The sequence below is a fragment of the Prevotella sp. oral taxon 475 genome, from assembly GCF_018127805.1.
Lineage (GTDB): Bacteria > Bacteroidota > Bacteroidia > Bacteroidales > Bacteroidaceae > Prevotella.
Map to the genome: position 1 here is coordinate 2390143 of NZ_CP072334.1, position 57671 is coordinate 2447813.

The window sequence follows — 57671 nt, forward strand, 5'->3', positions numbered from 1 at the left end:
GTCACGTCGTAAGGTTGGCCCCGGTCGTCGAGGTCGCTCACGGTGAAGAAGATTTGATACTGGTCGGATTGCTCGAGAATCCGATCGTTGAGGAGCTGCCCGTCTTTATCAAAGAAATAGAGGCAGAGCCCCCAACGTTTCAGCCGTCCGCCGATGAGGCGGATATAGTTGGGGCCTTGTTTGCCTTCAGCCTGCTCGAGATAGGTGACGGTGCTTTGTCGTTGAACGTCAACGGTAGGCCATTTGCCGGCGTTGTTGTGAACGATGACAAACTCCTCTTGTTTCCAGGGCGCGTTATGGTAGACGAAGTTGCCGTGCATCATCGCATCGCCGTGCGAGTGCCCCTCCTTGAACATGATCAGACATGTGGCCCAGTTGTTGAAGGCCCCCTGTGGGTCGGGGTTGGCCAGGGGAGTGTTCACCCGCACCTTTTTCAGACTATCTACATAGCGGTCGGCCCCGCTATGGGCCACGGCTTTGGCCTCAAGCGGATTGTCGTTGTAGTCTACGTGCACGTCGCCAAAGAGAAAGTTCTCGCACGAGGCGCACAGCGTGGCGAGCACTGCGAGCGAGAGGATAGGCGTCAGAATTTTATTCATATTGTTAGGGATTTTCGTTTCTTAAAAGAACGTCGTAGGGGTACGACGGGGACCTCTGCCCTCCGTTTGACCTTTCGTAGGGGTACGAAAGGCCGTCGGGCTCATTTTCGGGTCTTCGTAGGGGTACGAAGAGGAGTTCTGCCGGCCGTTTGGGCTTTCGTAGGGATACGAAGAGCTGTCGGTCTTATTTTCGAGCCTTCGTAGGGGTACGACGGTGGGAGATGCCCTCCGAGACATCGGGAGATGACTTCCCACCTATCGGGAGATGACTTCCCGTGCCTCGGGAGATGCTCTCCCGCACCGATTTACATCAGCACCACATTGCGGCGATACTGATAGAAGAAGTCTTGCGGAGCGGAGAGCATCCGCCACAGCTGTGCGGCATTGGCCTTGGGATAGAATCGCTGGATGTCGCGGCAACACTTCTGCTCTCCGTCGCGCGTATCGGCGATCACGCGTACGGGCAGAGGGTAGTCGATGTCGAAGCTGTCCCAACTGGGTTGCAGCTGGTTGAAGTCCCACATATATCCGTTTTCGCTGTTGGCGGGATTGCAGTATTTGGCAGGCTTCTCGGAAGCACCGGCATATTGGCGACCCTTGTTCATGATGTGACAGATCTTCACTTGCAGTTGGAAGGCGAGGTTGGCCTTTCGGAACTGCATCACGCCTTTAAACCCGAGCCGGTCTTTTTGCGAACCGGGTTCCAGACTGCGATTCTGCCGCAGCAGTCCCACGGTCTCGCCGTAGCGTTGGCGGGGCGCGTCGGTATCGGGGTCGACAAAGTCGTCGTTATACGATTCTACGAAGAGCCGCCCCAGCTCCTCCTCCACGGGGTCGGTGTCGCGGTATTCGTAGGTGAAGAGTTCGGGCGTGAGCTCGTTCAGGCGCATCAGGTCGATCACCTTGTAGAGATGATAGGTCTTACCGTCGGGAGCGGTATAGGGCAGGGTGGCCTCGCTCTTGCCCGAGGTTTCGATGGCGCGCCAGGCCAGGTCGACATCATAGGGCACTTGGTTCTGCCCGAGAGTGAACCCGTCGGGGGCGTAGATGTTCGACATCGACGACTTCGTAGCCCTCTCGCCCACTCCACCGTTCTCCTTAAAGGTGTAGCGATCGTAGTAGGTGGGCCGTTCGTTCAGCGTTCGCGGGTAGGCCAACTGCACACCGCGCTCTTCGCCTCCGCCGGGCATGGCCTTGTTGAGCGAGGTGTTGCCCACGCCGAAGAAGTGCTGGTGAACCAGAAGCGTGGCGTTGTCTTCGTCGGGCACGCTCACGCCATCTTTGTCTTTCTTATAGGGATAGCCCGAGAATTGGTGGTTGATGAGCATCCCGTTCTGGTCGTAGTATTTGAGTTCGAGACCATAGAAAATCTCGTCGGAGGCCACGACGTCGAAGTGGTCGCGCTCGGTGGTGACGGTCATCTGTCCGTTGTCGTCCTTGGCGATGTCTATTTCCTGAAGGATGGGAATGAGCGTAGAGTCGCCCACGGTGTGGTAGGTGTTGTAGGCCAGGAGCGAGTCGGTGCCGTCGGGGCCCACACCGATTCTTCCGCCCTTAAACCCCATGCGCAGAATGGCATGCACGGCATAGATTTGTTCGTGTCCTTTCACGTCGCGCTCGATGGAGGCGGCAGGGGCTTTAATCAGCTTCTTGAAGAAGTCGTCCACTTGCTCGTTGCTGCAACCGGCCAGCAACACGGCGGCGCAGACAAGGGCGGAGAGAGAGAGGGTGTGTATCGATTTCATTGCTGTTGAGGGATGTTTAGAATTTGAAGAGCGTGCGCAGTGAGAAGTTGGCCCCACGCTCGTGGGCGTAATACCTGAATCGGTCGGTGTATTCTTTGTACAGTCGATTGAGCACGTTCTCGCCCACGAGCATGAACTTGAGCTGCCGGCTGTGCGGCAGACGGATGCCCAACTCGGCTGTGCCGTTGAGCAGGAAGTAGGCAGGGGGCGAATCGGAAACGAGATCTTTGTCGGGGTCGAATCGCGTCTGCTTCGTTACATAGATGCCCGAGAGCGAAAGCGATGCGTGATATTTCTCGCCAATGCCCAGGGAGCGGGCGTAGGTGGCAGAGAGGCCGTAGCGATCGGAGGGCATGAAGGGCAGCCAGTCGCCCCGGGTGAGGTTGCGGGCAAACATCCACTCGCCCTTGCCCACGAGGGTGAGCCCCTTCACAGGTGTCAGTGTGGCCTCGATGTCGCCGCCATAGAGGCGCACGTCGTCTTGGTCGTAGATAAACTTGGGATATTTACCGCTGGGATGATTGTGGAATCGGTCTTTGCCCGTTCCGATGTGATCGTAGATATAGCTGTTGATGCGCTGGTAGAACGCACTGGGCTCTACCGATAGCCAGGTGTTGCGATAGCGCGCGCCGACAACCGACTTATAGCCGCGCTCGCTGGCGAGATGGCGGTTGCCCACCACCCAGTAAGATCCGTCTTGCAGACCGATGGCGTAGAGCTCGTTGATGTCGGGTGGACGCCACGACCAACCGATGTTGGCCCGCACATCCCAGTTGTCGTTCAGCTGATAGTGAGCTGCAAGGCTTGTCGTGAAGTTGCTGTAGAGTTTGAAGTCGTCGTAGTAGGTATAGCTGCTCAAACTGCTGTAGCCGTTGACCGACATCACGCGGAAATCGTACCGCATGCCTAGGGCACATTGCAACCGACCCCATTGTGCCTTGTGCAGAAAATAGCCTCCCATGGAGAGGGCGGCGAAGTTGGGTACGAAGGCGGGCTGTTTGGTTCCGGGGTAGTTGTAGTTGGTTTGATAGGTGTTAGACAACCCCACATCGGTTGACATGTTCCAAAGCCGCCACTTGGCATGCCACAACACATCAAACTTGTAGGTCTTGAGAATGAGGTCTTGCATCGGAATCCAACTCCATTGCGTCTTCTTCCTATTTTCGAACTCCTGCCGCAGGTTCTCCTGAAACGACAGGGTAAAATCGATCTCGTGCAGCGGGTTGAGCATCCACTTTAGTTCGCCCTTGAGCGTGATGTGCTGCGACTGCTGGAAGGGCGGACGGATGGTGTAGGAGAAGGGTCGGAGGGTGGCAGGGTCGGGGCGACCGTATTCGAAACGCTTAATGAGCTGATCGAGGTCGGAAATCTTACTGGCATAGTAGATGCCGCTGCGTTGATAGTAGAGGCTGGAGAAAAGGGTAACCGTGAGCTTCCGCCCTTGCCAGCCTGCCAGGGCCGACAAAGAGATGGTGTTATAGCCGGTGTTATTGAGAAGATAGTCGGCCGTGCGATAATCGCCGCCCTTGGTATACATACCATGCAGGCGCAATCCCCATTGTCTGTAGCCTGCCTCCAAACTGCCGCTACCACTGCCGCCGCGGGCGTTGGTGTCGTAGCCTAAGTTGAGGTTGCCTTTCAGTTGTGGCTTCGTGTTGCCGTAGGGCAACGGAGCGTCGTTGAGCAGCACCACGCCACCCATCGCCCCGAAACCGTAGCGGATGCACTCGGCACCTTTCACTACTTCGACCATGCTCGACCCGGTATAATCCAACTCGGGAGCATGGTCGGCTCCCCAACTCTGACTTTCTAAACGCACACCGTTGTTCATCAACAGAATCCTACTACTGTGCATGCCCTGAATCACGGGCTTGGCAATGGTGTTGCCCGTACTGATAGAGCTGACGCCGGGCACGGTCTCGAGCAGCTTGGCCAGCGACGTGGCTCCGCCTTTCTCCAGGACGTCCGAGCCGATGGCGGCCGACTGCTGCAAAAGGTTGGTGTGATGACGTTGCGCCGTCACCACCACGTTGTCTATCATCTTGGCATCTTCCTGCAACAATAGCGTCACACTCTTGCCCGGAACAACAGACACGGTTCTCGAAATCTTCTTGAATCCCACATAGCTCACCTCTACCTTGATGCGAGCCATGGGATGCGCCAACTGGAGGGTGCACCGTCCGCTGGCGTCGGTTGCCGCAGGGCTCACTGCCTCGGCACAACGAACGGCTGCCCCCACGATGGGCTCGCGGGTACTTTCGCTCAGAACGACGAACGAGACCATTCCTCGCTCGTCGCCATCGGCCACGCTGACAGAAGGGAGGGGGCTGCAGACGACGGTCGGCATGTTGTTGTAAAGGATGGAGGGATGGCTTGCCGGACGGGGCACAGCTGCCGTCGACAAGACAATGTTCAGTAGACAGGCCAGCAGCCACAGCTTTCTTCGTCTTGGGCTACTGCTCCACGCAGTGCCCGTCAACTTTCTACACGATATCAGCATTTCTGTTTTTTAGTTAGGATGGTTGAGATGCAGGTGCATCCATGCGAATTGATTTTCCGGTGCAAAGTTCGATGTTCTTGACAAACGAGGCAATACCTTAAAGTAGGTAAATTCTGCCATCCCTCGAAGTAGGTAGAGGGGATGAGGTGACAAGTTAATAAGTTGACGAGTTAACGAGGTGATGAGTTGACGAGTTCATAAGTTGACGAGTTGACAAGGAAGCGACCTTCCTGCCAACTCGTCAACTAAAAAACGAATGTGTCGTTGCTATGGACAGCAGCGTTTGTATCTTCTCTTTTGGGTTCTACGCCCCGTCCGTTTGAATGTATATAAGGAGTTCTCTCGAACTGATATAAGGACTTGTGTTGGATTGATATAAGGAGTCCTCTTGGATGTATATAAGGAGTTGTGGAGAACTTATATAAGGACTCCGATGACACTCTTTCTATCTATCCTCAATGGCTCCTTACATACCTTATCGACAAAGCTTATTAATACTTAACAAATGCACGGGCTTGACCGACATTATTATGGTATATAAAATAACTCCAACGTAGGGACTTGGGGGTTGTCATCATCCATCCTCCTGATGCTTGATTGGTAGCCGTGAACAAGGTGCTCGACCAATATCGTCCATAGGCACCGTTTCTTGCCAGGGCATCGCCTCCTACAGCCGAAAAGGCTTCGCTCATCAGGTTGCCATACCATTCATAGGCTATGCCCTGTGGTTTATAATGCTCGATAATAGAAGTAATGGTAGCACTTCTATCACCAAAGCCCAGGTTATCGTATAACACCCGGAAATCACTGCTCGAAGGCAGATACCACGTCAGTGCGGGCGAGCCGCTGTAAGAGATGCCGCTGCCATAGTCTACGCAGGTTTTAAAGGGTGGAAAATCGGGATTTCGTCCTTTCACCTTGTCGCCTCTTACAACGCCGGTGCTATAGTTGGCGTCCCAGGTCTCGTCGATACCGCTTTTGGCGTCTGTGGTGAGTGCCGTCTCAGCATGAGCCATATCTACGCTGTGTGTATTTGTATTCAGATATCCGGCATAGGCATAGTAGGGGTCTGCCCAAAAGCCATTACTGCTATATGCATTTCTCAGTGCCACGGCCATGTGCCCCACTTTATCTATAATCACAGCAATGGGCGTTTTTGTTCCGCCAACGCCGCCAAAGGGTGTATCTTTCAGCGTACCAAGACTGCCGTCGCTCATCAAATAGAGAAACGTGGGCTTCATCTTTGCCTTGACGAGATAGGTTTCGTTGGCATCTGCTTCTTTGCTGGTCTTGGTGGGCCGAAGCCAACCGCTAAGTGTCTCTCTAAAGAGGGTTCCACCGGTGAAGTTTACTTGCAGGGCTGCCAGATCGGTCTTGGGTAGGAAATAATGATAATCGGCCGTGGAGGTGTAGGCGTAGTTCTGCCCGTAGTTGGAGGCTGTGTACTTGGCTTCTGTACTGGCAGAGAAGCTGTTTGCCTCGGCCGTCATGGCGGCATTGGTCTTCACGCTGTAGCTTCCATCGGCCGGATTGTAAGACACGGTTTGGGGGATGGGACTCGCCGAACTAATCGTGGCCGTAAGGGCGGGGATATCTTTCTTCACGGTGAGCCGTGTACGTACGCGGACGCCTACATGCTTGGAGGATAGACTGACGGTTTGGTCGGTAGTGCCCAAGGTGATTTGCTGTCTGCCGATACGGGCGGTAGCAGCATTGGCCAAGGACACTTCAAGTCTGTCGCCAACGGGCACCACTTGGTCGTTGAAGCAAACGAAATCGTAGGTCTGATTCCTTGCCAATTGAATTTCGGTGGGCGATCCTCCGTCGGGCGTAAAACTGGTGGCCGTAAAGGTGCCTTTCATCTCGCCCTGCATCACTCCGCCTTTATAGACACGAATGGTGTAATGCGTAGGAGTGGTCACACCACGGGTGGCGGGTGTAGACTGCTCGGCCGGTTCGTTCTCTACGGTTGTTTCTGCCTCGCAGTCGCTCAGCTCTGTTGTGACGGGAAGGGAGGGCTGTGCGGCGGCGCGAGTGACTTCGATGTCTGTGCCGAATCCTTCTTCTGCCATACGGAACTGTACGGCTTGCATCGTTATTTTCTGCCCGCTCTCGTTGTTATCCTCTTTACTGCATGCGGTGAACGCAAGTGCCCCTGCGGTCAGCAGAAGGGCTAATACTATCTTCTTCATTCTCGGTCTGCTGTTTTTATTCAAATTCATTTTCGTCTCCATCGTCGATGTCTTGTTCGTTATCCCATTCATCTTCATTAAAGCCCGGCGCATTGGGCTTTACTTTCGGGCTGCCGCAGATAAGACTGGTTTGCTCTACCTCTACCACCTCGCACCAGGGTGCAAGATAGGTTTGCTTTCTAAATTCTTGTTTATTCATAATCTCTCATATTTAGTTGATGAAAATTGTTCTTATTTCTCCTTTCCGTACCTTGACCAACAGACATGAAAAGAGAAGCAAAGGGAACTCCGGAGAGCCCTTTGCTAATAGGGGACGCACTCGTTTCGCGCGCGCGTAGGAAAAAGTGAAAAAGTATTACGCTACCAATAGGTGCGCATGGTGTGTGTGTGTGTGTGTGTGTGTGTGTGTGTGTGTGTGTGTGTGTGTGTGTGTGTTAGCAAATTATTTGGATGCACCAAACAATCGGCAAACAAATTTGCAGCGAAAGTCAACTTTCTCTGCGCCGGCCTTACACCTTTTATATATATACGATATGTAGCATTGCTATTCACGGCGACAAAGGTAGCACTTTCTTAGAGATTGGCCAAATACGGCAAGGGGAATTCTGTGCAGGGGTGGGCTTTGAAGAGAACGTTCATCGGTTCGAGGCATGCGGATGGCCCCGAACCGATGAGAGGTTTCTTACAATTGCTTCTCGGGATAAAGGGCATTCCACCACGAGCCGTCGCCTTGCAGATAGCGGGCCAACCAGGCGAAAATGGTATCTTGCCATTTGATGCGCTTCTGATAATGGGTGATGGTATGGTTTTCGCCGTTCACCACCACCAAGGCCGTGGGTCGTCCCAGCAGTTTTAAGGCGGTGAACATCTGAATGCTCTCGCCGATGGGCACATTGGTGTCGGCATTGCCGTGGAGGAAGAGTAACGGCGTGTGGATTTTCTCGGCGTTGAAGAGCGGGCTTTGGTCTACATAAAGGTCTTTGCGCGTCCATGGATAACTGTTGGCCATCGACACCTCGCTATAGGAGTAGCCCCAATAGCCCTCGCCCCAATAGCTGGTGTGATCGCTGATGCCGGCATGCGACACAGCGGCGGCGAAGAGGCGGGTCTGGGTTTGCAGATATTGGGTCATGAATCCGCCATAGGAGGCTCCGATGCACCCCACGCGTTGGGCATCGACATAGGGATGGGCGGCGAGGAAGGCCTGGGTGCCCTCGATGATGTCGTCGGCCACTCCCTTCCCGGCAGTGTTGACATGACGAGAAGAATGTTCCTGTCCGAAACCGGCGGCTCCGCTGGGGTTGATCAGATAGACAACGTAGCCTTGCGCCGCATAGAGGTGCAGAGGATAACGACTTTCGAAAAGGCGACTCACGGGCGAACAACCGCCGTAGTAGTTCACGACGAGAGGGTATTTCTTCGTGGCATCGAAATGGGGAGGCAGATAGCAACGACCGTAGATGGTGTCGCCACGCGAGGAGAGGAAGTTCCACGGTTGGCAGCGACCAAGGTCTATATCTTGGAGCTTCTCACGACTGAGGTCTTCTACGAGCGTAGACCGTCCGTTACCGAGTTGCAAGGTGTAGAGTCGGTCAGAATTGGAAACACTCTCGCCCACCCATGCTGCCACAGGAGCGTTGCGGGCAAAGCTCACCTGCGAAACGTAATCCTCGGGCACGTCGAACCGATGGAACCGAAGACTCTTGGGGTCGAGCCGGAAGAGCGAGCGGCAATCTTTGTCGAGCGCGGTGAAGTAGATATGCTGGTCGAAGGCGTTCCAAGAAAAGTCTTCGATGCTGGGGTCGAAGTCTCGGGTGAGAGCCCGGACGGCTTTCGTACCGATGTCTACGAGGAAGAGCTGATAGTCGAACATATTGGGGATGCGTCCTTCGGGCACGTTTTTCCCAATACCACCGAAAGCCTCGGGTGCACCTTTCACCAGCAGTCGGGTGGCATCGGGCGAGAAGACGGCCGAAGCGATAAAGCCTTCGTCGTGCAGGAGGCACTCGCTTTGCATGGTGCGCACGTCGAGCCGATAGAGCGAATAGAGGGTGGTGGGCCGCTGAGTGAGTCGTTCGCGCGTAGTCATCAAGAGAAGGTAGCGACCGTCTTGCGAGATGTCTTGCAAGGCGACGTTGTGAAAACCGAAGGTGAGTGGGCGGCAGAGTCCTGTTTGCAGGTTGTAGAGCGAGAGGCCCGAGCGTTTTCGCCAGTTCGGTTGTCGGTCTTCGGGCGAGAGAATCTCGTAGAGGTCGCGGTCTTCCTTGGGCCCCTCTTGTGAAGTGGCCAGCACAAGATAGTCGGCCTGTGGCGAAGGAGTGACGGCCCCATCGGGAATGCCGCGGGCCAGCGTCTCCTCGCGTCCGGTGTGCAGGTCGGCGGTGATGAGATCGCGCCCGTTAGGCATCCGTTGCGTAATGCAGTAACGGTTGGTGTTAGGAATCCAAGCCATCGGTTCGGTGCTCTCGCGTAGGAGGTGCCCCGTTTTGAGGTCGGAGAGCCGCCACAGAGTGCGGGAGCTGCCGCCTGCTGCCACCTCGTGATAGGTGGCGATGAGGTAGCGACCGTTGGCCGACAAGCTCGTTTGGGTGCACTTTCGTCCGTCCAGAATGTCGGTCAGGGTGAGCAGGCGACGCTTGTCGGTGCTCACACGAAAGCTCTCATCGGCACCGAGAATGCCGATTTTGAGCGAATCCGTCTGTCCGTTCTGCGAGAGATATTTAATCACCACGCGGTGGGTTTGCGGAGCGAGGGCGATGTGGGGCGAGGGAAGACGTTTACCGTCGACGTACACCTGAAAGTGTTTCAGACCTCTCACCGAGAAGCTCACCCGGCGATAGGCTCCATTCTGCACCGAGAACTGCAACAGGTGCAGGGCACAGGGAGCGGGCGAGGTGGGCGTGAGCGCACCGGAAAAGAGCTGCCCGTCTTGAGCCAGGTCGAGATGCAGCGGCGTGTCGAGCAGACTACTGGGTGTAAAGGGCCTTTGTTGTGCGTCGACGCTGTCGAGCAGTACGGGCCGTGGCACGTCGAACGGACCGGCATAGCGAAACGTTTTCACCTGAATGTCTTTGGCGGATACCATAGCCGTCATCGTGAGGGCCAGGGCGAAGAGAAGTTGTTTTTTCATTTTTTGTTAAAGGATAAAAGGGTGTTGACGAAGGAATGAAATAAGGTAGATGGGTAGTCTGGTTACGGGGAGAAGAAGACTAAGAAGCAGAGGGGGCGGTCTGCTTCGGACCGCGAACCTTTTCTCCAGCCTTCAGTCCGCTTTTGATCTCGATGTCGATACCATCGCTCAGCCCCAGGCTCACCCGTCGCCGCTCGTAGGTCAGCGTCTTTCCGGTGCCCTTTGCCACGTAGACGAACGCCTCTTTGCCTACGAATTCGACGGCACTCTCGGGAATGGTGAGTGCACCCCGGGCCTCTGCGAGCACGATTTCGGCATTGGCGCTGTAGCCGCTGCGGATATGTCCGTCCTCACGAGGCTGGACTGCCGCTTTGATTTCAAACTGATTGGCTCCGTTGCTTTCTACAGCTTTGGGCGAGATGTATTCGAGCCGAGCCGTGAAGCGGAGGTTTTGCAGGGCCCCGACGGTGATTTGCAGCGTCATGCCGGGACGGAGACGTCCCACCTCGGTTTCGTCGATGTTGCCTTTGAAGATGAGATCGTGCATGTTGGCCACACTGGCGATGGTGGTTCCGTCGTTGAAGGTATTGCTCAGGATGACCGAATTGCCCACCTTCACGGGGATATCGAGGATGACACCGGTGATGGTCGATCGGATCAGGGTAGAGCTGGCCTTGGCATTGGCCTTCGACACGCCGTCGCGCACCACCTGGAGGTTGTCTTCGGCTGCGGCAGCCTCTTCCCGAGCCTGTCGGTAGGCTTGATGGATTTTATCGTATTCGTCGGCCGAGACGAGCCCCTTATCGAAGAGCTGACGTTGGCGTTCGTGGTCGACTCGGGCCTGTTGCAGGTTGACGCTGGCGAGTCGCACCCGGGCTTGTGCCGCACTGAGTTGTCCCATGTCGGGAATCACCTTCACTCGGGCTATCACCTCGCCGGCCTGCACCGTCTCTCCGGCCTCTTTGAGGAGGTGGGTGATGATGCCGGAGATTTGCGGTTTGACGTTCACTTCATTGCGAGGTTCGATACGTCCGGTGATGACGGTGGTCTTACGCAGGTTTTTCACGCAGGCCACCAACTCGGTGTACTGCACAGGCTGGGGCTGCGATTTCATCCATAGAAACCAGAATGTGCCCACGAAGAGCAGGACGACGAGCCCTGCAAAGATGATTTTCTTTTTCATAAAACGTTTGTTCTTATGTCTGGAAAGTGCGTCGTAGGGGTACGAAAGGGCTTTCTTCTGCCCATTTTGCGTTTCGTAGGGGTACGACGCTCTGTTTTTCTTCTTTTCTTGTTTTCGTAGGGGTACGAAAGGCATTTAGGTCGGCCATTCTGCATTTCGTAGGGGTACGAAGACGATTTCGGCTCATTTTCTGCCCAAAACGGGTGGGCGTATTGCTTATTTTTTCGCTCGTTCGAGGCAGAACGGGAGACGTTTTCACTCCTCGCGCATGGCGTCGATGGGTTTAATGTTCATGGCGCGCAGGGCGGGAGCCAGTCCGGCCAACACACCCAGCAGGCTCAAGGCTCCCGTAGCACCGAGGGCTGTCCAGAAGTCTACCTGAAAATGGGCGGTGACGATGCCGTCGGTGATGCTGGCCAACTCGGCCAACTGAAGCACACCCACGGAGAACAACAGACCCGACATCCCGGCCACAGCCGTGAGGAGGATGCTCTCCGAGATGATTTGCCCCAGAATCTGATGCGGCGTAGCTCCGATGGCGCGGCGGATTCCTATCTCCGTGGTTCGTTCTTTCACCGTCACCATCATGATATTACTCACACCAATGGCTCCGGCCAGCAGCGTTCCGATGCCCACCATCCAGGCCAGGAGATTGATGCCATGGAAGAGATTGTCGACCATCGAGAAGAGCACTTCCATGTTGAAGGACGAGATGGCGCGTTCGTCGGTGGGGTCGATGCGATGGCTTCGAGCGATGACAGCGCGTGCCTGCGGGATGAGCGTGCTCACCTTCACGCCGGGTTGTGCCGTGAGGCAGGCCATTTGCAGACTGTCGCCTTTGGCATAAGCGCGCTGCATGAGGGTGATGGGTACGCAGACGCTCTCTTCGGCCCGACCGTTGATGTTGATTTCGCCTCCACCATAGTCTACACCCACCACCTGGAAGTAGATCTCACCCACGCGGATGCGCTTTCCGCAGGGGTTACCGCCCGCGGGAAAGAGGGACTTATACACTTTCTTGCCGATGACGCACACCTTGCGGCTCTGTCGAAGGTCCATCTCGTTGAGGTAACGACCGTAGAAAAGTTGGGGCGTTTCCACTCGGGTGTAGTTCGGTTCGAGTCCTTTCAATACGCACGTTGTCTTTTCTTTGCCGCACACGGCTGTCTTTCCCCATTCGTTCAGAGTGCCCGTCACGATTTCCAGACTGGGCACTTGCTGGCGCAGGCGTTCGATATCTTTGTTGGTCATAGCCCAGGCGCGCCCCTTTCTCAGCCCCTCGTAGGGCTTCGTGGTGGGTTGTGCCCAGATGATGGCTGCGTTGTTGGCAAATCCTTCGAAGTTGCGCGAGAGAATTTCTCTCAGTCCCTCTCCGCCGCCGATGAGCGAAACGAGCATGAACACGCCCCAGAACACACCGAAACCGGTGAGGAAACTCCGCGTCTTGTTGCGCGAGAGCGTTTCGAGAATCTCTTTGTAGCGATCTGTTAGCATCCGTCAATGATCAATGGTCTGTTCTCAATTGTCAATTACAAAGGGCCTCGATGGGTCGCACGCGGGCTGCTTTTCGAGCCGGAATCAGTCCGGCCAGCGTTCCGGCCACCACGATCAGCAGCGTCGCCTCGAGGCAAACGTCGAAGCCCACCGTAGGATTGACAAACACCGACATCTTGAAGACGCCCGCATCCATCTGCATATCGCCCGCCTTGGCGTCCATATAAAGGTTGGCTGCAATGCCGAGTAGCATACCGATATAGCCGAACAGCGTCGTGATGACAACGCTCTCGAGGATGATGAGCCGCAGAATCGACCACGGCGTAGCCCCGATGGCCTTTCGAATGCCGAACTCGCGCGTACGCTCCCTCACCGTGATGAGCATGATATTGCTCACACCCACGATGCCGCTCAGCAGCGTAAAGATGCCGATCACCCACAGAGCGGTGTGTATCACAGTCACTCCCTGTTGCATTTGCAGAGCCTGCGTGAAGCGATTCCATATCCAAACGGCCTGCTCATCGTCGGGAGCAACGTTGTGATGGGCATTGAGTCGGCGGCGATAGTGGCGTTCGAAAGCCTCGTTGGCTTCCTTTGTGTCGAGCCCTCGGAAGCTAAAGACGATGTTGTCGGTCTTGTTTCCCCGTCCGTACATCGTCCGCACGGTGGTGAAAGCCGAGTAACCCTTGTTGTTCATCTCGCTTTGATTATCTTTATAGATGCCCACCACCAAGAACGGAATATGCCCCACGCGCACGCTTTGCCCCACGAGCGTCTCGGGATGTCCCGCTGTCAGTTCCTTAGCCATGCTCTCACTGAGCACCAACGTCTTGCGTTGTTCTTGCAGATCGAGAGGATCGACGAATCGTCCACAAAGCAACTCCTTCTTGTTAATGTCCATTTCGTTAGGATATACGCCGCAGATGCTGCCCGCAACGTAGTTGGAACCGCGCGAAAACGTCTCTCCATTCACCTCCACCTCAGCTCCAACAGTCTCCACATGCTGTGGGAATCCCGTTCGGGTCTCATCGATATCGACATCGTTCAGCGTGATGGCGCGCCCCTCTTTCAAGCCTTTGTATTCTTTGGCGGTGATTCCACCGCCCGCCACCATCGAGTTGGCCAGTCGACGGTCCATCTCCTGTCGGTTGGCATTGAGAAGTCCGTTGCCCGCTCCCAGCAGAAAGATGAGCATAAAGATACCCCAGGCCACGGCAAAGCCCGTCAGAGCCGTGCGCAGTTGATTGCGCCGGACCGTCGACCAGATTTCTGTCAGCAGACTGTACATTGTTTTTCCTTTCTTCGTTTTGAATCTCCCGACCGCTTGTTCATCCTCTTTCGATAGACAAACGGTCCGCCGTTACTTCATCACCCCATTCCTTCCGAAAGGCGTAGCATCGTGTTCCCGATTATCGTCTATCCGCTCGATGAGCCCGTCTTTTATTCGAACGATTTTGTCGGTCTGATTGGCCACACCGCTTTCGTGCGTCACAACGACGGTGGTGATACCCTCTTCGCGGTTGAGCTGCGTCAAGAGCGTCATCACTTCGAGGCTTGTTTTCGAGTCGAGTGCTCCCGTAGGCTCGTCGGCCAGGATAATTTGTGGGCGCGTGATGAGGGCCCGTGCGATGGCCACCCGTTGCTTCTGCCCGCCCGACATCTCGTTGGGATAATGCTCGGCCCATTGCTCTAAGCCCAACCTCTCCAGGTATTGCAGAGCCATCTGGCGGCGTTTTTTTCTACCCACACCCTGATAGAAAAGGGGCAACTCTACGTTCTCAGCGGCCGTTTTGAAGCCGATGAGGTTGAACGATTGGAACACAAAGCCGATCATCCGGTTGCGATAGGCTGCCGCCTGTCGCTCGGAGAGATCTCGGATGAGCGTTCCGGCGAGTCGATATTCGCCCGTATCGTAGTTGTCGAGAATGCCGAGTATATTTAATAAGGTGGATTTGCCCGAACCGGAAGCCCCCATAATCGAGACGAATTCGCCCTCGCCGATGGAGAGAGAGATACCCTTGAGCACGTGCAGAGGCTGCGCGCCGAAGTAGGTTTTGTGAATGTCTTTGAGTTCAATCATATCCGTCAGACGCAGAAACGTTGATCAAAGTTGCAGCACCATCCTGTGTTTTTTATGCTTCATACTGGACCTTGATGGGGCAAAAATACGAAATCTATCCTTTACAAACAAGTCTGTGCCGCATTATTTGGCCGGTTTGTTTGGATGGGATGCAACAAAAATCATGTTCTTTTCACTTGGAAGAAAGTGGTGATCATCCCTATCAAGTTCAATCCCCCATTGCCAATTGGAATCAGGATGCCACAGCAGCGTGTTGCAAAAGCTTAGCTTTCACCGCGCATTTTCTTAGCTTTCGCATGCCATTCTCTTAGCTTTTGCAGGTCAAAAGCTAAGGTTTTGCAAAACCACTTCTCAACAGTCCTATTCAGACGGGGCAAATGCGATGGGAGTAAAGCCCCCGACCAACGAGAAAGATAAAGGCAAGGAGGACGGCGCACGTTGGTGTGTACCGTCCTCCTTGCCTTTGTTGATACCGTTTCCGGTTGTCTTTGCACTGGCTTTAAAGGGCCTGGAGCGAGAATTACTCTGAGAAAGCGGCGGCCTCAGCGGCAGCGATGATGTCTTCGCGCGACTGCTCTTTGGCCGTGATATGACTCAAGTCGAAGTCGGGATCTTCCTCCTTGGCAGAGGATTTTTGAGGCTTTTCGATCTCCATCCGAGGCTCTTGCAGAGCGTTCTCCGACTCCTGACCGACATGGACTTCTTCCTTGGCAGCCGGCTTCTTCCTTCTTCGCGGCGTAGTTGCGGCCCCTTCCACAGCGTCATCTGCCTTTTCAGCAGCGGTGCGTTCCTTCTTCTTCGGCGATGCAGCCGGTTTCTCCGTCTCCGCCTTTCTTCTTCGTGTGGCAGAAGCGGAGGTATCGGCAGCCATCGGCTTTTCTTCTTTGGTGGCAACGATCGACTCCGAATCAGTCGATTCTGCCGGTTTACGGCGCGTTCTTGGTTTGCGTTCCGTCTGTTTCTCAGAGAGTGCAGGTTCGGCGTTCTCCTTTGGCAGCTCGGCCGGGGCTTCCACAACGGCCGTTTCCTGGGGAGCTTCTGCCACAATCGTTTGTTCGGAAACGATGATGAAGTCGTTTTGTGGCTCCGTATCGGGCACACTGCTCACGGGTTCTTCCTCCATCTTCGTGCGTTGGGTCTTGGCTGCAAACACCTCGTCTATGAAAGAAGGTTCCTTTTTGAGTCGTTCCAGCGTGAGTTTGGAAGCTAACTGCTGACTCTCTTTCTTGCTATAGCCCTTGCCCACACAGCCTTCGACACCTTCGAGCACAGCGCAGAACAAGAAAAACGGACTTCCGTTTTTGTCTTTTCCCTGCTCTTTCACCTTGAAATCGAGTTTGACGCGATTCTTTTGGCTCCATTCAATGAGCTTACTCTTGAAGTTCACCTCCTTATAGGCCACCTTGTCGATGTTGATCATCTTGGCCAGGATGCGCTGTTCCATGAATTTCATGCAGCGGGTGTATCCTCTATCCAAATAGATCGCTCCCACTAAGGCCTCGAAAGCATTGCCTCCCATGTAGTTGTTGTGGGAAGAGCTGCGCCCAGACGAAAGAATCAGTCTACTGATGCCCATCTCCTGAGCAAGCTTGTTCAGTGTTTCGCGCTGCACGAGCTTACTCCTCGTGTTGGTAAGAAAGCCTTCCCGCTTGCCGGGGAAGTGGCGATAGACGATGTCTCCTACGATAGCGTCGAGGATAGCGTCGCCTAAGAACTCCAATCGCTCGTTGTTGGCCGGCTTTCCGTTGGCTCCGCGGCGCATCACACTTTTGTGCATCAACGCCAATTTGTAGTATCGGATGTCTCGAGGGTAAAAGCCGAGGATGCGATACAGAGACGAATAAAGCTCCTTTTCCTTGCGGAAAGGGAGCTTTATCCTATCGATAAGATTACTCAGCATACTTTTTGAAGATCACACAAGCGTTATGTCCACCGAAACCGAACGTGTTGCTCAGAGCCGCACGCACCTTACGCTGTTGCGCTTTGTTGAAAGTGAAGTTCAGATTGTAGTCGATGTTCTCGTCTTTGTCTGCCTCTTCGTGATTGATGGTGGGCGGAATGAGGTCGTTTTTCACGGCCAGCACACACGCCATCGCCTCAACGGCACCGGCAGCACCCAGCAAATGGCCCGTCATCGACTTGGTAGAGCTGATGTTGAGCTTGTAGGCAGCCTCGCCAAAGAGTTCTTTAATAGCCTTGGCCTCTGAAATATCGCCCACCGGAGTCGACGTTCCGTGCACGTTGATATAGTCGATATCCTCGGGTTTCATACCTGCATCCTCCAGCGCATTTTGCATAACGAGACGCGCACCCAAGCCTTCGGGATGACTGGCGGTGATATGATGTGCGTCGGCACTGGCCCCTTCGCCTACCATTTCGGCATAGATCTTTGCTCCACGAGCCTTTGCATGCTCAAGTTCTTCAAGAATCAAGCAGCCAGCACCTTCTCCCATGACGAATCCATCACGGCTGGCACTGAACGGACGAGAAGCATGTGCAGGGTCATCGTTGCGAGTTGACAAGGCATGCATGGCGTTAAAGCCACCCACTCCGCAACCGCAGATAGCGGCTTCGGCACCTCCGGCCACAATCACGTTGGCTTTTCCCAAGCGGATGAGGTTGAAAGCATCGGCCAAAGCATTAGTAGACGATGCACAGGCAGAAGTGGTTGCATAGTTAGGGCCATGAAGACCGTACATGATCGATATGTGTCCGGCGGCAATATCGGCAATCATCTTCGGGATGAAGAAAGGGTTGAACTTGGGTTCTTCCCCAAGATGCTGTCCGAAATAGGTCACCTCGTCTTCAAATGTTTTGATACCGCCGATGCCTACGCCGTAAACTACGCCAATGCGGTTGCGGTCTTCGCTCTCCAAGTCGAGTCCGCTGTCTTTCATTCCCTGCATGGCAGCGATGATGGCGAGCTGTGTATAGCGGTCCATCTTTCGTGCTTCTTTGCGGTCGATATAGTCGGTTACGTTCAGACCTTTTACCTCGCAGGCGAACTTTGTTTTGAATTTGGTTGTATCGAATGCCGTAATCGGGGCGGCACCACTCTTACCGGCAACTAAGTTTTCCCAAGTTTCCTCGGGCGTATTGCCTACAGGAGTAACGGCACCGAGTCCTGTTACTACTACTCTTTTTAACTCCATCTATGAAATAAAATTAGCTTTAAAAGCGTTTTCGGCGCAATCAATGGGGTAAAGAAAGGGTGATTGAGAAAAAAGTCGTTTAGCCTTTGCATTTCCGCCTTCAACTGCGAAAGTCGAAATCTGCCGTTGAATAAAAATAGGGATAGCCCTAAGGGGGAATTGAGTTTTTGGGTATGGCGCTATCAAAGAGATAGAACGCCATAACCAAAAGCATCAAACATTACTTCGAGTTCTCCTCGATGTAAGCGATAGCATCGCCTACTGTACCGATTTTCTCTGCCTTATCATCAGGAATAGAGATGCCAAATTCTTTCTCAAATTCCATGATCAGCTCTACAGTATCAAGAGAATCTGCACCAAGGTCGTTTGTGAAGCTTGCTTCGGGCTTTACCTCTGCTTCGTCTACACCAAGTTTGTCAACGATGATAGCTTTTACTTTCGATTCGATTTCTGACATAATTGTAATTTTTTTAATTGTGTTTGTAATTAAATTTCATCCAAAAATTCGGGTGCAAAGGAAAACATTTTTATTCATACTCGCAAATATTTCGTGCAAAAAAGCACTCTTTATTGCACACTACACCCATGGTTGTGCATGTTTTGAGGGCTTTTGTTAACATTTTAGTCCTCTTTTTTTAATGTCTCGTAGCAAAGGAATGAAGGCATGTTGATGGATTTTCGGTGTCCCAAATGAAAGAAAAACGTTGCACATATATATAATAAGGTGTACCGAAAACCGATGATACCCCTCCAGGGAGGAGCGAATGTGCCGATGAAAACGGAGCGCAGAGGATATGATTTGTCATCATTTGACAACCAATTACCTACAAAAATACCGTGCATTACTCCCCTCCTTACCGCGCACAAATTCTCTCCTTAATCCTCACTCCATTCCCCCTTACTACTTACTCCTTCCCTCCTTACTACTTAAAAGCTAAGCTTTCGCACATCGTTTTCTTAGCTTTTGCACTCCAATCTCTTAGCTTTTGGCATGCGTTTTCTTAGCTTTTGGAAATTGTTTGTAACCGATTGAAGTGAAGAGAGAAAGAAGGAGGAGGTGGCTTTCAGGCCGCAGGAGAGTTGATCGCTACCAGTATCTGCACCCTGAGCTGGCGGATCATCGGGCACTGCACAAAGAAACATCTCTGCCGAGAGCCCCAAAGAGGGACATCTGGGCAGAGATGCTTTGACAATGAAAGGACAACTACGCTATTCAGGACACCGAACGGCATCTACAAACGAGGGCACACCGCCGTCGTACCAGCCATAATAATAGGCGTCGTAACCGTTTCCGGTGAGGTCGGTCACGATGTAATAAGAGCCCGACTGGTGCGCTTCGTTAAACCGCCAGTAGGCCACCAGCCCCTCGGAGAGCGGGTCTACCCAGCAGACATTGTTCTTTAACTCGGCTGCTGTGCGAGCGGTGGCCCACACACGGGCCTCGCTCACCCAACCTTCCATGCAGCGATCGTCGTTGGCAGACTGACCGATGAAGAACAAATCGTGCTGCCCGTAGGCACTGGCCAGGCTGATCGTGGGTCGGCTATCGGTAGTTTCGGCTTGCAGTTCGCCGTTGATATAGAGATATTTCTTACCCGTCTCGCCGTTATAGACGCAGGCCAGATGCACCCATTTGTCGTTGGGCAGCACGTCACGAGAGTCCATGTGGTTGGGATCTCCCAGTTGTAGCTTCCAGCCATCTTTGGGTCCGCCGGCCGTTCTTAAGCAAAGGTTCTCTTCAAGCCCCATCACCGAGTAGCACCACTTACTGCTGCTGGCGTTCATCTTTCGAAAACGCACGCGCGCCTCAAAGGTAACGGTCTTCATGGCCTTGGTGTTGAACTTGGACTCGTGGCTGAAATCGGCATAATAATACCGCCAAGGCTGATCCAAGTCGGCCGCCTTGGTGACGATTACCTGGTTCACTACGACGTAAATGGTGCGCGACGCCTCGATCACAGGCAGCTTCCCGCCTTCCACCTTCTCAATGCTCACGGGCAGAACATAGGTGATGCCCATCTTCATATCGTCTCGATTGACGATGCTCAGACGCATACCGGTGGTCGTGATATGCTTCCCTTGTTCTATTTTCAGCTGAGTGTTGTCGAGTTTGTAGGCACTGGCGGGCAGCAACTCATAGTTTTTGTGGTGTTCTTTGTTGAAGGTCTCCACCAGTTCGGGGTTCACCTTCATGTCGATCGTCAGGTTCTCAGTGGCCAACGACGAGGAAGCCACGTTGATACCGATGGCCGACGGAACATCGTCTACGGTGAGTGCCGCCGTCACGTCTTTGCCTTCAGTGCCCACGATGTACACTCCGTCATAATAACCCGGGCTGTTTTTACAAGCAACCCAAAGCAAAATCGATAACAGAATGGGAAGTTTCCCTACTATTGATTTCATCATTTTTCTTATATTAATAGTGATTTTTGAGAACAAACAAGCAGCAAGCCCTACTTGTGTTCTTGCATAATTTGAATGGCTTGACGGATGTAACGATAGTTAGGCGTGTTGTTATAGTCGTTCTCCATGTGGTAAGCACCACACCCGCCTTTACGTTTGGCGATCTTTCCTTCGAACTCGGGCAAGAAATGAGCCATGCCCAAGATCGACGGAACGAGTGGTCCGCCCTCGCGCAAGGTGTGACTCACACCCCCGGTAGTGGCCTTTCCACCTTCGAAAGTCTCGGCAAAGATGTATTGTTCGGGCTTCCAACCGCGATTGGCAGCACGGTTAAAGCGACTTTGAAGGTCGGAGAAGCCCCCCGAATCGTAAGACTGCACCACACCGTAGTTGAAGTATTCGGCCAGTTCGGGATGCACATCATAGGGCACTCCGTCGATAATAAGGAGGTTCTTCGTGCCCGATTTGGGACCAATAAACTCGCCCAGCTTCTTGACAAACACAGCCATGTTGTCGCGATAGTTGGGATATTTCGTCGCCGGACCTACCAACGGACCAGTGAAAGGCCCACCGGCGGGATCTTGATAGCCCGGTTCGTAGTCGAGATCGATGCCCTGATAGCCATACTTCTTCATCGTATCGACCAGCGCAACGGCATAAGCCTCGATGCCTTCTTTGGTCACTTGGTCGTGGTTTTCGCCACCCAGGAACGTCTTCGGTATCTGATGGGCGAAGATCGTATAAGTGACGCGTGTACCTTTGACGTTCTGTACATACTCAAGATCTTCGCGATTGTAGGTTCCACTCCAAATAGAGATGATGTCGACACTATCGGGAACACTCTTCAACGACCCAATCATACTGGGCGAATCGGTGTTCCATCCACCGAACCAACCGAAGAAAACCTCATGGTCGTCGCGTTGTTTGTAGGCCCTGAGGTCGGCATAATACTGTTCCGACTTCGGCTCCGGCTTCACGATATCCAATGCCTCGATCTCGGTGCTGCACGAAATCAGTGTGCTCACGGCCGAGAATGCCAGCAGCAAAGATGCAATTTTATTTCTCATTTTCTTATTGCTTTAGGTTCATTCTTTTATTTCTTGTCCCACCAAAGGCGCGTTCCGCCGGTATCGGCACCGCCCAACAGCTTCACGGCTTTCTCCACTTCGGCCTTATTTCCTGTGTATTCCGACTCGGGGAAAGGCAAACGACGCACCTGTATCTCGGTGTTCACAGCCCCATTGCTCAGGTTATCCACCACGGGGAAGAGCTTCGGGTAGCCCGTTCGTCTGAATTCGCTCCAGGCCTCCTGCCCCAAGGGATACATGGCAATCCACTTTTGCGTGATGATACGCTCGAGTTTCTTCTCGGTTGTGGCAGCATCGTCCCAGGCTACCGTGATGTCTGAGGGGGCAGCAGCCGACGGACTGCGATACACACCGTCGTAAGCCGCCGGCTGATGGGTGCTGGCCAGATAGGCATCGGCTTGCGCATCGAGCCCATGTTGTGAGAGCGAAGTTCTGATTCCCTGCTCATACAAATCTTTGGCAGTGCCTTTCATCTGCCAATTCAGCAAGGCACCCTCGGCTCTCAGGAGCCAAACCTCGGCTGCAGTCATCCATAAATAAGGCGTAGCCTGTGTGATGGTAGGCTTGGAAAGGAGCGGTTTGCCCTGGAATCGGTTTCCATTTTTATGTCCGTTTCGCAGTCCGTGATACTTGTTATCGGTTCCTTTGGTGAAGAAGATGCTCAAGCGCGGGTCGTCGAAGCCCACGAGATAGGCTTCCATCGAGGCTCCCATGCGGTCTTCGTTATAGCCTTCTTCGCTATAAAGGTTATAGAACGGATTGAAGTAGGTGAACGACAAAGCATTGTTGCTTTGCATCGTAGGATTGTCGGCATTGCTTTCTATCACCCCATAGCTATTGTTCACCGCAGCTTCGGCCAGAGCCTGCGCCCCGGGATAGGCATAACGCACGCGCATGGCCAAGCGCAGCTTGAGCGAATTGGCAAAGCGTATCCACTTGGCGATGTCGCTTCCGTAGATCAAATCGAACTTTTCGAGCGGCTTACTGCCTGCGTTGTGTGCGTCGAACTCGGTAAGAATGCCGATGGCATGATCGAGTTCTTTGAAGAAACGCTCGTAAACGGCCTCCTGCGAGTCGTAAGGCACCGGACTGGCCAAGCCGAATCGAGTATAAGGAATCGGCCCGTAGATGTCGGTGGTCTTATGCATCGCCGCCACTTTCACCACCTCGCCCACGGCAAAGAGCACGGTAGAAGAATCGGTTTTCTGTCGAAGCACATTCCACGAAGAAAGAAAGTCGACGAAGGCCACCTTGAACGGGCGGTTGATCCAACCGTCGGGGAAAGAATAAGTGGTGCCGTTATAGCCGCCCTCCCAGTTCTGTGTACCGGCATAATAGCCTGCATACATATTGCCGACGAGGTCTTCTGTGAGCTGAAAATCGTTCTGATCTTCAGGTGCTACACGGCGTTGCATCGTCGTGAGATAGGTTCCCCACAGATTGTCTTTGTTGAGTTCGCTCTCCATGATCTTGTCCGGATCTTTGTTGATATCGCCATCCATGCAGCTCCCCAACGAGAGAGCGGCGATCAACAAACCGGCCGAAAGACACATGTTGGTTATCAAATTCTTTTTCATTTTATTTCTTTATTTTGCTGAGATGCGAGTGTAGCTCGCCCGATGGCTCGACCTTGTCTTTCCTTTTCCGCTGAGAAGGTTTTCCCGTTCTCGAGCGGCTGCCTTGCAAAAGCTAAGAAAACACCTTGCAAAAGCTAAGGAAACGCACGCTAAAAGCTAAGCTTTCGAGGCACAAAAGCTAAGAGATGGAAATGGGATTTGTAAGTCGCTGTGTGCAAAACACTTATCCGATGCCTTCTCTCGTGCCATCACTCGCAGGATGGAACATTAAAAATTCACCTTTACACCGAAACCTAAACTGCGCTGACTGGGCGGCATGAAATAGTCGAACCCTTGATAGTAGGTGCCCGTATTGGCCGTCAGTTCCGGGTCGAAGGGGGCCCGGTTGTGGAACATCATCAGGTTATGCCCCGTCAACGACACGGCCACCTTCAGCCGGTTGGCAAACCAAGCCTCGGGCAAAGCATACGACAGCGAGAGCTCGCGCAGGCGAACGTTGGTGGCACTGTAGGTATAATGAGCCAGCAAACCGGTTTTTCCACCGGCCACTACGGCGTAATACTGCTCGGGATTGAGGTATCCGTTGTTCACCTTCACGCCCTTTCCGTCGCGCGCATCGGCTGTTTGCTTCGACACACCGAACTGGTCCATCAAGGCCTGCGTGGCCGAAACGACCACTCCTCCCACACGGGCGTCGATGAGGAAGCCCAGCTCCAGTCCTTTCCAAGCAAAGCTGTTGCGGATGCCCAAGTTGTATTTGGGTGCCGCCGAGCCCACTTTGACAAACGTCTTGTCGTCTTTCGAGACGCCTCCGTTGGATAGAATGTTTCCTTGGAAGTCTTGTTTCAGTTTGCTGGCATAGATGTCGGACATCGTTCCGCCTTTCCGAAGAATCATTTTATACGATTCAGCACTCGAAACCTCGAACTCTGTGGGGGCTTTGACGGTGGTGTTGGTCTTGCGATCGGTCACGTATTCGGGCAGCAACTCCTTGATTTCGTTTCGGTTGAGCGAGTAAATCAGTTGTGCATTCCAGTCTACCGGACCTAATTTCTGATTCAGTCCGATGGTCAGTTCGACACCCCAGTTGTTCACCTTTCCTGCATTCTCGTAAGCATAGGCATAGCCCGTGCTCGGGGGCAACTTGTATCTGAAGAGCTGATTGTAGGTGTTGGAATTGTAATAGGTGGCTGACAGATTCACGCGATTGCCGAAAAGGCGCACGTCCATACCCAATTCGAAGGCTTTTGTCATCTCAGGCTTCAGGTGATTGGCCGGCGTATAGGTAGAACTGGTGGCGTTTCCGTTAGACAAAGCGATCGTGGCATAGGGCAGATAGGCTGCCGGAGGGTTGCCCACCTGGGCGTAAGAACCGCGTATTTTCCAAAAAGAAATGACGTTTTTGGGTAATGGCAGTACTTCGGAAAGCAACATCGAGAGGCCCACCGAGGGATAGACGACGTTGTTCTTGGCCGTTCCCTGAAGAGTGGAAAAGATGTCGATGCGGCTCGTTGCGTCGGCAAAAAGGAAGTTGCGGAAGTTCAATTCCACCTTGCCATAGAAGGATTGTGTTTGTGTGTGCAAGTTGGAATAAACGGTACGGCTCTCTGCCGGCGACATGTTCGAGGAGTGGAAGAAGTTGGGAACACGAACTAAATTCCCCTCAAAAACATGCGATTTATATTTCTCATCATAAAAACTGCCACCCAGATTGGCCAATAACCGAAGATCTTCGCTCAACTTCTTGTCTACGTTCAACAGAAAATCGAGATAAACCGATGTGTTTTTGTCGTCTTGTGTCATCCAGTTTCCTTGCGGTTTGGCAAAAAGTCCGTCGGTAGAAGCATACAACTTTCGTTCGAAGTCCATGTAAGCATGATCCATTCGGGCTCGTCCCAACACGTTAAGCCAGTCGGTGATGTTCCATTTCATCGACAAACTCACGATGTTTCGCTCGCGGTCGGTGTTGAACATATTGCGATTGACAATCCAATAGGGGTTCTGCATGCCTAAACCTAAGTTGTGATAGGGCCAGTTTTGTAGTTTGAAGTTGCGCGTTGCATCGTACATTTCGTACACTCGGTAACGATTGATGTCGTCACTGGGCGGAAACAGATAGGTCGAAACCAAGGGATTGTAATACATTCCCTGCCCGATGCCGTTCTGTGTGTTCTGCTTGATGTAGAACAAACCGAAGTCCATCGAGAGCACATCTTTAATAATGTCCCATGAATTGCGGAAGGTGAGGTTATAACGGTTGTACTTATTGTTGGGAATAATGCCCGCAGCGTTCACCGCTCCTAAAGAAATGTGAGTTTGATTGGTTTCGCTGCCGGTGGAAAGAGCCACCGAATTCATTACGTTATAACCTGTTTGAAAAAAGTCGAGCGGGTTGTAAGACGACGGACGCTGCAACTTCTCACCCCAACTGGCAAACTCGCCCTCTTTGCGTCCATAGGTATTCTGAAATTGGGGCGTAACAAACGGACTGCTGAAACTGGTGCTATGCGAGAAAGAAATGCGGGGTTTGCCCACAGCTCCTTTCTTTGTGGTGATGAGAATCACACCGTTGGCACCACGATTTCCATACAATGCCGCCGCAGAAGCTCCTGTCAGAACCGACATACTTTCGATATCGTCGGGGTTAATATTGGAAATGCCATCCCCATCGGCCACTTCCACCGCCTCATAGAAGTTATCGCTCTGCTTGGTTCTTAGTCCTTGCATCGGAATTCCATCGAGAACGTAGAGCGCATTGTTCTCTCCGAATAGCGATTTGGTGCCTCGCATCACCACACGAGAAGAACCACCCACGCCGGAAGAGCTCTGATTGATCGTGACACCGGCTATTTTGCCCGCCAAACTGTTGATGAAGTTGGCATCTTTTACCTGCGTCACCTCTTTGGCTTTTAAGTCTTGTACGTTATAAGTGAGAGCTTTGGCTTCGCGCTTGATGCCCAATGCCGTTACCACCACTTCGGAAAGCAATTGCCGATCTTCTTCCAACACCACCGAAAGCGGATGATTGCCCGACACTTTCACGGTTTTCGGCGCATAGCCTACATACGAAATCTCGAGCCAAGTGCCGTCGTTCACCTGCAGAGAGAAGTTTCCGTCAATATCAGTGATAGCTCCCGAGCCTCCGTTTTTGCGTTTGACGCTGACGCCTATCAAAGGTTCTCCCTGACCGTCTTTCACGTTTCCTTTCAGCATAAAAGGGGTACTGCCCTGCTTTCCGTCAGTTTTCTTCACTGAAAGGATGATTTGTTTGTCCACCACTTCATAGGAAATGTTGGTGCCACGGAAGATATGGTCGAGTATTTCCGTGATGTTTCCGTTCTTATTGTTCACCGATACCGTCTTATGGGTATTCAACGCCTTATCATTATATAAGAAAACGTAGCCCGAAGACTTTTCGATTTGATTCAACACCTGCTCGATCGTCGCGTTATGGGCAGAGATGGGTGCGTTTAAGCGTTGACTATAGACGCTCCCTGCATACCATTGGAGTGCGATGGACAGCAGTGCAACTTTTGTCCTCATGTTTAAGGTGATTTTAGATTTCTGCACACGCCTTTTCTTTGCTGTGTGCTTGTAAATAAATAGATTGTTATTTCGTGGGGAAAAGAGGCTGCACACAGTAGCGCAGCAGAGTGTTGGATTGCTGGAAGAGCGTGCGGCACGAGCCGTATTCCCCTTGCTCTTCGTTGATTTCATTCTTTTTTCTGTGTCATAGAGGTAGGTTTCTTTGTTTTAGAAATGAGTTATCGATTTATTCATTCAAGTCTATCACAATGGTTTTGCGCCCTGTAGGATGCCCCAAGGCTGGCTTTCCGTCCACCGTTTGCCACTTCATCGAGGTGGATTTAGCCAGATAATCGAGAATCTGCGGCAGTGTTTCGCCATTGAAAGTGGCTCGATATCGGTATTCTTTTTGCGAGCGACGGCGCAGAATCAGCTGCACATTGAAGTGCCGTTCCAGAGCGGCGAACACCTCTTCAAGGGTGGCATTGCGGAAGATGAGTCGACCTTCGCGCCAGGAAGTCTTCTCGTCGGTCTCCACTTTTCTGCGTTCCACACGTCCCGTTGCTTTGTCGTAAGAGAGCCATTCGCCCGGTTCCAGCCGGCATGGGCTCTTTTTTCCGGGCAGCATCACATTGACTTTCCCCTCTTCCAGAGTTGTTTCCACGTGCGGTTCTTCGTCGTAGGCCGACACGTTGAAGTGAGTTCCGTAGACAAAAACGCTGAGCCCGGCGGCTGTATGCACATAGAATGGCGACGATGCATCGGCCTTCACCGCGAAATAGCCCTCACCTCGCAGCTCCACCTGTCGTGTTTTGCTATTCAATAAGGTGGGATAGCGCAGTCTACTACCCGAGTTGAGCCATACAACACTATGATCGGGCAGTTCGTATCTCACCACCGTACCGTTGGAAGCCACCACTTCGGCATACTGCACCTCTTGTTTTGCTGGGCGGAAGTGTAGATAAGCCAATACCATTGTGCTGAGAAGCAACGGTAAAGCCAGCATTGCTGCATAACGCACAAGGCTTTGCCGGAGGCGATACCGACGTTTCCGGGTTATCTTTCCGCATACTTCTTGATAGGCAGCGACCGTGTCGACGGCTTCGATAGCCAAGATGTCTTTGCTCAATCTTTCGGCTTGAGCAAGCAATTGGTCGATAGGAAGATGGTTATTGTCGTCCAAAATTCAGTTGTGTTTAGGTGCTTTATATGAAGTAATACAAACGAACGGCGAAAAAAGGACAGACTTTTTGAAAAATTTTTTAGTGTTTTACAAATGGAAGAAATGATCCAAGCGTCAACCAAAGGCTATCCAGGCATCTATCCGACAGCCATCCATCCCTCACCGTCGGCTCTGCCTTCCGCATTTCAGGACTAAAGAAAAGCATGAAAGAAAAAGATGTCGGCATGATCACTCATCCCGACATCCCAAAGAATAATGTTAATGTACGTTGGTGTGTTGCAAAGCAATGATGCTAAAAGCAGTAGCTAATGTAACGCCAACCAACATAGCGATTGTTTCAAAATCTAATAACATAATCTTTAACCTTAAAATCTATCAAACTACTAACCTAATGAAAACTTATTATGAAAGTATTCTCTCGAACACGTTGCAAAGATAATGAGAAATTCAATACCTTGTATAGCAGGATGCTATTTTTTGTATTTATTTTGCAATTACTTGATTTACGTCAACCGATAGACTCCTTTTTCCGAATCACAGTCAGTCCATCTCGCAGCGGAATGATCGCCTTTTCTACCCGCGAATCCTGGGCAACGAGGTCGTTGAATCTTTTGATTCCCGCCGTCTGAGGGTCGGTTTCATAGGCAGGATCTATCACATGACCGTCCCAAAGGGTGTTGTCGGCCAGGATGATGCCTCCCGGACGCAGCAGAGAAAGCACCATTTCGTAGGTCTCCACATAGGTTCGCTTGTCGCCATCGATAAAGGCCATATCGAAGACAAGGCCCAGTCGTGGTGCGTTTGTAATGGCATCGCCGATGAGAAAGCGGATTTTGCTGGCCACAGGCGAGCCTTCTATCCAGCGGCGGGTAAAGTCTTCCTGCTCATCGTTGATTTCGAAGGTCCACACTTTCCCGTCTTCGGGTAGAGCTTCGGCCATACAGATGGCACTGTAGCCACTGAACGTGCCCACCTCGAGAATATTTTTGGGCTGCACCATCCGCACAAACATCTTCAGCAGTCGACCTTGCAAATGTCCACTGGCCATGCGTCCGTGGAGCGTATGGATGTTGGTGGCGCGATAAAGACGGTAGAGATAATCGCCCTCGGGGTCGATATGAGAGAGGATGTAGGCCATTTCGGCCTCCTCTTTTTCCGAGAAACGGGAAGGCGAAGTGAGCGTTTGATGGGGCGGTAGATTCATGTTGAGAGTGCTATATATAATAAGGTGTAACGGCGTTCGACATCTATAGCCTTGCCGGCGAACAAGAACCAGCGCGCAAACTCTCGATAGCCAGACGGTAAGAGTCCAGTCCGAAACCGGCAATCACCCCCTTACAGGCTGCCGCCAGGAGCGAATGATGCCTCAACGCCTCGCGTTGGTAGACGTTGGAGATGTGCACTTCCACTACCGGAGCCGACAGAGCGCGGATGCAATCGGCCAAAGCCAGGCTCGTATGGGTGTAGGCACCGGCGTTGAGAACGATGCCATCGCAGCCGAATCCCACCTCTTGTAGTCGGTTGATGAGTTCTCCTTCCACGTTGCTTTGATAGTAGTCGATGTCCACATCGGGAAACGCAGCCCGCAGCACGGGCAGATATGCCTCGAACGAAGACCGCCCGTAGATCTGTGGTTCGCGTGTGCCCAGGAGGTTGAGATTGGGCCCATTGATGACGTGTATCTTCATTTCAACTTTTATTCGTACATTTGTTGCACAAAGCCACTGCTGTCTGCACCGTGTGTACAGGGTTTGATCGGCAGGCAGAGAAGCGGCTTTCTGCAAAAGTACGAAAAAGATATGGAAAGCGAAAACAAAAGTTCTGCCGATGTGGTGAGGCGTTATCTGCGCTATCTGAAGCTGGAACGCAACTACAGTCCTAACACCATTGCGGCCTATCGAACCGACTTGCGTTGGTTGACGAACTATCTGCAAGATCGCCATCTCGAGTTTTCCGACGTGCGATTGGAGCATCTGGAGCATTTCTCGGCTTCGCTTCACGACCATCATATCACGCCGCGCTCGCAGGCACGCATCCTGAGCGGCGTGCGTGCTTTTTTTAAATATCTGCTATTGGACGACTATATCGACGCCGACCCCACAGAGTTGCTCCCCTCTCCTCATGTCAACACCCATCTACCCGATGTTCTTTCCACGGCCGAGGTAGACTTGTTAGAAGCCTCGATCGACCTTTCCAAGTGGGAAGGTCAGCGCAACAAGGCCATCATCGAGGTGCTTTTCAGTTGCGGACTCCGCGTATCCGAATTGGTGAATCTGAAACTTTCCGACCTCTATCTCGACGAAAAATTTATCCGCGTGCTGGGAAAGGGGAGCAAAGAACGCCTCGTTCCCATCTCGCCAAAGGCGATTGCGGAACTGAAATACTGGTTCGTCGACCGCAACTTGATGGTCATTCGTCCCGGTGAAGGCGATTATGTGTTTCTCAATCGGCGAGGGGCACACCTCACACGCACCATGATTCTCATCATGATCAAGCGCCAAGCCGAGGCGGCAGGCATCCAAAAGACCGTCAGTCCGCACACCCTTCGCCACTCTTTTGCCACCTCTCTGCTCGAGGGCGGTGCCGACCTGCGCGCCATCCAGGCCATGCTGGGGCACGAACGGATAGGAACCACCGAGATATATACCCACATCGACACCTCTACGCTGCGCGAAGAAATTTTAAACCACCATCCGCGCAACTGCATTCCATCGAAAGACGACTGATTTTCCCTCATCATCTATTCATCATTCGTTACGAATAGCAACGGCATTCTAACAAAAAACCGATGACGCACGTCGCGTATGGGTGCTCTTTTGTTGGGCCTTTATGCGCCCAATTGTCGATGGGCATTGCTCAATTGTCAATTAAAAACAGCCCCAAATAGGGTTCCCCATCTCCTACCTTAAGAGATCGGACAGACCAACCCCTACAGGGTTGTTATTGATTTGTATCGCTTAGACAGGGTAGGCGCGCTTCGCTTGCCAACCCTGTCCTACCAACAGACCAACCCCTATAGGGTTGTTTACAAAAAACGACACCTCTCCTTATTACTTACTACTCCCCTCCTCGACACTTATCACACCTCCCTTTACTCCTTACTACTCCCCTCCTTACTACTTACTACTTCTCTCCTTACTACTTACTCCCCCTCTCTTTATTTTTCAAAAGCTAAGAAAACGATGTACGAAAGCTAAGAAAACGCACGCCAAAAGCTAAGAAAATGAAGTGCAAAAGCTAAGAGATGGAGAAATGCCTTATCAGGCATTGGTAATAAAACAGTTATACATCTGGAAACGGATCAAGAACGACAACGAGCGAAAAGTGCTTTTGCCGATACACAGGTGATGAGGATGCAACTTATCTATATTCGTGCATATATTTGTTAAAAGAAAAAACAAATCGAGGAAAATCATTATCTTTGCAACGGATGGATTTGCCTTCGGTTCGGCCGGGGGCCGTCACAGAGATTGCACCCGCCCCGCCCTCGCCCCCCAAAAGGCGACACACAGAGGCATGCAAGTTGAGACCGGCCGCACACGGCGGCACCGTTTGTTATCCGCAGACACTCCATTTTATCAAACAAATTACCATTTATAAAAACCCAAAAAGTAGATTTATGCGTTTTAGAAACTGGCTTTTGCTTGCTGCTTTGGCCCTTGCCGGTGCCACGCAAGCACAAATGCAGATGCCCCCGATACCGCTCGACCCTGCGGTGAAGATCGGCAAACTGGACAACGGACTTACCTATTACATCCGTTACAACAACTGGCCCGAGAAGCGTGCCAACTTCTATATCGCCCAGAAAGTGGGCTCGATACAGGAGGAAGAGGCACAACGCGGACTGGCACACTTCCTCGAACACATGTGCTTCAACGGCACGAAACACTTCCCCGGAGATGCCCTGTTGCGCTATTGCGAGAGCCTGGGCGTGAAGTTCGGTGCCGACCTGAATGCCTATACCAGCATCGACCGCACGGTGTATAACATCGACAATGTGCCCACGGCACGGCAGTCGGCCCTCGACTCGTGTCTGCTCATCCTGCGCGACTGGGCCGGAAGCCTCACACTCGACCCGAAAGAAATCGACCAAGAACGCGGCGTGATTCACGAGGAGTGGCGTTTGCGCACGAGTCCGGGCAGCAGAATGTTCGAGCGCAACTTGCCCAAACTCTACCCTGGGTCGAAGTATGGGTTGCGCTATCCCATCGGACTGATGAGCGTTGTCGACAACTTTAAATACAAAGAACTGCGCGACTATTACGAGAAATGGTATCACCCCTCCAACCAAGGCATCATCGTGGTGGGCGATGTGGACGTAAATCATGTGGAAGCCGAAATCAAACGACTCTTCGGCGACTTGAAAAACCCGCTCAATGCCGCTCCTGTGGTGGAAGAACAGGTGCCCAACAACAACACGCCCATCGTGATTGTAGACAAAGACAAGGAGCTAAACGCCAGCATGGTGGAGGTGATGATGAAGCACGACGCTATGCCCGACTCGATGAAAACCGACCTCTCTTACCTCTTATATAACTATGTAAAAGGGGTGGGAATCGGCCTTCTGAACGACCGTCTGGCCGAAGCGGCTCTCAAATCCAACTGTCCTTTCGTGTCGGCCAATGCCAGTGATGCCAGCTATATCTTTGCCAAGACGAAGGATGCTTTCACCATCGGCGTGTCGCCCAAAGACATGTCGCAAACGGCCGAGGCCCTGAAAGCGGCTTATGCTGAAGCATTGCGGGCGGCTGAGTTTGGCTTCACGCCCTCCGAATACGAACGCTCGAAAGCCAGCACACTGGGTTCGCTCGACAAGATGTACAGCAATAAGGACAAACGCTTCACCCAGCAGTTTGCATCCGAGTGCACTGAGCACTTCCTTGCCAACGAACCCATGCCGCCAATCGACTTCTACTACGAAACCATGAAGAAGATGGTGCCGAGCATTCCCTTAGACTATATCAACGAGACGTTTAAAGAATTGGTGGCGAAAACCGACACCAACCTTGTCATCATCAGCTTCAACCCGGAGAAAGAGGGCAGCGTCTACCCCACCGAAGAAAGTCTGTTGGGAGCTGTCAAGCAGGCACGCAGCCAGAAACTCGAGGCTTATGTGGACAATGTGAAAAACGAACCACTGCTCGCTACTCTGCCCAAACCGGGCAAAATCAAGGGTGAGAAACGCAACGAGAAGTTCGGCTACACAGAGATAACGCTGTCTAACGGCGTAACGGTGCTGCTGAAGAAAACCGATTTCAAGAAAGACCAGGTGTCGCTGAGCGGTAAAGGCGGCGGCGGAAGCTCGCTCTATGGCGAAAAAGATTATACCAACCTGCAACTCTTCGACGACGTGGTGGAAAACAGCGGACTGGGTGTGTTCTCCAAAACAGAACTCTCGAAGGCTTTGGCCGGTAAGATTGCCTCGGCCAACCTCTCCATCTCCGACCGACGGATGCAGGTCAGCGGTTCGTCTACGCCCAAAGATCTTGAAACGATGCTGCAACTGGTGTATCTCCATTTCACTCAGATCAAGAAAGACCCAGAGGCCTTTAACAACTTGATGGCCTATCTCCAAATGGCACTTAAAAACCGGGAGACTTCACCCGATGTGGCCTATCAAGACTCGGTGCAGGCCACTCTGTATGGTCATAATAAACGACTGAAACCGCTCGAACTCACCGATCTGCCTAAGATCAGTTGCGATCGGATTCTGCAAATGGCTGCCGAACGTACGGCTAATGCCAATGGCTGGTGCTTCACCTTTGTGGGCAACTACGATGAAAAGACCATCCGTCCGCTTATCTGCCGCTATTTGGGTTCGTTGCCTTCTAAGGGTAAGAACATAGAAGGAAGACGCACGAAATTCTTCCAAAGAGGTATCGTCAAGAACGACTTCACCCGTAAGATGGAAACACCTAAGGCCAATGCCACGATGGTGTGGTTCAACGAGTCGATTCCCTACAGCGTGGAGAACTCGATCAAAGCCAATATGGTGGGCGAAGTGCTCAAAATGGTTTACCTGAAGAAGATTCGCGAAGAGGCCAGTGCAGCCTACTCATGCGGCGCAAGCGGCTGGGCCACTATTGATGATGACTATCATTTTGCTGCTGTTTATGCCGTTTGTCCGATGAAACCGGAGAAATCGGCCGAGGCTTTGCAGATTATGCGCGACGAAATGCCTCAGTTGGCCAAGAGTTGCGATGCTTCGATGCTGGCAAAGGTGAAGGAATATATGCTCAAAGAGGCTGACGACCAGGCTAAGAGCAATGACTATTGGATGGGCGTTATCAACACTTGGCACCGCTATGGCATCGATAGTTATACCCAATACAAAGCTCTGGTGGCCGCACAGACGCCCGAGAGCATCTCTCACTTTGCAAAAGAAATTCTTAAGGCAGGTAACCATATTGAGGTGACCATGATGCCCGCCGAGGAGAAGAAGTAATTTCAAGAGGGAAGAGGGCGGTTTCCGATCGTCGAAAACCTCTGCTCTTGATGGCATCCCTCGGTCTCTCCTACGGGTATCGCAGATCGTATTCAGATAGACTGTCCTCGAAACGCTCGCCTCTATGGGCACGTTTCGAGGACTTTTGTTTTACTCTGCCAATCGATTAAAAAGATATAAAGAGACAACACGGTAGAGAATAAAAAGTGAGAAAGCTTGCGGGATAGGAAGTTTTTTCATAAATTCGGCACGAGAAACTTTCAAGAGCTCTAACAGAATGAATCAGACCAATAACTATTGCGTGATTCTGGCCGGCGGAAGAGGGCTGCGCTTGTGGCCCTACAGCAGGTTGTCGTATCCTAAACAGTTTATCGACTTCTTTGGTTGCGGAAGAAGCTTACTGCAACAAACCTTCGACCGCTTTCTCAAAATCCTCCCCATAGAGCATATTCTGGTTAGCACGAACGAGATGTATGCCGACATCGTGCACCAACAACTGCCCGAACTGCCTACCGAAAATATCTTAGCAGAACCGATCTACCGCAGTACGGCACCCAGTTTGGCCTGGGCCTCGCACCGCATTCTTCACCTCTGCCCCGAGGCAAACATCGTGGTGACACCATCAGATCAGGCCATACAAAACGAGAAGGCTTTCGAAGAGAATATCCAAACGGGATTTAACTTCGTCAATAGCTGTAGCGGTATGCTTACCATGGGCATCAAACCTACACGCCCCGAACCGGGTTACGGTTATATCCAACTGGGCGAACGGGCTTCTGAAGGGGTGTATAGGGTGCGCTCGTTCACGGAGAAACCTGATCGCTCGTTCGCCCGCCTCTTCCTCGAAAGTGGCGAGTTCCATTGGAATACGGGCCTTTTCCTCTTTCATGCTCGCTTTGCCTATGACCGACTGTGCGAACTGCTGCCTTCGGTTCTGCGCCAGTTCGATGAGCAATATCCTACGTTCACCCCACAGGAAGAGACGCGCTTCATCCACGAACACTTCCCGCTCTACCCCAATCTCTCTCTCGAACATGGTATGCTCGAAAACTCTACCGATGTGTATGTGATGCGATGCGACTTCGGATGGGCCGACCTGGGCACCTGGCATAGCTTGTTCGAGTCGATGCAAAAGGGCGAAGAGGATAATGTTGTCATCGATTGTGATGTGATTTTAGAAAATAGTCGCGATAATATCGTTAAGGTTCCGAAGGGTAAACTGGCTGTCATCAACGGTCTGGATGGCTATATTGTGGTGGAAAAAGATAATGTCCTGCTCATTTGTAAAAAAGAAGATTCTTCGGCTTTGGTGCGGAAATATGCCAACGAAGCTCGACTCAAGAAGGGAGATGAGTTTGTGTAAACGGTCTCGACTGCAGATGCGAGGTAGATTGAATTAGTTTTACAAACTCACAAGAATGTTCCAACACCCAATAACTCATAAGGCTTTTTCTAATGATCGTCTAAAACTTTTCTTGCAAACTTTTGTCTATCTTGGAAAAATATGTACCTTTGCACCCACAATAAGCCCAGATGGCGGAATAGGTAGACGCGCTGGTCTCAAACACCAGTGGAGCAATCCATCCCGGTTCGAGCCCGGGTCTGGGTACTATAAATCTCTTGTAAGTTTTTGACTTACAAGAGATTTTGTTTTTCTAACATATACTAAAAGCCTACTATATAACAATATTATGAGAAAAGTGTACTTTTATAGTTTCTCGCCACTTATATTTAATTAATGGCAACTTTCCCCTTTTATTCTGTTTGTTTCCCTTTCTCGGCTTTTTCTCCAATGAATGCCCTATCTTTGTAAACAGTACCCATCATAGAAATTGCAAAATGGGAAATGACAATCTAAAGATACAGCTTGACAGTATTCAACGAATAATTACAACGATGAAGTTTTGTGGGAAAGCTCCTTCTTTGAATCATTGACCAAAGAACAAAAACAGAAACATACCTCTTTATCTGTTTCTTCATTTGAATATGCGAAATACATTAAGGCACACACCTTATATAATGATGCCCTGCCGATGTTCTCGTATCTTGTTGATGCAATTCTATATGAACGATACGCAAAATGTCTCATGGTAGAAATAGAACGAATTGAATTGACAGAGATACAAACCGATCGGTCTCGCTCTTCAGTCTTGATAAACGATGAACCATGTAAGCAGAAAAGGAAACCTGTCATCGTTGGTAAAAGGACAACTCCATTTCAATCAGATTTTACAGACGAGCAAATTGAGATTCTTACCGCTTGCATCAACGAAATTCAATTATTTACAACTTGCATATCTTCCAAGATACTCAAAGATTTTTTTGCTTGTAAGCTAAAAGGTGCCCTGAAATCAAACAACAACCGCCAGTTGGCGTATCTCATGCAAAGTCTTAATCTTCGAGGGTTCATTACTGATGAATGGCAATCTGCGATTGCTCGTAATGAACTTGTCTTGGGGAAAACAAAAGATACGCCACTGACACGCACCGACCTTTCCACCGCAACAGACCAAATCAATATGAAGCAACCGAAAAGATGGGAAACCATTGATAACTACATCAAACAACTGAAAAAAAGGTTGAGCATAGGTTGATATCTCAAACATTGCTCAACGTCATTTACTTTTATCGTTTCTAATTTTGCCCTCGTTAACAAATAATTAACGAAGGTGCACCTTCATATTGTTTAATTCAAAATGTTTTCAATATGAACAAGACATTAGAAACTCGAGTTGAAGAACTCGAACAAATGGTATTCATGAATAAGAATGTGTTGAGTTTTGAAGAAGCCAGCAAGTTCTTAAACCTCTCAAAGAGTTATCTCTACAAACTCACATCAGGGAACCTGATACCACATTACAAACCGCAAGGTAAAATGCTTTACTTTGAGAAAGCTGAACTTGAAGCGTGGCTACGGCAGAACCCAGTTAAAACTGCTGCACAAATAAATCAAGAAGCCCAGCGGTATATAATGAGTAGCAAACCCTTAATGCAGAAATAGCTCATGGCACAGGAAGAATTTATCCGTGTTGGCACGACCTTATACAAGATTGTGAATCAACCACGCATCAATGGCGGTTTTGTCAAGAAGCGTATCGTCTGGAACAATGAAACGCTACGGCAGGATTATGGAAAGGATTTTATTGCCACAGTCTCGAAGTATGATGGTTTCTGCACCGTTCCCAATCATGTGGACTATCAACCTGTAATTGATAAGTTTCTTAATCTCTACGAGCCGATAGGACACCTGCCAAAAGAAGGAGAGTTTCTACACATCGAATCATTGATAAGACATATCTTCGGTGAACAGTATGAGTTAGGCATGGATTACTTGCAATTGCTCTATCTCCACCCCGTGCAGAAACGCCCCATTCTCCTGATGGTGTCAGAAGAACGCAACACAGGCAAGAGTACGTTCCTTAACTTTCTCAAAGCTGTTTTTCAAAACAATGTTACTTTCAACACCAACGAGGATTTTCGCAGCCAATTCAATGTTGATTGGGCTGGTAAACTGCTCATTGTCGTGGACGAGGTCTTGCTCAACTGTAGGGAGGATAGTGAACGATTGAAAAATTTCAGCACAACGCTTTCCTACAAGATGGAAGCCAAGGGCAAAGACCGAGACGAAATCTCCTTCTTTGTGCTGTGTTCCAATAACGAGTTACTCCCTGTCATTATAGACATAGGAGAAACCCGATATTGGGTAAGGAAGATAAATCGTCTGGAGAGTGACGATACCGAGTTTCTTCAGAAGTTGAAAGCAGAGATACCTGCCTTTCTTTATTTTCTCCAGCATCGCACGCTGTCTACCCAAAAGGAAAGCCGTATGTGGTTTGCAACCAAGCTGACCTTTACACTAGCCTTGCAACGCATTATCCGCAGCAACCGCAATAAGATTGAGTTGGAAATGTCCGAACTCTGTTTGGAGATTATGGATCAGATGGTTGTTACCGAACTTTCATTCTGTATCAATGATATGGTGTGCTTGCTGAACAACACAGGCTATAAGGCAGACAAGAGTCAAGTCCGCAGGATTGTGCAGGATATATGGAAACTCATTCCTGCCTCCAACACGCTGACATATCTGACTTATCAGATGGATTACAACAGCTTGCGGAATTATTCACCCATCAAGCGGACAGGCAGGTACTATACCCTAACCAAAGAACAACTCACAAACATTTAATCATTATTTTGATGAAATGATGAAAAGTATATATAACAGATTGATTGGCAATGCCTATTTGATTCATCTTTCCACTCATCAGTATGAAAGAATGATGAAAGGAAAAGACGATACTGTCCAAAAGAGAAATACATATCTTTTCTTTTGGTAAGTCCTGTGATGAAACCATGATGAGCAAGTAATTTATTTGTTATGAAATGGTTATGTGCATTTTCATCAAATCATCAATTTTTCAAACCATTCAACTTCACTCTAATATGAACATACAAGAAATTAAAACGATAAAGTTGCAGGATTTTCTTACGAGTCAAGGATATTCTCCCACCAAGCAACAAGATAACAACTTGTGGTATCTTTCTCCTTTTCGTCAGGAGAGCCACGCTTCATTCAAGGTAAATACCGAGCGTAACCAGTGGTATGATTTCGGTATAGGTAAAGGTGGAAACATCATAGATTTGGCAGAGCAACTCTACAAATCCTCTGATGTATAGTATCTCATTCGCAAGCTAGCGAGTAATGCTTCACGTTGTATGCCAATCTCTTCTACATCATTTGCTGGTATCAAGGTAGGACAGCATATAAACTCTTTTGAGAATTTACAGGTACTTTCCCTATCACACCCTGCTTTGATAAGGTATATTCGGGGCAGGTGTATTGATGTGGAGGTGGCAGTTTCTGTATGCAAGGAACTGCATTATGATTCCAATGGCAAACATTACTTTGGTATAGGTTTTCCCAACATAGCAGGTGGCTATGAATTGCGCAATCCATTCTTCAAAGGCAGTATTGCACCGAAACACATCAGCCATTTCTATGCCGACAAGCCGAAGAAAGTATGTTTTCTTTTTGAGGGTTTTATGGACTTTCTGTCATTCATGACACTGAAAAGGAAAGAGAATCCACAGATTACAAGACTGCGGCAACAGGATTATTTGATACTCAATTCTGTAACAAATATTCATAAGACGATAGAGAGATTATCACGCTATGACAGCGTTCAATGTTTCTTGGATAATGACGGTGCAGGAAGAAATGCCTACCTGCGATTATCGAAGAAATTAGGAAATTCAGTTACAGATGCTTCAAATTTATACAATGGTTTCAAGGACTTAAACGAGTATTTATGTGCTGAATTCAAGCATTCAGAGAAAGCTGAAATCAAGAAAACTAAAGGGATTAAGCTATGATTGTAGGATTTGCTTTGCATAATCTGTTTTTCGGGGAGCAAGTTTATGTTTTGGGCATACCAAAACCATTTGCTCCACCTCCTGACAGTCGTTGCAGAGGATTATCCCGCTGGTCTTCATCAAATCAAATTAAAGAAACAAGTATGATAAAAACAGAATATAAAAAAGGTGGTCGTCCAACCAAGGGCGTAGCCGAAAAGAAGAAATACCGTATCACGGTGAAACTGAATACGCAGGATTACTATACGCTCAAAGGCAAAGCCAAAAGCGCAGGAGTAACCATGAGTGAGTTTGTAAGGAAAGTTCTTGAGGAAGGAAATGTCATTGAACGACTGACAGTAGAGCAAGCAGACTTCATCCGCAAGCTGTGTGGTATGGCAAATAATCTCAATCAGTTGGCACATCGTGCCAATGCGGAAGGGTTTCATGTCATTGCTCCTTTCCATAAAACCATCATTGGCAAGATAGATGAAATATTAAATCTGATACGAAGATGATAGCCAAAATTATGAAAGGTTCGGGCTTCAAGGGTGTCATCAATTACATCCTTGACCCGAAGAAAGGAACAGAACTTATAGACAGTTCCGGAGTGAGAACAGACAGTATCAGCCATATTGTCCAAAGTTTTATTGCCCAAACGGAATTGAATCCACGAGTAAGTAAGGTTGCCGGACATATCCCCCTGAGTTTCTCGGTACAGGACTCTCCTAAACTCAGCAATGAATGGATGGTAAAAGTGGCTCGTGAGTACATGGAAAAGATGGGGATAAGAGATACACAGTACATCATCGGTCGTCATTTCGATAAGGAACACCCACATATTCATATCGCTTTTAATCGGATAGATAACAACGGCAAGACCATTTCTGATCGTAACGACAGATTCAGAAGTGAGAAGATTTGCAAGGAACTAACCGCTAAATATAGCTTGTACTTCGCTGGTGGTAAGGAGAATGTCAAAGAACACCGACTGAAAGAACCTGACAAGACCAAGTATGAAATCTATCAGACATTGAAAGCAGAGATTGCTCAGTGCAGGGATTGGAAAGACCTTCTTGCTCATTTGAAAAAGCAAAATATTGATGTCCGCTTTAAGTATAAAGGCAACTCACAGGAGGTGCAGGGAATTATCTTTGAAAAGAACAGTTATCATTTCAATGGCTCTAAGGTGGATAGGAATTTCAGCTATTCTAAAATAGACTTTGCTCTGCAACAGAATAGCAGGGAACACGAACAACAGATGCAAGGAACGATAAACTTCATATCCAATGTTGCAAGCGTTACGAGCGAAATAGCCAACGAACTCATTGAAGGAGGATTGGGATTATTCCAGACCCATGGCACTGTCCCTGCGGAGGTTTACAACACACTCGATAAAAAGAAGAAAAAGAAAAAACGTAAAATACATTTATAACTATGGCTGATAATAATACATTTGTCCTCTTTGAGGGAATTAAAAATAAACTGGAGACAATTTACAGGGAACTAAAGGAACTGAAAGAAAAGAGAAATGCCTCTACTTCTCTCCTAGCTCCATCTACAAACGCACAAAGTAATGAACAGCAGGAACAGGAATTGCTCAATCAGTATGAGCAGCGGACGAAAGATATACTTAACGAGTACATTGGTGTGCAAGTGCGCATTAAGGATGAAGAAGCTAAGTCCATAGAAAAATTGGTGGAAAACGTCCTGACCATGCTGCACGAGTGGCAGGAGCAGAAGGAGCACCCACAACCACAAGAACACATCCATAGACACTGCTTTGACATCAAATCCTCGAAAATCTTTACCACTGTGGTGGCAGTGTCTATCATCTGCTTTGTTTCGTTGGTCGGTAACTACTTCTTGTGGAAAAGCAGGCTGCAATATAAGGACGACGCCTTGAAGTTCCGTATCATCAGAGTATGGCGAGGATACAGCCCAAAGGAAATCCTATGGCTCAATGATGTGTTCGATATTCATCGCAATGAAAAGATTATCAAGCTAATCAAGGAAAAAGCAGATGATTACGACATGGAATTGAAGCAAAAGGTAGATAGTTTGATGCAAAGAAAACTAAAGTAGCCCCACATGAACAAGCCCAACCACACGAGATACTAGGTTGGGCTTGTTATAGTATCATACTATTCTATAATTTCCCAAAAACCACTTTTGTCAGAACCAACTCTACGTAGATATTTACCTCGCATAAACTCTATATTGCGCATAATTGTACTTGCATTCAATCCTGTAATTGTTGCCATTTCATCCTTTGTAATATAAGGATTTTCAGCCATTAATCGCAAAATGTAAATACGATTGGCTGTAAGTTTTTCTCCTCTTACGATTGCTTTTTCAATTAGCTTCTTAATAAGGTTCTCACTATTTACAGTTGCATTTTGGGCAGTTGCGTTTGCAGTCCTTTTTGAAGTATTTGCAGTTGCATTTATTTGGTTTTCTGCCTGAGACACGACCTTCGGTACTGTCATTTTCAAAATAAAATCATCAAGATGGAAAGATAAATGTGATGTACCATTAGCCTCCAACTCCCGGCACATGCGATCTACACCTTCGCCAAATTCCTTTACATAGTCGTATGCTTTAAGGAATTGTGCTATTTTAGAATTGCGTGAGAAATGTGTATGACGAATGTTGGAAGGCTTGACCGTTCCTGGCAATCTGTCGGGCGATTCGAATACAAGACGATTGTCAAACATCTTGATTTGGATTTCCGTACCCTTAATATTATAGGCACGGTGGTAACAAGAATTGACAACCATTTCCTGAATTACAAACTTTGGATAATTTCTATGGGTTACAAACTGCCCATGTTGTCCAAGGAATGTATGTTCCTCTACTTGGGTTTCAAGATAAGCTATCGTGGCTTTCACCTGATCAAGTATCGTTCCTTCAAAGGTTACATCCTTAATTACGTTCATCTCTGCACCCACTCGTTCCTCTGTACCTTTATAGCGGATGAAGCGAGTACGCCCACGAGGAAAGAACTTTTGAGGATATCTTCCAAACAGAAGAATAGAAGCCACACTTACGTGCTCTTCTCCCTTTACATTGATAGTCAAGAAGCCATTATTCTCTTGTAAATATTGCTTTGCTATTTGGTATAACCAATTAATTCTGTATATCTTTCGACAGCAGCCATATCAATATCATCTACCCTAGCACCATACACAGCCGTATCTTCATAGTAGCGTTCGCCTTTATCATACATCAACTGTATGCGTTCCTCAAAAGACAGCTTTCTACTTTTATCACCAACACGCATATAGGCTTCATCGGCTTGATTGGAATGTAGCTCAGAACTCGCAGGAATATACATCAATAAAATATGATTCTCGTTTCCATCCTTATCTGTACAGGGTAACAAATCGCTAGTAATAGGCACAGAAGGATTGCAGAAATCTAAAGGAACACGCAACAATTCATTCAGCTTCTCCGTATATTGATTTACACCTTCTATCCTTCTTATCTTATCAGACACACCAATAGCAATCGTTCCGCCATCGGCATTTGCAAATGCAACAATAGTAATAGCCAATACCTTAGGAGCAATTTGAATGCTTTTGCAGTCAAAGGTTTGGTCTTCCTTGCGATTCTGTATTTCTTCTATAGTCATAATACTAATTATACCATAACTACATGCAACGCATCTATTATTTTCTTCCCGAGTTCATAATCTTGAATACATTCATCATATGAGAGATTTATTCGATTTGCATGAACATACGAATGCCTACCTTGTATCAAGTTTTGATAACAGGACCTCACAGAGGGCTCAACTTGTTCCACTTCTGTAATTTTTGTTTCAAAATTCATTGCCAAAGTATTATCAATTTTTTTGATTTCCTTTTTTAAATCAGAGATCTCTATTCTTCCATTTAATATAGAAAGATAATTTTGAATAAAACCACCAAATAAATGATGCTTATTAGAAGCATAATCTATAAGTATCTCCTTTATAGCAAGTTCATATGAAGTTACAGCACTTACAGAAATTGCACCAGTAAACTTAGGTAAAGCTACTGGCGAAATATGAGGTTTTAAAGTATTAATCTCATTAATCAACTCGTCTGCAGGTTGAAACTTATCGGTGTAAGCCATCACTAAACAAAAAAGTTTCTACATATTCAAATCTCTCCTTAAGGATTTTTTCATCAGTTGTAGCTAATGTTGTCAAATCCGTGAACTTTTGATCTACAAGAAGTTCCTCATATCGCTGAGGCAGATTTGCTGGTAAATTATCTATATGTAACAAAATCTTGCAAAAGACAGAATCAAACAAAGATACATTAAAAGGTCCGCGTACATGAAAAGGCTTAATCCTTAACTTTGAATCAATATAGTCTGCTGTTCTTTCGAAAGCAATAGCAAAGCTATCTATATTTTCACATGCATTCATATTGCTTTTAGCTACTTTATTGAGAAACTCTTTCATTGGTTTTTCATATCTACTTAGATAGTAAGCTAATCCATAAACTCTTAAAATCAGCTCTATATCTGATTGATTTTTAACAATGTCTTTCTTGTTTATAACTTTACGCCATGATGGATTTTTATTTAGTTCCTTCAACTTATTTAAAAAGTCACTTCTAAATACGCAATTCCTTATTTCTTGTGACTTAAGGGGAGTTCCTCCTGTATTTAGTCGTTCAAAAATGTGGTATACAGATGTATTTTCTTTTGTAGGTGAAAGTTGTCTTATATTAATTGCTCTCAGTACAGAAGAAGCCAGTTTTCTTTTATCTTTATCGTCTAAATCATTATAAGTACAATTATAAAACTTGTTTTTAGAATTTAGTCCCGACAATTTAAAAACCTGTCGTTTCCCTGTTTGACTTTCTTTGCCAAAGTATCCTTCAAAAAAATAAACAATACTTAATAGACGCTGCTGACCATCAATGACCAAATTCTTATTTTCGTCATCAATATATAAAAAAATAGGAGGGACTGGTAGTCCTATTAAAAAGGATTCAATGAGTAATGATGCCTGTTTTATATTCCAAACATAACCACGCTGATAATCAGGAATCATAATGTCCTCATTTTTAAACATTTCAACAAGTCCCATTAACGTATAATCAGAAGGATAAGATGTAATATCGTATTCTATATTAATCATCTCTTCGGCCTCATTCTCTGAAAATTCAAAGTCTTCCATATTTGTTAGTTTAATAATCCCTTGCAAATATAACATTATTTTCTATATAGTAGTCAATTCCGGCAAACTATTTATCGCTTCAGACTTCAATTTATCCACTGCACGAGTGTATTTTTCCGTGTGTTTTAATCCGCTATGTCCCAATAGGCTGGCAACGGTCTTGATGTTGGCACCATTATTCAGGATGTTCACGGCAAAGCTGTGGCGGGCACAATGCCAGCTGATGTGTTTATTAATACCTGCACGCTTTACCCACCGTTTCACAGACTTACTGCAACTCTCATATGAGGGAAGGTTGAAGATAGAGGAACTTAGGTCCTCAGGAGCTTCGCCAATCAAAGAGAGTAAACCGTCATTGAGAGGAATAATAACGCCACTATGTGCAGAATGTCCTTTGGTCTTATTTTGTTCAAATTTCAACAGGCAGTTGGTATAATCTACATTCTTATAGGTAAGGTCTTTTACATCGCAGAAGCGCAGACCACAATACAAACAAGGGATAAAGGCACGTCTGACATTAGGATTCTCATTCTCATAATAACATTGAATCAGTGCTTGTATTTCGGCCATTGAGAGTACATCTTTGCGTAACACTTGGTCATCTACCTTGCACACAACACCTTTGCAGGGATCTTTCTGCATTACTTCATGGTCTATGGCATAGCGTACAACTTTCTTGAAACGCTGATAGATACTCTTTGCTCCTTCACCAACACTTCTTCCGCTGCGCAGATCACACAAGAAGCACAGCGATATATCATGGGCAGCAAACCCTTAATGCAGAAATAGCTTATGGTACAGGAAGAATTTATCCGTGTTGGCACAACCTTATATAAGATTATGAACCAGCCACGCATCAATAGTGGTTTTGTCAAGAAGCGTATAGTGTGGAACAATGAGACGCTACGGCAGGACTATGGTAAGAACTTTATTGCCACTGTCCCCAATCATGTGTACTATCAATCTGTGATTGACAAGCTTTCTCTCTACGAGCCTATGGGATTTGCATCTCTAAAGCAAAGGACTTAATTCTTCAATAGCACATCCAGCATTCATGAAAAGATTAAAAACATAAGACCAATCACGATTATTCGTATTTACTGCAAACCAAAAACAGCTTTTGAAGACTAAATGCAAAGCATCTCTATCCTCAACCAAAGCAAGTCTTCTTGATATAGAATTTTTCTCAAGAGAACCATTCTTTACCTTTTCTTCTATAAATTCCTTTGTAAAGCCCAAATCAAGACCTATCACAATTAGGTTTTGTATAGCTTTTGTATAGAAAGTTGTTCCTTCTGCTTTCCTGGCACAATAACACTGAACATCCAATAATGCAAGTCTATCATCAGGGCTTACATTTCTCCAACGTTCTCCAACCTTAGACAAATCAAACTCTTCATCTATATTCCCAATTCGTAAATAAGAATTAGTCTCCTTTTTGTCTGGTTCTTCTTGCTTTTTTACCAATCTAATATACTTAATGCACTCTGATTCTAACTTGTCTATTTCTTTTTCAGAATATACAGCGGTATAAGTATCATTCTTTTTATAAAATGCAAGAGGAGTCTTATGCAATTCGTATGGTAAATCTGCATCAGGATCAAATTCAAAAGTATAACCTTGTGCTTCCAGTTCAAGCAAGACAGACATAAGAGTACTATTATAATTTTTTTTTAGGTTACTCGTACTATTGAAATATGAACCAACAGGCCATTCTCTTATCCTTCCTGTTCCACTTTCAATATATTGATTTTTTTCTGCCAGTTCTTTAGATTCTTTCATCAGTTCATTATGTTTATAAGCAACATAAACAAAGAGAATCACAACTGCGACTATGATAATTATTAAAGGTTCCATCATAATTTGTCTTAAATATACATTAGCACCTAAAACTCATTGCCTCTCAACGCACAATCAAACTCTATATCCTTGCAAATCTGTTCAATTATAGGAGTGCACTCACATTTCAGAATAGAGAGATCTGCAACTTTAGGTAAATATTGATTAAGTTCCTGTGCAAGTTCCTTATATTCTTCCATAAGTTCATCACCAATAAAGTGATGAAAATGCATTGTTTCTACATGCTGGACTGTTTTACAGAAAAGTAGAAGTTGATTGCCTAAATGCTTTCGCGCACCATCTGGCATATAATGTGCAATGCCAGATATGATAGAGAAAGCAATAAACTTCATGAATTTTGTCATAAAGATTATTCCCAGTTGACAGCCATCTATTAGGTCAGCATACTTAACATCAGATATATCCATATCATTGTTTATCAAATAATTTTTCAACAAACAATAGTAAAGCAACTTTGCTACCGGAATACTTTCTTCATCCGTCAGTTTTGCTTCATCAGAAAGGAGATGATATAATGCTGTAGCCATCGCATAAGGATGAGTTGTTCTTGTGAACTGATATTCATCCTTATTAATTTCTCCTACAAGAATTCTCGCCTTATGGCAGATTTCTTTTTCATTCTTTGAGTTGTAAACAGCAACAAACTCTTGGGCAAATTCTTCAATAAAAGTCATTTCTTTGATACTGTTGGCCTTTCACAATTCCAATAGACCTCTAAATAGTTTATATATGTAGAAGCGTGGAACTGACTATGCCCACGTTCTAAGTTGAAGGTCCTGAGAAAACCCTGTGTACAAATGTAGTAATAGCAGCCCACGCTATAGCGTGAGAACCACTATGCTATCCCTGTACACAATTGAAAGTTTCTCAGGTTTTCAACTTACAAGATAAGCATAACGCTTCTTCTTTTCCAACGATGTCATGTACCTTTAAAAAGGACACGATGCAAAGATAACAAATTTATCTTGAAAGGTTATTTGAAAGCCAATATTCTTCAGCAAAACAGTACTATTCCATTCGAAAATTGCAATATGACAAAACAATTGTTATCTTTGTGTCTGTCGAAAAAAGCCATTATACACTTTAAAACGACAGCATGATGACCCTCGAAGAATACAACCTGTTAGATGCCGACTTTGCCCATTGCCCCGGCACCCATTGTGAGAAAGCAAACGAATGCCTACGCCACACCGCCCACCAGATGCTAGCTAAGAACACGCGAGAGAGCTACACCGTTGTCAATCCCGCCGTGATAACCGGTCGCCAACCCTGCTCACTCTTCATGCCCGACCGCAAGGAACGTTACGCATGGGGCATCTCCCGCATCTACGACAACGTGCGCGCCGCCGACCTACGCGGCATCAAACTAAGCGTCATGTCATGCCTCGGTTCCTCTTCCTATTACAGGATTAAGCAGCAACGCCGTACCATCACCGAAGAAGAGCAACTGGACATCCGCCAAGCTTTCACCGACATGGGCTACGACGGACAAGCCATTGAGTTCGACCGCTATGAAGAACATTACCCCGCACTTATGCGACTAAGAAAAGGCGACTGAACCACCCGTCTCACGCATTTTTTATTACGTTTGTCCCTATTATATTCTGTCCTAAGTCAATCTATAGAATATTCTCTTCTCTTTCATCTTTATATATAGAATTGTCCAAACGCGGATAAGTCATTAGCCATATTTGGAGAATAGATTGCCCATATTTGGACAATTGATTATCCAAAGATGGCCATATCACTCAGAATGTTGGATGAGCCAAAAAACATGAAAAGGAAAGGAAGAGTAGAATAAAATATATAAATTTGCAAAGTCACGATTAAGTGTCGAACAAGAAGTAGCCATTCATAAAGATATGATTAAAAGATAATTCACCTAAAAGACAATATATCATGAACTTAAGATTGTTCCTTGTTTCTTTTGCTTTATATTGGCCTTCCACCTCATTTGCAATACATCCCGACAGCATCAATCATCATCTAAAAGATTATCAATATCTAACAAGATTTACTGAAGCTAATCTTGCTACTTACCCATATATTCACAAAATGTATGGTAAGGAATACGCCAAGCTTAAAAAGTCGATCAGGCGACATTTACTGAAAGGTCAAGATATAGAAACCGCAACTTGTGACTATGTCTTTTGGTTTTTCTCTCAATTCGATACGCATTTTATAGTTGACCGACATCGATTCTGGCAAGAGTATGACCGAAGGGTTCATCCCAAGTATAACGAAAGGATGGAGTATGACCCTCAACCCCTTGCGTGTATGCTCGATACGGATACCTATCTGGTAAGAATACCCTCTTGCAGCGGTCAGAATCCCACTTACGCATGGGTCGATAGTGTTGCCCAAGCCTATAAAAGAACGAATTGTCCCTATCTCATTTTAGATATTCGAGGTAATTCTGGGGGAAATGATGCCATTTGGGAACCTTTTCTTGAGATACTCGCAGACCATCTACCAAAGAAACCTTGGAGAGTTCTATTCAGAAACACCCCCATGAACAGAGAAGTACTCATGAAACAAGGTGATACAAATATCGTAGAGAAAGCCCGTCAATCGAAAGCACAGTTTGTGCCATTGTCAGAAGAGAACAATAACGAGGAAATGCCTTTCATTGCAAGCCATTTAAAAAAGGCGGCAATTCTCGTTGATAGCAGAACAGCAAGTTCTGGAGAAACCTTAGCTCGTTTTGTAAAAGACTATTGCCATCGTGGAAAAATATATGGACAAGACCCTACCAGCGGAGCAAACCTATCGGGTAACATTGCTCCATTTCAGCTGCCACATAGTGGGATTACTTGCTATTATCCAGTTTGTGTCGACGAAGACTTCGCTTTGCAAATAAAAACAAAAGAAATAGGAATCAAGCCAGATATAAAGATCCCGCTACCACTTCCCGCCTCTCTCAAAGATCATATTGACACATGGGTTGTATGGGTTGCAAAGAGTTTGCAATCAAACTGACACCATAAAAACAACAGCATGATGAAACAAGAAGAATACAACCTGTTAGATGCCGGCTCTGCCCATTGCAGCGGCGAACAGGGCGGACGAGCAAACGAATGCCTACGCCACACCGCCCACCAGATGGCTTGCAGAGAGCACACGAGAGAACAACACCGTCGTCCATCCCGATGAGAAAGTTGTCTACGAAGCGATGGCGTGGATAAACAAGGTAGGTCGTGTTCTTCAGTAACTCGTTGAAACCTTAATGATATAGCATTTTCGAAGGATCCTTTCATCCCACAAGGGCATCAACTTATGACAGACTAAGGGGATAGATTGCCCCGAACAAGAATGCGCCGCAGCTCTCAACGAGTTGCGGCGCACTTCTTATGTTTAACTAAAACTGTTGTTCTAAACAAATGAAAGCCTCACGGTTTTCATTGTTATCCGTTAAACAATCTATCAATCTACCTTAAATCTAATAACTAAAAACCTAAATCTAATATTACTAACCTAAACAATCTATTAACCTTTTGACGTTGCAAAGATACGACGAGATTTCAAACCGCGCAATAGTTTTGATGCACTTTAGTTGTAAAAAGCCCCCATTCTTGACATAAATCAACACCATGTGTCCGAACACAGATACATTTATGCTTCTTTCTTCCTTATTTCGCTTTCGTTTTGTTTGCTGTTCTGCCTTTCCAACGGCTAACCGACACGAGCTGTTTTGCCAATTGAGGTTTTTTTCTTAAGTTTGCATCTATCTATAAGGCGTAAGACACGGCAGTATGAGAATTTTGATTGTGAACACAAGCGAGCGAACGGGTGGTGCGGCTGTGGCCGCCAATCGACTGATGGAGGCTTTGAACAACAACGGCGAAAAAGCGAAAATGTTGGTGCGCGACAAGGAAACAGACTCCATTACCGTGGTTTCGCTGCGACGACAGTTCTTTCAACGGTGGCGTTTCCTGTGGGAACGCTGGTGCATCTATTGGCATCTGCATTTCTCAAAACGACATCTCTTCGACATAGACATTGCCAACACCGGCGCAGACATCACCCGATTGCCCGAGTTTCGAGAGGCCGACGTCATTCATCTCTCGTGGGTGAACCAGGGTATGCTCTCCCTCCGCGGCCTCAGAAAGATTCTTCGAAGCGGCAAACCTGTCGTCTGGACAATGCACGACCTTTGGCCTGCCACCGCCATTTGCCATCTTACGCTGGGCTGCAACCTCTTTAAGCAGCAGTGCAGAACATGCAAATATCTACCGGGAGGCGGCTCTGCTACCGACCTTTCAGCTACGGTGTGGACCAAAAAGAAAAGAACCTACGACCTGGGGCCTATCCATTTCGTGGCCTGCAGCAAGTGGTTGGCCGACCAGGCACGACAAAGTAGACTACTGCGAGGGCATTATGTGTCGGCTATTCCGAACCCCATCGATACACGGATGTTTGTCAAGGAAGACCGAACACTGGCTGCCCGACGGGCCCAACTGCCCGTAGACAAACGCCTGATCTTGTTTGCCGCCCAACGGGCAACCAATGAGAACAAAGGCATGACCTATCTCATCGAGGCTTGTCGTCGACTGTCCGCCTTACATCCGCAGCTGAAAGAGACGGTGGGTATAGCAATCATGGGAAGCCATTCGGAAGAGTTAGCCCATGAATTCGACTTTCCCGTCTACTCCTTGGGCTACGTTACCGACACCCGTACCTTGGTAGACATCTACAACAGCTCAACGGTTTTCGTGCTTCCGTCGCTCTCCGAGAATCTACCCAACACCATTATGGAGGCCATGGCCTGTGGTATTCCGTGCGTAGGCTTCAACGTTGGCGGCATACCCGAAGAGATCGACCACCGCAAAAATGGCTATGTGGCGGCCTATCGGGATGCCGAAGACCTGGCCCGCGGCCTGCATTGGGTGCTCGAAGAGGCTCCATACAACGAAATAAGCACCCAAGCTATACGCAAAGTAGCTCAGTGTTACTCGCAGAATTCGGTAGCGATGCACTACATCGAAATATACAATCAGGCCATCGCCTTTAAAAAATGTAAGTTATGATAAGGCTTTCTGTCATTACGTGCACTTACAATGCTGCACACGAATTGCCCCGAACGTTAGACAGTGTTCGGGCTCAAAGCTATCCGTATGTGGAGCATATCCTGCTCGACGGACGGTCGACGGACGATACATGGTCCATCGCCCGGGCTTATGAAGAGCAGTCTGTCGGGATGGAAAACGGCCATACCGTTGTGTTGAAGTCCGAGAAAGACCAGGGACTATATGATGCCATGAACAAGGGTCTTTACCTGGCAACGGGCGATTATCTCGTGTTTCTCAATGCCGGAGACGTGTTTCCATCCGACAACACATTGGAACAGGTAGCCAATGCCGTGGGCGAAGGCGAAGCCTTGCCTGCCGTTCTTTATGGCGATACCGATATAGTGAACGATGAAGGACGCTTTCTTCGCCACCGTCGGCTCTCCCCGCCCGAACAGCTCTCTTGGCGTTCGTTTCGCCAAGGCATGCTGGTTTGCCACCAAGCCTTCTACGTTCGCACAGACATCGCCCGTCAAACGCCCTACCATCTGGACTATCGCTTCTCGGCAGACGTTGATTGGTGCATCCGTGTGATGAAGAACGCCGAGGCCATGGGTCTACCTTTGCGCAACATCCATGCCGTGGTGGTGAACTATTTAGAGGGCGGAATGACGGCCAAAAACCACCGTGCCTCGCTCAAAGAGCGTTTTTCCGTGATGCGAAACCACTACGGTTTGCTTTCAACCCTACTGATGCACCTATGGTTTGTGGTGAGAAGGTGGTTCTAAGGCCAGTCCATTTCACCCCATAAAGAAATGTCCGGCAAGCCACGAGCCTGCCGGACATTTTTTTATAAAAACACGATTCCGCTTATTAAGAATATCTAAGAATCTGTCCTGGTCGAAGTTTGTCTGTCTTCCGGATATGGTTCAGCTGACAGATCGTTTCGATAGAAACGCCCCGTTTCTCTGCAATAGAGGCCAAGGTCTCGCCAGACGACACTTTGTGGTAGAGCTTTTCGGCCGCGTTATACGGTATCGGAGCCGTCTCTTCGCGATCTCTTCCAGGCTTGCCCACCACCTCTTCGCGACTGTAGCCTCCGTTGCCCACCACGCCACGCAGATGAGTAGCCTCAGCAGAAGCCTGCTCGTAGGTGGAACGACGGAACATATAGCTATCTGCCACCACGTCTTGTGCGCGAAAATCGAAGAAGATAGCCGGATTCAGAGCGATGCCGCAGAGGCGTGTTTCGAAGTGAAGATGCGAACCGGTGCTACGTCCTGTGTTGCCGCCGAGGCCGATCGGATCGCCGGCGCGCACGTCTTCGTTTTCCGTTACCAGTTGTTTGGAGAGGTGTCCGTAGATGGTTTCCAAACCATTGGGATGCCGGATGACGATGTATTTTCCATATCCTGCCGCCTCATACTTCACGATGCGCACCTTTCCGGAGAACGCAGCGCGGATAGTATCGCCGATATAGACCTTGATGTCCAAGCCTTTATGTTGGCGTCCCCACCTGCTTCCGAAGTTACTCGTCACCACTCTACTGGGTGTGGGCATGCAAAAATGGCGCAGGTTGATCAGGAAAGAGTCGGGCAGAGCCGTGAGATGATGCGTGCGAGTGTTGTCCCACGTATCGTAAAGGCTGGCCGCCGGCATCTGTATATTTTCTCTTTTGATGATGGTTTGAAGAACCAGCGTATCCACCGACTTCATTTTCCTGTCTACCGGAGCCTGCCTTGCCAAGAGGTCTTGGCCGGCAGCGGGAGCCGCAAACAGGGCGATGAATGCTGTAAAAGCAATTGTTTTTATCGTTCTTTTCAGTCTCATTTTTTATTCTTTAGGTGCAACCTCGGCGAAAGACCAAACAAATGTGTCTCGCCCACGACCCGCATCCAAAAGGGGATGACACAGGGGTTGATATCAAAAGACGTTGCAAAGGTAATAAAAAAAGCAATAGGAGAGGCACCCGCTTAACAGTTTTTGTCCGCGCGTAGCTCTCTCTTTCTGCGCGCTCGAGCCCGCTGTCCAACTTTTATACAAGGGTCTCAGCAAAGAAGCTCTGCGGTACCACAAATTACATTTATTTAACTTCTCACCTCGTTTTTTACACAATTCTCCTTGCTGTTTCGTTGCTTTGAGGGGCACCATTGCCCTCCCACAAAACCCAGACAGTGAGCCAGCCCGAGTCTATCGTGCCACGATGGCCAGACACGCCACTTGCTCATGCAATGAGGACAACGCTCAAACACCCCACGCTTTCCCACAGGTTGCGCTCTTCTTTCCCCGTCCATCCGCACCCCTTCATCATCTCTTGACCATCAAGGACTGACAAGCCTCTTTCCATTCTCTTAGCTTTTGAACCTCAAAAGCTAAGAGAATGGTGTGCAAAAGCTAAGAAAACGCGTTGCGAAAGCTTAGCTTTTGCAAAACAGGCTGTTTGGTTTTGATGGGGGTAAACTACGATCGTTGTGGATAGGATATGGGCTGACGCAGGACCGTATGAATAGGTGAGTGAGCAATGATTGCTGCGAATAGACCGTTTGTCGACACATTTTTCCTGCTGTTCGCTCTATCCAGACGAAAGCGATGCGATTGAAATCATCGTCCATACCTTATTATATATAGGAAGTAAACATAACATACGGAGGCCTTCTGCGGGTTGCAGAAAGCCTCCATGATGTAAGAGCAGCATGCCGTTATCGGGATAAGAGCGCCTTGAGCGGGATGCGTTGGAAGGTCATTTGCGCCACACTACTCTCGTAAAGGATGCCGATGGTCTCGCGGTCGATCATCGTCAGGCAGGAATATCCCCAGCTGGTGCCCTCGTCGAGCAGAAGTTGATGCTCGGGAAGCCAGGTGTTTCCGCCGTCGAGACTCATCTTTAGGGTGATGTGATGACGATCTTTCGTGGTGTTGGGATTAGAGAAAAGCAGGAGGTTACGTCCCAAAACGTTGTCTTTAGCCGGAACGCTGATGAGGCTGGCCATGCAAACCGGCTCGATCAAGGCCGAACGATTGGAGGGATGTTCTACCCAGGTGGCCCCGAGATCTCGGGTGGTCGATACGGCACGACTTCCCCCTCGATTGTCTCTCATGTTGAGCATCAGCACGCCAGGGCTCACCTCGGCCACTTGCGCCTCTGTGGTATTGCTGCGCGCAGGACGACTGATGTGCCACGTCTGACCGCGGTCTTTACTGTACATAATGCCTGCCGAGGGCTCGCGATCTTTGCCAAGGAATTGGATGGGGAACACTAATGTGCCGTCGTTCATCGTGATGCCGCGACCAGGCCCTTGGAGCAGAAAATGCCATTCGGGCCGTTTCACCTGCGGTGTGATGTTGATCGGGGCGGTCCAAGTTTGTCCGTCGTCGGTGCTTTTGGTCATGACGAGCTGTGCTGTGCGGGTAGAATCCATACCCGACTGCGAGCTCCACCACGCCCGTTGATTGCCCATGCCGTGCGTCCAAGCAGCTACAATCCACACGGTGTTGGTCTTTGTGTCGACGAGAATCGAGGGGTCGCCCACGCCATTCTGTGCTTTCGGCAGTCCACCTCTCTCTCCGAACGAGAGCGGTAGCCGCATTTTCTCCCACGTTTTTCCGCCGTCGGTACTTCGACTCAGGCCCACGTCGATGTGTTCTTGCAGGTCGACGCTATTGTTGTGTCGCACATCGTAGACGCCGAGCAAGGTTCCGCGACGGGTAGTGACCAAACCCGGAATGCGATAAGCCGCCACACCGTCGTCGCCCGCATGCCGAACGCCGATGCCCATGCGGCGTAACACTTTCTCAGGGCCTACCGATTGGATGGGCAACGCTCGTCCGTCGGCCACCGCCTCTTGAAGACGAGCTGTGAGCGTGGTGTGAAGCGCCGCGTGAGACTGCATCTCGATGCTCACCCAAAAGAAGTTATAGCCGGGAAAAAGAGACTGGTTAGCGGTCAGCCTCACGGTGTTCCGCTGCGGCTGCACCTGATCTTTGAGCACAGAATAGGAAGGAATGGCCGATAGCGTCTTGCCGGGCGTAAAGTTGGTGATATAGTCTACAGGTGCCATTCGCCGGTGCGGATAGTCTTGTCGGGCATCCGTTCCGCCGTAATACAGCTTGACCGACTTGATCTCGGAGAGTGAAACGCCATCCAGGTTGATGCTGAATCGCTCCAATTTTCGGCTTTCCTGCGCATCGATACGCATGAGAAGCAGAACGTTATCGTGCCGTTCGATGAGGATAGGCCATTGCGGTTGTTGTACGAAAAGCGTGTCGCGGGCCTGAGAGGCCAAGGTAAACACGGTGAAAAGGATGATCAATAATCGTCGCATAGAAAGAATAGATAAAGTTGATCTGTTAACGAATGGATGAGTGAACCAGGAAGAAGGTGGGTTGAATCAGTTGAGAAGGGATCTGAGTTGACCCGTCAACAAAAATCCTTTCTCAGCTGGTCAACTTTCAATTCACCCTGATTTCATCCGTAAAAATCCAACCGCCGTCTTTGGGCTGCCAAGCTTTGAGGCGCACATAGCGTGCTTGTGCAGAACCCTTCCAGGTGTAAGGCTCGATGAAAAACTCGCGATGAGCGTTGCGTGGCGTAGAAAGACGGTCGATCAGGGTGAAGTTTTTGCCATCGAGAGAGACCGACAACTCGACATCTGCGGGGAAAACGATGTCTACGCCCAGCGATTGCATAAAGTCGACGGAAAGCTCGTGCAAGTCGACTGTTCGCCCCATGTCTACGGTAACGTCCATTCCCGTCTCGCCGACAAAGCCCTGCCAGCGTCGGTCTTTAAAGTTCCAGTCGGCCCGTTGACCGTCGGTGAGCGTACTGTCTCCCGCCCCTGCATACTTTTTAGCATAGGCACGAGTGTATGTCACCGCCTTTCCCACGCCCGCATGAGCACACGGATGCAGAGCCTCCTTTCGACTTCCGATTTCTTTTCGCAGGTCGAAGTGATGATATCCCGCCGCTTTCAGACGGTCGAGAGCCGTCAAAGTGCGTTCTCGAAAGTTGGCATACGACGTGCGATGGCGGCTCCAGCCCACCTCGGCAATAGCCAACAGACGCGGATAAAGCATGTACTCGGCATGCTCGGGCGTAGGAATCTCCTCCGTCCAAAGGTTCCCCTGCACACCGTCCATCAATCTTTCCACATTCGTTCCGCGAGCATCTGCCGGCAACGGCTCATAAGCATACACCTTTTCGAGGGGCAGATAGCCGCCGAAAGCCTTGGGTTGCGAGAAAGGAACATCTTGATAATAATCGAGATAGCAGTAGGTTGTAGGAGTCATCACCACATGATGACCGTCGCGAGCCGCAGAAAGTCCGGCCTCTTCTCCTCGCCACGACATCACCGCAGCATTCGGAGCGAGCCGTCCTTCCATAATTTCATCCCAGCCCAGAAGTTTCTTTCCGTGCGCATTGAGGAAGCGTTCGATTCTCATCACAAAGTCGGCTTGCAGCTCGTTGGTATTCTTCAAGCCCATCTTCTGCATGCGTTCCTGGCATTTGGGGCACGTTTTCCAAGCCTCTTGCCAGGCCTCATCGCCACCGATGTGGATGTATTCGGAGGGGAAAAGCTGCATCACCTCGGTGAGAACACCCTCGAGAAAGGCGAAGACACTGTCGTTTCCGGCACAAAAGTCGGGCCCGCTGTAAGGCTTTCCCGTGCAACACAACTCAGGATAAGCAACGAAAACCTCGTTGCTATGTCCCGGCATCTCGATTTCGGGGATAACGGTGATGTGGCGTTCGGCCGCATATCGCACGATGTCGCGCACCTCTTGCTGCGTGTAATATCCGCCATAAGCCCCCGAATCGGTAGCGTGACAGTAGCGGCGGTCGCGGTTTCGCCACCATTTCGTCCAGTCGCTCTGCGTGCGAAAGGCTGTTTCCTCGATGAGTTTGGGATATTTTTTGATTTCCAAACGCCAGCCGCCACCATCGGTCAGATGCCAATGAAAGCGGTTGAGTTTGAAATAAGCCA

At 49.0% G+C, this 57671-nt stretch carries 40 protein-coding genes, 1 tRNA gene and 6 pseudogenes (2 of these 47 only partly in view); 18 read left to right on the forward strand and 29 right to left on the reverse strand.

The annotated features are described in order from the left end of the window. From J5A66_RS09545 to J5A66_RS09640, 20 genes are all read right to left on the reverse strand, one after another. Positions 1 to 599, reverse strand: the beginning of a protein-coding gene (locus J5A66_RS09545) for a hypothetical protein (protein ID WP_211790369.1). Its footprint begins 808 nt before the window's first position; 599 of the gene's 1407 nt are visible here — the first part of the coding sequence; its start codon is at positions 597 to 599; its stop codon lies off the left edge, out of view. Positions 600 to 904: 305 nt separating this feature from the next. Further along, positions 905 to 2344, reverse strand: a complete 1440-nt coding sequence (locus J5A66_RS09550; RefSeq protein ID WP_211790370.1) for a hypothetical protein — start codon at positions 2342 to 2344, stop codon at positions 905 to 907. Between the two features lie 16 nt (positions 2345 to 2360). After that, positions 2361 to 4628 (reverse strand): TonB-dependent receptor domain-containing protein, encoded by a 2268-nt coding sequence (locus J5A66_RS09555; RefSeq protein WP_249110052.1) that lies wholly within the window; start codon positions 4626 to 4628, stop codon positions 2361 to 2363. A 707-nt stretch (positions 4629 to 5335) separates the two neighbouring features. Beyond that, positions 5336 to 7036, reverse strand: a complete 1701-nt coding sequence (locus J5A66_RS09560; RefSeq protein ID WP_211790371.1) for a hypothetical protein — start codon at positions 7034 to 7036, stop codon at positions 5336 to 5338. Positions 7037 to 7052: 16 nt separating this feature from the next. Further along, positions 7053 to 7235 (reverse strand): hypothetical protein, encoded by a 183-nt coding sequence (locus tag J5A66_RS09565; protein ID WP_211790372.1) that lies wholly within the window; start codon positions 7233 to 7235, stop codon positions 7053 to 7055. 483 nt (positions 7236 to 7718) lie between these two features. After that, positions 7719 to 10166, reverse strand: coding sequence for a prolyl oligopeptidase family serine peptidase (locus J5A66_RS09570; RefSeq protein ID WP_211790373.1), 2448 nt, complete (start codon positions 10164 to 10166; stop codon positions 7719 to 7721). Positions 10167 to 10245: 79 nt separating this feature from the next. Beyond that, positions 10246 to 11349, reverse strand: coding sequence for an efflux RND transporter periplasmic adaptor subunit (locus J5A66_RS09575; protein ID WP_211790374.1), 1104 nt, complete (start codon positions 11347 to 11349; stop codon positions 10246 to 10248). A 255-nt stretch (positions 11350 to 11604) separates the two neighbouring features. Continuing rightward, positions 11605 to 12843 (reverse strand): ABC transporter permease, encoded by a 1239-nt coding sequence (locus J5A66_RS09580; RefSeq protein ID WP_211790375.1) that lies wholly within the window; start codon positions 12841 to 12843, stop codon positions 11605 to 11607. A 31-nt stretch (positions 12844 to 12874) separates the two neighbouring features. Next, a complete protein-coding gene (locus J5A66_RS09585; RefSeq protein ID WP_211790376.1) occupies positions 12875 to 14131 on the reverse strand; it encodes an ABC transporter permease in 1257 nt (418 codons plus the stop codon). 72 nt (positions 14132 to 14203) lie between these two features. Continuing rightward, positions 14204 to 14923, reverse strand: coding sequence for an ABC transporter ATP-binding protein (locus J5A66_RS09590; protein WP_211790377.1), 720 nt, complete (start codon positions 14921 to 14923; stop codon positions 14204 to 14206). A 520-nt stretch (positions 14924 to 15443) separates the two neighbouring features. Then, on the reverse strand, positions 15444 to 16823 hold the full coding sequence (gene rnc / locus J5A66_RS10265; RefSeq protein ID WP_211790378.1) for a ribonuclease III: 1380 nt from the start codon (positions 16821 to 16823) through the stop codon (positions 15444 to 15446). Further along, complete coding sequence (fabF, locus tag J5A66_RS09600; RefSeq protein WP_211790379.1) at positions 16813 to 18075, reverse strand: beta-ketoacyl-ACP synthase II; 1263 nt, start codon at positions 18073 to 18075, stop codon at positions 16813 to 16815. The genes rnc and fabF overlap by 11 nt, the downstream gene beginning before the upstream one ends. Positions 18076 to 18295: 220 nt before the next feature. Next, the gene (locus J5A66_RS09605) at positions 18296 to 18532 is read right to left on the reverse strand and encodes an acyl carrier protein (RefSeq protein WP_211790380.1); all 237 of its coding nucleotides are present in this window, start codon (positions 18530 to 18532) and stop codon (positions 18296 to 18298) included. Between the two features lie 752 nt (positions 18533 to 19284). Continuing rightward, complete coding sequence (locus J5A66_RS09610) at positions 19285 to 20481, reverse strand: DUF1735 and LamG domain-containing protein (protein WP_249109965.1); 1197 nt, start codon at positions 20479 to 20481, stop codon at positions 19285 to 19287. Positions 20482 to 20528: 47 nt separating this feature from the next. Continuing rightward, positions 20529 to 21545, reverse strand: coding sequence for a glycoside hydrolase family 18 (locus J5A66_RS09615; RefSeq protein ID WP_211790381.1), 1017 nt, complete (start codon positions 21543 to 21545; stop codon positions 20529 to 20531). A 26-nt stretch (positions 21546 to 21571) separates the two neighbouring features. Beyond that, positions 21572 to 23143: a RagB/SusD family nutrient uptake outer membrane protein gene (locus J5A66_RS09620; RefSeq protein ID WP_211790382.1), complete on the reverse strand. Its 1572-nt coding sequence runs from the start codon at positions 23141 to 23143 to the stop codon at positions 21572 to 21574. Positions 23144 to 23410: 267 nt separating this feature from the next. Next, complete coding sequence (locus tag J5A66_RS09625; RefSeq protein ID WP_211790383.1) at positions 23411 to 26686, reverse strand: SusC/RagA family TonB-linked outer membrane protein; 3276 nt, start codon at positions 26684 to 26686, stop codon at positions 23411 to 23413. A 229-nt stretch (positions 26687 to 26915) separates the two neighbouring features. Then, the gene (locus J5A66_RS09630) at positions 26916 to 27851 is read right to left on the reverse strand and encodes a FecR family protein (protein ID WP_211790384.1); all 936 of its coding nucleotides are present in this window, start codon (positions 27849 to 27851) and stop codon (positions 26916 to 26918) included. 508 nt (positions 27852 to 28359) lie between these two features. Continuing rightward, positions 28360 to 28989, reverse strand: a complete 630-nt coding sequence (locus J5A66_RS09635; RefSeq protein ID WP_211791505.1) for an O-methyltransferase — start codon at positions 28987 to 28989, stop codon at positions 28360 to 28362. Between the two features lie 109 nt (positions 28990 to 29098). Then, on the reverse strand, positions 29099 to 29539 hold the full coding sequence (locus J5A66_RS09640; RefSeq protein WP_211790385.1) for a type II 3-dehydroquinate dehydratase: 441 nt from the start codon (positions 29537 to 29539) through the stop codon (positions 29099 to 29101). Between the two features lie 111 nt (positions 29540 to 29650). On the opposite strand from J5A66_RS09640, the gene xerA reads away from it, so the two are divergent. The 12 genes and pseudogenes from xerA (at position 29651) to J5A66_RS09695 (ending at position 41733) form a co-directional block, all read left to right on the forward strand. Beyond that, positions 29651 to 30577 (forward strand): site-specific tyrosine recombinase/integron integrase, encoded by a 927-nt coding sequence (gene xerA, locus J5A66_RS09645; protein WP_211790386.1) that lies wholly within the window; start codon positions 29651 to 29653, stop codon positions 30575 to 30577. A gap of 893 nt (positions 30578 to 31470) precedes the next feature. After that, positions 31471 to 34296 carry a pitrilysin family protein gene (locus J5A66_RS09650; RefSeq protein WP_211790387.1) on the forward strand — a complete coding sequence of 942 codons (2826 nt, stop codon included), beginning with the start codon at positions 31471 to 31473 and terminating at the stop codon, positions 34294 to 34296. 277 nt (positions 34297 to 34573) lie between these two features. Then, complete coding sequence (locus tag J5A66_RS09655; protein WP_211790388.1) at positions 34574 to 35659, forward strand: mannose-1-phosphate guanylyltransferase; 1086 nt, start codon at positions 34574 to 34576, stop codon at positions 35657 to 35659. Positions 35660 to 35823: 164 nt separating this feature from the next. Further along, positions 35824 to 35905 (forward strand) — tRNA-Leu (locus J5A66_RS09660). A 283-nt stretch (positions 35906 to 36188) separates the two neighbouring features. Beyond that, a pseudogene (locus J5A66_RS09665) lies at positions 36189 to 36890 on the forward strand (hypothetical protein); the annotation flags it as partial. Between the two features lie 113 nt (positions 36891 to 37003). Further along, a complete protein-coding gene (locus tag J5A66_RS09670) occupies positions 37004 to 37297 on the forward strand; it encodes a helix-turn-helix domain-containing protein (RefSeq protein WP_211790389.1) in 294 nt (97 codons plus the stop codon). Between the two features lie 3 nt (positions 37298 to 37300). Continuing rightward, positions 37301 to 38482 carry a primase-helicase family protein gene (locus tag J5A66_RS09675; protein ID WP_211790390.1) on the forward strand — a complete coding sequence of 394 codons (1182 nt, stop codon included), beginning with the start codon at positions 37301 to 37303 and terminating at the stop codon, positions 38480 to 38482. Between the two features lie 257 nt (positions 38483 to 38739). Further along, a pseudogene (locus J5A66_RS10270) lies at positions 38740 to 38970 on the forward strand (CHC2 zinc finger domain-containing protein); the annotation flags it as partial. A 90-nt stretch (positions 38971 to 39060) separates the two neighbouring features. Next, positions 39061 to 39669, forward strand: a pseudogene (locus J5A66_RS09680) (toprim domain-containing protein); the annotation flags it as partial. Positions 39670 to 39812: 143 nt separating this feature from the next. Next, complete coding sequence (gene mobC / locus J5A66_RS09685) at positions 39813 to 40166, forward strand: plasmid mobilization relaxosome protein MobC (protein ID WP_211791506.1); 354 nt, start codon at positions 39813 to 39815, stop codon at positions 40164 to 40166. After that, positions 40163 to 41083 (forward strand): relaxase/mobilization nuclease domain-containing protein, encoded by a 921-nt coding sequence (locus J5A66_RS09690; protein WP_211790391.1) that lies wholly within the window; start codon positions 40163 to 40165, stop codon positions 41081 to 41083. The genes mobC and J5A66_RS09690 overlap by 4 nt, the downstream gene beginning before the upstream one ends. A gap of 2 nt (positions 41084 to 41085) precedes the next feature. Continuing rightward, entirely contained in the window at positions 41086 to 41733 is a 648-nt protein-coding gene (locus J5A66_RS09695) for a hypothetical protein (RefSeq protein WP_211790392.1), read from the forward strand. 59 nt (positions 41734 to 41792) lie between these two features. Here the strand turns inward: J5A66_RS09695 and J5A66_RS09700 are convergent. The 4 genes and pseudogenes from J5A66_RS09700 to J5A66_RS09715 all read right to left on the reverse strand — a co-directional run. Further along, positions 41793 to 43282, reverse strand: a pseudogene (locus J5A66_RS09700) (RNA-binding domain-containing protein). Between the two features lie 8 nt (positions 43283 to 43290). Continuing rightward, the gene (locus tag J5A66_RS09705; protein WP_211790393.1) at positions 43291 to 43767 is read right to left on the reverse strand and encodes a HEPN domain-containing protein; all 477 of its coding nucleotides are present in this window, start codon (positions 43765 to 43767) and stop codon (positions 43291 to 43293) included. Then, positions 43751 to 44824, reverse strand: a complete 1074-nt coding sequence (locus J5A66_RS09710) for a DUF262 domain-containing protein (RefSeq protein ID WP_211790394.1) — start codon at positions 44822 to 44824, stop codon at positions 43751 to 43753. Before J5A66_RS09710 ends, J5A66_RS09705 begins: the two co-directional genes overlap by 17 nt. Before the next feature lie 42 nt (positions 44825 to 44866). Continuing rightward, a pseudogene (locus J5A66_RS09715) lies at positions 44867 to 45544 on the reverse strand (site-specific integrase); the annotation flags it as partial. Between the two features lie 72 nt (positions 45545 to 45616). On the opposite strand from J5A66_RS09715, the pseudogene J5A66_RS09720 reads away from it, so the two are divergent. Next, positions 45617 to 45826: pseudogene (locus J5A66_RS09720) on the forward strand (helicase); the annotation flags it as partial. Between the two features lie 9 nt (positions 45827 to 45835). Here J5A66_RS09720 and J5A66_RS09725 read toward each other — a convergent pair. Both J5A66_RS09725 and J5A66_RS09730 read right to left on the reverse strand, forming a co-directional pair. Beyond that, positions 45836 to 46684: a hypothetical protein gene (locus J5A66_RS09725; RefSeq protein WP_211790395.1), complete on the reverse strand. Its 849-nt coding sequence runs from the start codon at positions 46682 to 46684 to the stop codon at positions 45836 to 45838. A gap of 26 nt (positions 46685 to 46710) precedes the next feature. Beyond that, positions 46711 to 47358, reverse strand: a complete 648-nt coding sequence (locus tag J5A66_RS09730) for a hypothetical protein (protein ID WP_211790396.1) — start codon at positions 47356 to 47358, stop codon at positions 46711 to 46713. Between the two features lie 425 nt (positions 47359 to 47783). Here J5A66_RS09730 and J5A66_RS09735 point away from each other — a divergent pair, with 425 nt between their 5' ends. From J5A66_RS09735 to J5A66_RS09755, 5 genes are all read left to right on the forward strand, one after another. After that, positions 47784 to 48242, forward strand: a complete 459-nt coding sequence (locus J5A66_RS09735) for a DUF6078 family protein (RefSeq protein ID WP_211791507.1) — start codon at positions 47784 to 47786, stop codon at positions 48240 to 48242. Positions 48243 to 48583: 341 nt separating this feature from the next. Then, a complete protein-coding gene (locus J5A66_RS09740) occupies positions 48584 to 49663 on the forward strand; it encodes a S41 family peptidase (RefSeq protein WP_211790397.1) in 1080 nt (359 codons plus the stop codon). Positions 49664 to 49681: 18 nt separating this feature from the next. Next, complete coding sequence (locus J5A66_RS09745) at positions 49682 to 49837, forward strand: hypothetical protein (protein WP_211790398.1); 156 nt, start codon at positions 49682 to 49684, stop codon at positions 49835 to 49837. A 599-nt stretch (positions 49838 to 50436) separates the two neighbouring features. Beyond that, positions 50437 to 51711 carry a glycosyltransferase family 4 protein gene (locus J5A66_RS09750; RefSeq protein ID WP_211790399.1) on the forward strand — a complete coding sequence of 425 codons (1275 nt, stop codon included), beginning with the start codon at positions 50437 to 50439 and terminating at the stop codon, positions 51709 to 51711. Further along, positions 51708 to 52478 carry a glycosyltransferase family 2 protein gene (locus J5A66_RS09755; RefSeq protein WP_211790400.1) on the forward strand — a complete coding sequence of 257 codons (771 nt, stop codon included), beginning with the start codon at positions 51708 to 51710 and terminating at the stop codon, positions 52476 to 52478. The genes J5A66_RS09750 and J5A66_RS09755 overlap by 4 nt, the downstream gene beginning before the upstream one ends. Positions 52479 to 52563: 85 nt before the next feature. Here J5A66_RS09755 and J5A66_RS09760 read toward each other — a convergent pair whose 3' ends face one another. The 3 genes from J5A66_RS09760 to J5A66_RS09770 form a co-directional block, all read right to left on the reverse strand. Then, positions 52564 to 53520 (reverse strand): M23 family metallopeptidase, encoded by a 957-nt coding sequence (locus tag J5A66_RS09760; RefSeq protein ID WP_211790401.1) that lies wholly within the window; start codon positions 53518 to 53520, stop codon positions 52564 to 52566. An 869-nt stretch (positions 53521 to 54389) separates the two neighbouring features. Further along, positions 54390 to 56012 carry a sialidase family protein gene (locus J5A66_RS09765; protein WP_211790402.1) on the reverse strand — a complete coding sequence of 541 codons (1623 nt, stop codon included), beginning with the start codon at positions 56010 to 56012 and terminating at the stop codon, positions 54390 to 54392. Positions 56013 to 56139: 127 nt separating this feature from the next. After that, positions 56140 to 57671, reverse strand: partial view of a family 20 glycosylhydrolase gene (locus J5A66_RS09770; protein WP_211790403.1) — the 3' portion only. It continues 526 nt past the right edge of the window; 1532 of the gene's 2058 nt are visible here — the last part of the coding sequence; its start codon lies off the right edge, out of view — the gene reads right to left on this strand; its stop codon occupies positions 56140 to 56142.

Excerpts from the sequence above, each read along its gene's own strand:
- J5A66_RS09550 (WP_211790370.1), bottom strand. The coding sequence starts at position 2,344 with ATGAAATCGATACACACCCTCTCTCTCTCCGCCCTTGTCTGCGCCGCC.
- J5A66_RS09555 (WP_249110052.1), bottom strand. The coding sequence starts at position 4,628 with ATGGTCTCGTTCGTCGTTCTGAGCGAAAGTACCCGCGAGCCCATCGTG.
- J5A66_RS09560 (WP_211790371.1), bottom strand. The coding sequence starts at position 7,036 with ATGAAGAAGATAGTATTAGCCCTTCTGCTGACCGCAGGGGCACTTGCG.
- J5A66_RS09565 (WP_211790372.1), bottom strand. The coding sequence starts at position 7,235 with ATGAATAAACAAGAATTTAGAAAGCAAACCTATCTTGCACCCTGGTGC.
- J5A66_RS09570 (WP_211790373.1), bottom strand. The coding sequence starts at position 10,166 with ATGAAAAAACAACTTCTCTTCGCCCTGGCCCTCACGATGACGGCTATG.
- J5A66_RS09575 (WP_211790374.1), bottom strand. The coding sequence starts at position 11,349 with ATGAAAAAGAAAATCATCTTTGCAGGGCTCGTCGTCCTGCTCTTCGTG.
- J5A66_RS09580 (WP_211790375.1), bottom strand. The coding sequence starts at position 12,843 with ATGCTAACAGATCGCTACAAAGAGATTCTCGAAACGCTCTCGCGCAAC.
- J5A66_RS09585 (WP_211790376.1), bottom strand. The coding sequence starts at position 14,131 with ATGTACAGTCTGCTGACAGAAATCTGGTCGACGGTCCGGCGCAATCAA.
- J5A66_RS09590 (WP_211790377.1), bottom strand. The coding sequence starts at position 14,923 with ATGATTGAACTCAAAGACATTCACAAAACCTACTTCGGCGCGCAGCCT.
- rnc (WP_211790378.1), bottom strand. The coding sequence starts at position 16,823 with ATGCTGAGTAATCTTATCGATAGGATAAAGCTCCCTTTCCGCAAGGAA.
- fabF (WP_211790379.1), bottom strand. The coding sequence starts at position 18,075 with ATGGAGTTAAAAAGAGTAGTAGTAACAGGACTCGGTGCCGTTACTCCT.
- J5A66_RS09605 (WP_211790380.1), bottom strand. The coding sequence starts at position 18,532 with ATGTCAGAAATCGAATCGAAAGTAAAAGCTATCATCGTTGACAAACTT.
- J5A66_RS09610 (WP_249109965.1), bottom strand. The coding sequence starts at position 20,481 with ATGATGAAATCAATAGTAGGGAAACTTCCCATTCTGTTATCGATTTTG.
- J5A66_RS09615 (WP_211790381.1), bottom strand. The coding sequence starts at position 21,545 with ATGAGAAATAAAATTGCATCTTTGCTGCTGGCATTCTCGGCCGTGAGC.
- J5A66_RS09620 (WP_211790382.1), bottom strand. The coding sequence starts at position 23,143 with ATGAAAAAGAATTTGATAACCAACATGTGTCTTTCGGCCGGTTTGTTG.
- J5A66_RS09625 (WP_211790383.1), bottom strand. The coding sequence starts at position 26,686 with ATGAGGACAAAAGTTGCACTGCTGTCCATCGCACTCCAATGGTATGCA.
- J5A66_RS09635 (WP_211791505.1), bottom strand. The coding sequence starts at position 28,989 with ATGGCCTACATCCTCTCTCATATCGACCCCGAGGGCGATTATCTCTAC.
- J5A66_RS09640 (WP_211790385.1), bottom strand. The coding sequence starts at position 29,539 with ATGAAGATACACGTCATCAATGGGCCCAATCTCAACCTCCTGGGCACA.
- xerA (WP_211790386.1), top strand. The coding sequence starts at position 29,651 with ATGGAAAGCGAAAACAAAAGTTCTGCCGATGTGGTGAGGCGTTATCTG.
- J5A66_RS09650 (WP_211790387.1), top strand. The coding sequence starts at position 31,471 with ATGCGTTTTAGAAACTGGCTTTTGCTTGCTGCTTTGGCCCTTGCCGGT.
- J5A66_RS09655 (WP_211790388.1), top strand. The coding sequence starts at position 34,574 with ATGAATCAGACCAATAACTATTGCGTGATTCTGGCCGGCGGAAGAGGG.
- J5A66_RS09670 (WP_211790389.1), top strand. The coding sequence starts at position 37,004 with ATGAACAAGACATTAGAAACTCGAGTTGAAGAACTCGAACAAATGGTA.
- J5A66_RS09675 (WP_211790390.1), top strand. The coding sequence starts at position 37,301 with ATGGCACAGGAAGAATTTATCCGTGTTGGCACGACCTTATACAAGATT.
- mobC (WP_211791506.1), top strand. The coding sequence starts at position 39,813 with ATGATAAAAACAGAATATAAAAAAGGTGGTCGTCCAACCAAGGGCGTA.
- J5A66_RS09690 (WP_211790391.1), top strand. The coding sequence starts at position 40,163 with ATGATAGCCAAAATTATGAAAGGTTCGGGCTTCAAGGGTGTCATCAAT.
- J5A66_RS09695 (WP_211790392.1), top strand. The coding sequence starts at position 41,086 with ATGGCTGATAATAATACATTTGTCCTCTTTGAGGGAATTAAAAATAAA.
- J5A66_RS09705 (WP_211790393.1), bottom strand. The coding sequence starts at position 43,767 with ATGGCTTACACCGATAAGTTTCAACCTGCAGACGAGTTGATTAATGAG.
- J5A66_RS09710 (WP_211790394.1), bottom strand. The coding sequence starts at position 44,824 with ATGGAAGACTTTGAATTTTCAGAGAATGAGGCCGAAGAGATGATTAAT.
- J5A66_RS09725 (WP_211790395.1), bottom strand. The coding sequence starts at position 46,684 with ATGATGGAACCTTTAATAATTATCATAGTCGCAGTTGTGATTCTCTTT.
- J5A66_RS09730 (WP_211790396.1), bottom strand. The coding sequence starts at position 47,358 with ATGACTTTTATTGAAGAATTTGCCCAAGAGTTTGTTGCTGTTTACAAC.
- J5A66_RS09735 (WP_211791507.1), top strand. The coding sequence starts at position 47,784 with ATGACCCTCGAAGAATACAACCTGTTAGATGCCGACTTTGCCCATTGC.
- J5A66_RS09740 (WP_211790397.1), top strand. The coding sequence starts at position 48,584 with ATGAACTTAAGATTGTTCCTTGTTTCTTTTGCTTTATATTGGCCTTCC.
- J5A66_RS09745 (WP_211790398.1), top strand. The coding sequence starts at position 49,682 with ATGATGAAACAAGAAGAATACAACCTGTTAGATGCCGGCTCTGCCCAT.
- J5A66_RS09750 (WP_211790399.1), top strand. The coding sequence starts at position 50,437 with ATGAGAATTTTGATTGTGAACACAAGCGAGCGAACGGGTGGTGCGGCT.
- J5A66_RS09755 (WP_211790400.1), top strand. The coding sequence starts at position 51,708 with ATGATAAGGCTTTCTGTCATTACGTGCACTTACAATGCTGCACACGAA.
- J5A66_RS09760 (WP_211790401.1), bottom strand. The coding sequence starts at position 53,520 with ATGAGACTGAAAAGAACGATAAAAACAATTGCTTTTACAGCATTCATC.
- J5A66_RS09765 (WP_211790402.1), bottom strand. The coding sequence starts at position 56,012 with ATGCGACGATTATTGATCATCCTTTTCACCGTGTTTACCTTGGCCTCT.